We start from the raw sequence: 57,671 nt of genomic DNA, 5'->3' as shown, positions 1-57,671 counted from the left end.
TCGGCCACCACCAGGGTGCCATCGGGAACCCCGCGGGCGGCCAGTTCCCGGGCCGTGCGGTTGGTGGACTCCACCTGGTCGTAATGGTAAACGTTGCGTCCCAGAAAGGCAGTTTGCAGCCCCCGGGTGATTTCCGCGGGATAAAGGCGGTCCGGAATGTTTACCAGGCGGTAGCCGGCGTGGGGTACGGCCTCAATGTCATAACCTGCCCCCCGCAAGGCCTGGATGTGCTTCCATACCGCCGTGCGGGAAACCCCCAGGCTCTGGCAGATAGCCTCCCCGGAGACGAAATCAGGGTATCCTTTTACCAGCATTTCCAGGACCTGTTCCTTCAACAAAAGACACCTCAGGACAAAAACCGTTATTTTCCTTAAATTTTAAGGCTATTAACGACTCTTGTCAACTTTGTCAACAACACTGGTTGACAGCTATTTTTTCAGCTCTTTTTTGCGCAGGCTCTTCAGCGTCGACATGGTATCCTCCACCTGTGACACCAGCACGCCGTCCAGGAGGTCAAGAATTTGAAATACTTCGGGGTATTTTACCCGGTAATTCACCCGCAGCCCTTCTTTGCGGGAGTCGACAATGTCCAGCTTTTTCAAAACCGCCAGGTGCTGGGATACGTTGGACTGCTCCATATCCAGCTCTTCGATGATTTCACAAACGCACCGTTCCCCCTGCCGCAGGCATTCCAGAATGCTCACCCGGGTGGGGTGGGCCAGGGCTTTTAATATATCCGCCTTCATGCGGGGAATGCGTTCATTCATTGCCTCTACCTCCGGAAATCTTGCTTAATTGTTATCTGATAATATCATAATTTTTGCTCCAGTGCCAGTGAAGGCCGGATCGGTTCCAGGACCTCTTATACAATGTACATTTTGTTGCACCGCCTGTACCCCTTTGATAGAATTACTCTGAAAAGGAGTGGGATACGATGATCCTGGTATTTGACGTGGGGAATACAAATATTGTTCTGGGGGTATATAAAGGCCAGGAATTGCTGGAGCACTGGCGGCTGTCCACCAACCCCCACCGTACCGCCGATGAATACGGTATGTTACTCCGGGATCTCTTCGATTATGCGGGAATTTCCCGCCGGGACATCAAGGCCCTGGTAATCTCTTCAGTGGTACCGCCCTTAATGCTGGCCCTGGAACAGATGAGCGAGAAATATTTTGGCGTCAAACCCCTGGTGGTGGGGCCCGGGATCAAGACGGGCCTGGCCATTAAATATGACAACCCCCGGGAGGTGGGTGCCGACCGCATTGTCAATGCGGTGGCGGGGTACGAGCTTTACGGCGGCCCGTTAATCATTGTAGATTTTGGTACGGCCACCACCTTTGATGCCATATCGGCCAGGGGAGAATACCTGGGAGGCGCCATCGCCCCGGGTATCGGCATTTCCACCGAGGCCCTTTTCGCCCGGGCCGCCAAGCTGCCCCGTGTGGAGCTGGTTAGACCGGCTACGGTGATTGGTAAAAACACCGTCAGCAGCATGCAGGCGGGGATTATCTTTGGCTTTGTGGGCCAGGTGGATGAAATTGTGCGCCGGATGAAGGCCGAGCTGGGAGGAAACCCCACCGTGCTGGCCACCGGCGGCCTGGCCGAGCTCATTGCCCGGGAGTCCCGTACCATCGACCGGGTGGATCCCCTGTTGACCCTGAAGGGCCTGCGCCTGATTTACGAACGCAATTTGCCGGCGGTGAGATGACGGTGAAGTTATTGATCGGTGACGTTGAACTGGCCAATCCGGTAGCTGCCGCCCCCATGGCCGGGGTTACCGACCGGGCCTACCGCATCCTGGCCCGGGAAGCCGGCTGCGGCCTGGTCTTCACGGAGATGATCAGCGACCAGGCTTTAATCTACGGCAATCCCCGCACCCGGATCATTCTCGAGCACGGGGGCGAGAAAGGCCCCCTGGCCGTGCAGATCTTCGGTTCCAACCCCGACTACATGGCCCGGGCGGCGGAAATTGTGGCCGGCGAGGGCGCCGATATCATAGACATCAACATGGGCTGCCCCACGCCGAAAATCGTTAAAAACGGCGAAGGGGCGGCCCTGATGAAGAACCCGGAACTGGCCGCCGAGATTGTGTCCCGGGTGGCGGCCCGGGTAAAGGTGCCGGTCACGGTTAAAATGCGCAAGGGTTGGGATGATGATCACGTTAACGCCGTTGAGCTGGCCCGCCTGGTGGAAGCGGCCGGGGCTGCGGCGGTGACCGTTCACGGGCGTACCCGGGTACAGTTCTACAGCGGGCAGGCCGACTGGGACATCATCCGCCGGGTAAAGGAGGCGGTGGGCATCCCGGTGATTGGCAACGGGGATGTGCGCACGCCCCTGGATGCCAGGCGGATGCTGGAGGAGACGGGCTGTGACGGCGTGATGATCGGGCGGGCCTCCATGGGCAACCCCTGGATTTTTTCCCGGACAATTCATTACCTGGCCACCGGTGAGCTCCTGCCCGAACCCACCTGGGAAGAAAAAATCCGCACCGCCCTGCGGCACCTCGATCTCCTGGTAGCGCTAAAGGGGGAGCACATCGGGGTGCTGGAAATGCGCAAGCACGCGGCCTGGTACCTGAAGGGCCTGCGGGGCGCCGCACGCCTTCGGGAGAAAATAAACAGGGCCGGTTCGGTACAGGAGATGAGGGATATTTTAACGGGGATCCTTAATGGAGGATACTTATAATCGCTTGCGGCAGGCGGTGTGCCGGTACCGGTGCACCGGCCGTTTTTTGTGCGGGTTTTGGTATAAGCCGCGGATGCTAAACGTGGCTTTTCTTTTTAATGCCTTGCCTTTTCTGGTAAGCCCTGCTACAATAGTGTACACAAAAGTGTGCACATTTTTTATCCCCTTCCGGGATATAATGGATGGTGTGATTTTCCGTGGATCTCATCCGTATTGGCGAAAAGATCATCAGCCGGCGCCGCATCGACCAGTACGTTTCCAGGATGCTTGAACTGCGGGCTAAAGGCTTATCCCAGGCGGAAGTGGCCGGCCGCCTGGGCGTGGACCGGACGCTGGTGAGCCGCCTGGAGAGCCTGGGCGAGGTCCGCAAGGGCAAGCGGATTGCCGTGGTTGGTTTTCCCATCCAGAACAAAGAAGAGCTCCGGTCCGCCCTGGTAAAAGAAGGGGTGGATTTCGTACTCCTCATGACCGAAGCCGAACGGTGGGATTTTGTGCGGAGCAAAAGCGGTCTTGAGCTGGTTAATACCCTGATGGAATTAATAGCCGGGGCCCACGCCTATGACCAGGTAGTGGTCATAGGGTCCAGCAAAAGAATTAAAATTATTGAAGCGGTGCTGGATAAGCCCGTTCTGGGGTACGAAATTGGTGAATCGCCCATCCAGGAAGACAAATATGTCAACCCCGACGAAATTGTGGAACTAATCCGGGCAGTTAGGCTTTAAGTCTGCCGTAAAACGGTTAGAGGTGAGTCCTGTGGAAAAATTTGCTTTTATCATCCACCCTCTTGATGTCCGGGATGTGGCCAGGAAGTTTCCCTTCACCCGCTACCTTCCCGAGCGCTGGGTGGAAAGCGCCTTCCGGCTGGTGCCTCCCATGAGGGTGTCCCATATTACCGGTGTGAAAACCCCTTACGGGGAAGCGGAAGGCTGGTTTGTGGCCTGCCCCCTTACTGCCCGGCAGATGGTGGAATTGCCGGAGGATTTTGTGCTGGAACGGATTATTCAGGCGGGGCGGGTGGCCGAGAAACTGGGAGCCGGCATTGTCGGCCTGGGAGCCTTTACCTCCGTGGTGGGGGATGCGGGGATTACCGTGGCCAAAAACCTGAATATAGCTGTGACCACGGGTAATAGCTATACTGTGGCCACGGCCATTGAGGGGACAAAGGAAGCGGCCCGCCTGATGGGGCACGATTTGCGCCGGGCACATATTGTGGTGCTGGGAGCCACCGGTTCCATCGGCAGGGTTTGTGCCCTCATGCTGGCCCGGGAGGCTACCAGAATGACCCTGGTGGCCCGGGATAAATCCAGGCTGGAGCAGGTGGCGGCGAAAATACTTTACGAAACGGGTCTGGCAGTGACCATCACCTCTGACGTGAAGAAGGCCCTGCGGACGGCCCAGGTGGTAATTGCCGTCACCAGCGCGGTGGACACCCTGATCGGGCCCGAAGACCTTTTGCCGGGGGCCGTGGTGTGTGACGTTTCCCGTCCCCGCAATGTGAGCCGCCAGGTGGCCGAACAGAGGGATGACGTGCTGGTGATCGAAGGCGGCGTGGTGGAGGTGCCCGGAGAAGTTAATTTTAACTTCAACTTTGGTTTTCCGCCCGGCACGGCCTACGCCTGCATGTCCGAAACCATGATTTTAGCCCTGGAAAAAAGGTATGAGAATTTTTCCCTGGGGCGCGACATAACCATTGAACAGGTGGAGGAAATCAGTGCCCTGGCCAGGAAACATGGCTTCAAGCTGGCCGGTTTGCGCAGCTTTGAGCGGGCCATTGATCCCCGGGAAATCGAGCGCATCCGTGCCCGGGCCGAGAGCCGCCTTAACGCGCTGGGGGAGCAGCAGCTGGTGGGGGTAGCCCCTTGACAAAGGAAAAAACCCTCCTTATAATGGGTTGAAAGGTTAATGGTACCGCGAGCACTGCAATGGTTTTTGTCATTGCAGTGCTTTCAGTGTCGTTGGGGGAGTAGGTTCTGCTGGGCAGAGAAATGCAAAGGAGACGATGGAACATGAAGGAAAAGGAAGTAATTTTAACCCTTGAGGGCTTAAAAAAGCTCGAAAAGGAACTGGAAGAGCTGAAAACCATCCGTCGCCGCGAAGTAGCCGCCCGCATTAAGCAGGCCATTGAATTTGGAGATATCAGTGAAAACTCGGAATACGAGGATGCCAAAAACGAACAAGCCTTTATTGAAGGCCGTATTTTAACTCTGGAGCAGATGCTGCGCAACGCCAGGGTTATTGACGATGAGCACACGGGAACGGATGAAGTAGGCCTTGGCTCTACCGTCCGCCTCAAAGACCTGGAGTTTGGCGACGAAGTTGAATATACCATTGTTGGCTCCGTGGAGGCCGATCCCGGAGCTCATAAAATTTCTAACGAGTCTCCCGTGGGCAAGGCCATTCTGGGTCAGCGCAAGGGGAGTGTGGTCGAAGTTTCCGTGCCGGCAGGACTGCTTAAATACCAGATTGTGGATATACGTTAACCAGGATTCGCCGGAGGAATGTCATGACGGAAAAGGAAAGTATAGAACTCAAGCCGGAAGATTTACATGAACTGCTGCGCGTGCGCCTGGAAAAACTGGAGGAACTCAAGGCACAGGGGATCGAGCCCTACGGCGGGCGCTACCCGCGCACCCACCTTGCCGCCTGGATTATCGACCATTACGAGGAGTGCGAGGGGGAAAAGGTATGTATTGCCGGCCGCTTGGTGGCCCGGCGTGGCCACGGCAAAGCCAGTTTCGGCAACCTCAGGGACGGCTCGGGGCAGATTCAGATCTACCTGCGGCTCAACGATGTGGGTGCCGAAACTTATAACTTGTTCCAGCGGCTGGATATAGGGGATATCATCGGTGTGCGGGGCAAGGTTTTTAAAACCCGCACCGGTGAAATCACGGTGGCCGTGGAGGAGCTGACCCTGCTGGCCAAGTCCCTGCGCCCCCTGCCGGAAAAATGGCACGGCTTGAAGGACGTGGACCTGCGCTACCGCCAGCGTTACCTGGACCTGATCGTCAATCCCGAGGTAAAAAACACCTTTATTATCAGGAGCCGGGTGATCCACGCCATCCGGAATTTCCTGGAGAGGCGGGGTTTCCTGGAAGTAGAAACGCCCATGATGCACCCCATTGCCGGCGGTGCGGCGGCCAGGCCCTTTATTACCCATCACAACGCCCTGGATATGGAGCTTTACCTGCGCATTGCCCCCGAACTTTACCTCAAGCGCCTGCTGGTGGGCGGGTTTGAAAAGGTTTACGAAATAAACCGTAATTTTCGTAACGAAGGCATCTCCACCAAGCATAATCCAGAGTTCACCATGCTGGAGCTATACCAGGCCTATGCCGACTACCACGACATGATGGACCTGACCGAAGAAATGATTTCCACCGTGGCCTCCGAGGTGCTGGGTACCACCACCGTTACCTACCAGGGGGTCGAGATTAATCTTGCGCCGCCCTGGAAAAGGCAGACCATGCTGGAGGCAGTCAAGGAACATACCGGGCTGGATTTTAACCAGTACCGGGATGACGGGGAGAGAGCCCGCCGGGCGGCCCGGGAGCTGGGGGTGGAGGTGGAGGAAAAGGACAGCTGGGGTACCGTCCTGAACAAGGTGTTCGAGGAAAAAGTGGAGCCGCAGCTGATCCAGCCCGTTTTTATCATGGACTACCCCATTGAAATTTCACCCCTGGCCAAGCGGAAAACGGAGGACCCCGCCCTGACGTACCGTTTTGAGCTGTTTATTTACGCCCGGGAGATGGCCAATGCCTTCTCCGAACTCAACGACCCCATCGATCAAAAGGCCCGCTTCCTCAAGCAGGTGGAGAAGCGCCGGGCGGGGGACGAGGAAGCCCACATGATGGACGAGGATTACATTACCGCCCTGGAATACGGCATGCCGCCTGCGGGCGGTCTGGGCATCGGCATTGACCGGCTGGTGATGCTGCTGACCGATTCCCCGTCCATCCGGGATGTGATCCTCTTTCCGTTAATGCGGCCGCGGGAGTAGCCATAAAAAAGCTTCCTGTGCCTTCTGCCGCACCGGCCCTGCGTGCTTACATACGCCCGGAAGCGGCCCGGGTCATATGGCCCGGGCTGCTTTTTTCCCGCAAGTCAGGAGGATTACGGCTCCCGGAAAGAGAAAGAATATTCAATAAAGTGCGGCCGGCGCAGTTACTGCATTTTGGGCCAGCTCAGGCCGGCTTTCCTGCTAATCTGACTCTAATAGATAAGGAGGGTTATGGATGAAGTTCCAGTGGTTCGGCCATGCCTGTTTTTTAATAACCACGGAAGGCAATACCAGGATAGTAACCGACCCTTTTGATGAAACGGTGGGTTATCCCCTCCCCCGTATTCCGGCGGATATTGTCACCGTCAGCCACCAGCATTTTGACCACAATGCCGTAAACACGGTTCCCGGCAACCCGAAAGTAGTACAGGATGCGGGGGAACATGTTTTCGGCAATATCAGGATCACGGGCCATAACTCCTACCATGACAAGAAAAAAGGCAGCCAGCGGGGTAAAAATATCATTTTTAATGTGGAAAGTGAAGGACTGAGGGTGTGCCATTTAGGTGATTTGGGCCATCTTCCGGATAAGAGCCTGATTGAAGCGCTGGGGCCAGTTGATGTTTTAATGATCCCTGTCGGGGGCTACTATACCATTGATGCCGGGGAGGCGGCAGAGCTGGTCAGGCTGCTGTCCCCGCCCTATGTTCTGCCCATGCATTACAAGAGGTCAATTTTCCCTATACAAGGTTATACATTAGTTAACTAACATATAACTTTGCACCAAGGTACTCATTGTGCAGATGGCATTGCCACCGACGGCTACCTCCGTCACCGTCTGGCCCAACCTTAAACCCCGGAAGGGGAAGCCCCACATTACCTGTAAAGCAGGTATGCGCCTGGCAGGCTTGTGGCTTTAAGGCGGCACTCCAGCGTTTTTCCGTCCCGCAGAACAAACTTCCTGCTTGCGCAGGGAGTTGCCCTTTGGGCACATACCGGAGGGGGGAGTTACCCCGCCTACCTGCCGCCCCCGCTCTCCCCTTGAACGATTACTAAACCGCGAACGTTGCTCCATCCGGTCGGATACCCTTGCTCTTTTCTATCACGGGCGCCGGCTTCCCAGGAAAGCCGGGCATAAGGCAGGAACGGCAGGCTTAAAAGTTTATGCAACTTTTAGCTTTGCGTAAGTCAGGTAATTTTCGATTGTCCAGCTCTTTTTATAGTCGCCGTTTTTCCTGGCCTTTTTGCGGGCAGCCCTGACCATGCCGAAAAGCTTGCCCCAGGTGGAAGGGTGCGGCTGTCCTTCCTTCGGCGCCAGCAGCCTTTTGATTCCTTTGGGCAGCTTTTCTTTGTAGCCCAGCGCCCGCCTGGCGATGACCAGAGCAGCGGCCTGGTGGACAGCCAGGCCATAGGTATCTTTATACTTGGCAAACCCGATGAGGGAAGTAAACTTCGGGTCTACCGTAAAAACTGCAATCCCTTCTTTTCTTAAACGGATGACCAGGCTGGTGAACATGGCTTTATGCGAAAAGTTGTGGCTCATCCGGTTGAAGAAGCGGTTGGTGTCGTGGTCCTGGTTGAAAAACAGCTCCTCCAACGCAACCTGGGTGACACCCTGTTCCTTTAACCACCAAGCAATTTCCCTGCAGAGATTGCCGATGATGTGTAGTCTTTTTTCATGACTTACGTAGGGCAGGTCCGGGCAGGGAAAATTGCGCGAAGCCAGATAGTTGCCGTTGGGATGGACAATGGTTACCGAAATGACCTGCGGATTCAGGTCTATCCCGGCCATTTTTGAGGACCGGTCAACCTCTTTAGTGTCTTCCAAAGCAAAGGTAATGTGACAGAAAAACCGGTTCTTCTTGCGGATGACCTGGACCGTGTAGGGCCGGCCGGTGGCTAAATGTTCAGCCAGGTACTTGACGTAAGGAGCAGGTATGGACAGCGGCAGCGTGATCCAGTCCTCATCCCGGCGGGGGATGCCCCGGCCCAACTTTATCTCTTCGTCTTCCGGGGGCAGATAAACGTTCAGGAAGAAATTTTCCCCGTCGAAGAAGATTTCCGTGTTGGCGTTGCCCGGCTGTCCTTTTAACCCCTTCTGGTTGGCCTGGCCAACACTGGTAAAGGAATTGCTTCGTAGTTCTTTCCACTCTTCTCTGGAAAGCTTACCCTTCGTTAAAGCGATGAAGTTTTTCTTACCGCCGAAAACAGCGGGGGGAACGGTGCCTTTTTCTTTGTGTGATTGCCAGTAAGAAAGCCTGTTCTGCAGTTTTTCGATTCTGTTTAAAATCCCCTTGCGGTGGACAGAGTTTTTTGTCCGTTCCAGTTTCTCTTCGGCTTTTTTGATTTTCGCCTCCAGGTCGTGAATGTACATGTCGATGAGTTCTTTCTGAGAGCGGATGGTGTCTTCCGCTTCGGCATAGGCCCACTGGCACCAGCGGGCGTTGCGGATGAATTTACTCTGGAGGGAGGAAATAATTTCTTCTCTCTTCACTCCCCGGCGGATGGCCTGGTAGGCGGTGCGCCTGGCAGCCTGAAAGAGGCGCATGAAATTAATCAGGATTGCCGCCAGGCGCTCGTCCACGGTTAATATGCCTTTTATAGTGAACATGTTGTTCGGCTTTTTCAGCGGCTTCAATATCTTTCATGGCCTCCCTTACTTTTTTTCGGAACTCTTTACTCCGGTGGCCGTACAGCCTGGCACTGAAACTGGAAAGAACAGCTAACATGTCAGCAACAAGCTCTTCCTGAAGGGATTCCGGTTCTGCCCCATTGACGATTTCTATCCGGACACCGAAAGCGTTGAGGTATTTTTCGATGTAATTGTAGCCGAACCGGGCCAGCCTGTCTTTGAATTCGATTACTACCAGGTCGATTTTCCCTTCGCGAGTCGAGGCCTTTTCTTTTTTCGTTCAGTCCTGAACCCTGTTCGGCAATGACTGCTTTTATCTCGTAACCCTTTTCCTGGGCATGTCTTTCTAAACGCTGCTTTTGGCGTTCCAGATTTCCTTCGCCGGCCTGCTTTGCCGAAGACACCCGGGCATAGATTACGGCCCGAACACCCTCGGGCTGATTTTCTCCCAAAAGGCGAAGGATCTCGCTTCGGGCGTAGCGCCTTTGACCGGAAGGAGTGCGGATGGCCTTAATTTTACCTGCTTTCTCCCACCGGCGCAGAGTTATGGGTACAACGCCCAGAATTTCGCAGGCTTTCCTCATTGGTAAATAGACTTCCAGATCATGTTTCATGAGGCAAGTATATCATTGTTAGGTAATATCTCACCTGTTGGCAAGACCGCTTATGTCGATTTCCCCATAGCGCCGGTAACTGATTTTCTCAAAATGTTCCCCGGCTACGGTGAACAGGAAGAACTGGTGGTGGACAGAAGTAATTTACCCCGCCAGACCACGGTGGTAAAACTGAACTTGTGGAAAACCGCCCCTGAAAACCTGTAGCCCCGTGCTGTGGATGGAGCGGGGCATCGCCCCATAGGGCGATAATTATACCCAAATACGGCTGCTATTGTACGTGACAATGACGCCACTTACCGGCGTTACCGGTTGGCGCATTTTGTTAAAAATGTGACATAGTAATTCTTACCTGGAGTCAGTTTTCTTTTTAAACCAATGCAATGGATTCAGGTATTTTCTGTATTTCATGACAATTTCTCTCCCTAGTATAAAACCGCCAAGCCAGAACGATGCTTCTCCTGAAATAACAAGTATTGAGGATATTAATGCTTTTGTACTTACTGTATAAGGGGTAAAGGGTACAAGTAATAAAGCACCATAGAAAACACAAGAGAGAATAACCAGGGAAATACCAACTTTCTTTAACCATGACCTGTTTGAAATATTCATTTCTTGTAAGTTTATTTCTCCTTGATTTTGGTCTGTCATCAGTTGTTTCCCCCTTATGGAAGTGAAATTCATTTTTAAATTAAACAGATCGTTAAATCCTTTGGGATTCATTGTAATATAAATTACTGCAAATAACAATGAAAATGCGCAGCAAGAAAGCCCGTTCTCCTTTGGCCAGTAAGGAGGACGGGCTTTCCCATCAGTGCTCCTCCTCTTCGCGAAGATCGCCCCGGAAGTAGACCAGATCCGCTTCCGCGGCCCAGATGTCTCCGTCCACGGCCGGCACAATGTCCTCGGACGGCCGCAGGCGCACCATCTTCTCCCGCCTCTCCACTATCCACAGCACTTCGTCCGCCAGGTGCCACTCTCCGGGAGCACCCAGGTCTCCCCGGTGAAAACGTTCGTGCTCGTAGTACTTTGCACCCGGGCGCAGCTTTACCTCCCGCGCGGTGCGGTAATTTTCCGGGGTAACCGGCACGGTGGCGGCGGCCCTTAGCCAGCCGGCTCTTTCCCGCCCGGTTTCGTAAACGTTAACCTGCGCCCAGTACCACTGTTCCCCGGCCGCCTCTTTTACCGCCAGCACCCTCACCACCGCCCCCGGAGATAAAGTATGGTACGGGGGCGCAGCAGCTTCGGGCCGGCTGTACAACGGAGCAGCCATGGCAACCAGCCGCCGGGGCGCTTTCCCGGGATCAGCAGGGAGAACGTCCGGGTTCACCACTTGAATGTAGGCGTAAGTACCCACCCCGCTGTTGACGCGAAACTTCGGGTCGGCGGCGAGAAAATAATAGTTTCCCGCCGGCAGATCAGGGGGAATTTTTACCCGGGCGTGATTATCTTTCAGCCGGCCGTAGTTTTTCACCAGGCCGATCCCCGGGCAGGACAAACCCAGCGCCAGTTCCGCCTTGATTTCGTGCAGGCGGTCGCTTTTCAAAGCGACGGAAACCTCGTCACCCGGCTTGACCACCAGGGGCGAAGCAACGAGGTAAATGCCTTTCGGACTGACTTCCTTAGGACCGGGCACGCCTGCATCCTGCTGCCCGCCGCCGGCCCGACACCCACTCAAGAACGCCAGGCAAAGGATCGCCGCCAGCAGCCACTGGTTTAACGAGTTTTGCCTTCTCCTCATGAAATCGCCCGTCCTCACAAGTAATAAAAAAATTGTATACCAAAGCACCAAAGGCGCGCTCAGTTTATGTCCCCAAAAAATGACCAGAGCAAGCCAGAAAGTAAAAGCAAATAACACGCAAAGAAAAATCCACGCCAATTTAACTACCCCCAGCCTGACGGCAACCGCCGCACCAACCGGCAACAGGGGCAGCAACCAGGCGTAATATCTAAACCTGGGGGTCATCCCGAGATACCAGGCAAAAGGAGTATAGAGAAAAGCGGCGGCAATTACCCACAGCGCTCGCCTTTTAAGCATGCCAATCACCGCGAACACGAAGGAGGCAATTACAGTGTGCCAGCCGATAAACAATCCGGCCGACCAATCCCAATCTGCACCGGAGCCAGGGCTAAGCTCGGGCACAACTGGCTTAAGATCGCTCCCCTCACCGGACTGCTATTTAAATTTCACGGTATAGATCAGCTTGAGGTCCCGGGTGCTGCTGGTATCAATGTTGTAGGCCGGCTCACCTCTTGTGTCTATCTCAACCAATAGGGAGGGTCCCTGGATGGCGGCAGCGCTTTTCAGGGCGGCCCCGTAGGGAAAATCTTCCTTCAAAAGGTCCTCATTTGCGACCGGTTCTTGAGCCGGCAGCGCCCGCCAGGAAATCCTTTCAATTAGCGGGTGATCAGGTTTGAGCTCGCCCTCGCTGCTTTTTGGACAACGCACGCCGTAGATGCGGACGGTTAAACCGTCGTGCCGGCGGTCAACGACAGTAAAAGGCCTTTTATGCCCTCCGGCCAGCACCTGCTCCGGGGCAACGGCCAGCTCCAAGGCAACCGCTTCGTCTTTTAAGCTTACGCCTTTAAAAACGTGCTCCCAGGCTCCGCTCGCCCCGAAAGCGACGGAGCGCGTAAGGTATAACTCTTCCCGGGACAATTTTTTGTTTTCCACATCGTAGCGCAAAATGTAGGGGAAGCTGTAATCGCCGCAATCACCGCCTCCTTTGGCGACGAAGACAAGTTCGTCATCCCCGGCCTCTTTGAGTCGCGCGCTTTCCAGAAAACCAACGATCAAATCTTTTTCGCCCGTCTCTGCGTCGCAAAGGAAGTAACTGTAATCCATATTCCAGACGTACTCCAGTAAAAAACGGCGCTCGCCCACCCGCCAGAGCTTTTTCACTTCTCCTTTCACGTCCGGCGCGGGCTTGAACTCGTCTCCGGCCCGGGCAAGGGACCCGGCCAACTGCCCAAGCCAATCGCCGGCAACCACTTTTACGGTCCGGCTTCCGGCATCCCAGGCTACCTTCGCCCCCAGGGCTTCGGCAACATCCCTGACCGGCGCCACGGCACGCCCGTCAATTAGCTGGGGCGGGACGTCCGGGCTGATTTCCTTACCGTCTACCACGAGCCTGACGGCCTTTTCGGCAAAGGCCGTTCCCGCGACCAGGAAAATTATTGCGGTTATCGCCAGCAGTAAGAAGATAAATAACTTAAACCCGGGCTTAGATCTAGACAACATCATCCGTCTTCCCTCTTTCATTTAAACTATTTAATGTTTTTAATATTTCAACGCTTGACTTATTAATTATGACGGTGAACAATGAAAAAAGGTTCCCGCAATGTAAAATTTTTTTGGAAGTCAACCACGCAAAAGCCACCAAGAATAAATTTTCGAGGATTGCTTGCGCAATTCCATGGTCTTGCTTATTGAACATTCATTTATGATTATGAAGAAAGGGGGTTGGTTCGCCCCCTTCTATCTTCTACAGCCCGTATTGTTTCAGCTTGCGGTAAAGGGTGATGCGGCTGATGCCCAGCAATTTGGCCAGCTGGCCTTTACTCATGGTGCCCTCCTCAATTTTTTTAACGTAGGCGGCCAGAATGTCCTTTTCTACGTTGATAAGCTGGGATTTTAAAGTGGAATCGGTGCCATCATCGTACAGCCAGAAGCTCCGGATCCTGGCTGGTACGCTGTCCAGGGTGATTACTTCACCTGCTTCCATGTTCACGGCGTATTCCACAGCGTTTTCCAGTTCCCGCACATTCCCGGGCCAGTGGTAGTTGATAAAGGCTTGTTTTACGTCCTGGCTGAAACCCAGGATGTTTTTTTTCAGCAAGGTGCAGTATTTAGATAGAAAATGCTCCATGAGTATTTCAATGTCTTCCCGGCGCTCCCGCAGCGGGGGTATTTCCAGGGGGATCACGTTCAGGCGGTAGTAAAGGTCTTCCCTGAATTCACCCCGGGCGCACATCTCTTCCAGGTTCCGGTTGGTGGCGGCAATTACCCGCACATTGACGGATATCACTTTGTTGCCGCCCACCCGCTCCACCTGTCGTCGCTGCAAGACGTGGAGCAATTTCACCTGAAGGTGCAGGGGGAGGTCGCCAATTTCGTCTAAAAAAATCGTGCCCCCGTCCGCCAGTTCGAATTTCCCCGCCCGGCCCCCCTTGCGGGCGCCGGTGAAAGCGCCCTCTTCGTAGCCGAAAAGTTCGCTTTCCAGGAGTGTTTCCGGAATGGCCCCGCAGTTGACGATGACAAAGGGTTTATCCCGCCGGGGACCGGCGTGGTGGATGGCCCGGGCGAACAATTCCTTGCCGGTGCCGCTTTCACCCCGGATAAGTACGGTGGATGATCCTTGAGCTACTTTGGCGGCCTGTTTTTTTACCTCCGCCAGCTTTTTACTGATTCCCTTGATGTGCTCAAATTCCAGCCTCCGGTGTTCTCCCGTGAGCTGGTAGGCCAGGGTACGCATTTCGGCCATGTTACGGAAGGAGACTACCGCGCCTGCCGGATGGTTGTTTAGCATAATGGGAGTAGCGGTGACCAGCAGGTGCATTTGTTCAGGCGGCTGGCCGTAAAATTCCTCCTTGTCCCGGTAACCTCTGCCCGTGAGGAGTACATCGCTTAAGGGCGAGCCGGGCCACAAATCCTCAATGTTTGAACCCAGGATTTCCTCCCTGGGTTTGCCTAACAGTTTTTCCGCGACTTTATTGCAGTGGGTGATCATTTTATCCTGGTCCACGGCGATTAGACCGTAGTGTACGGACTCCAGCACGGCGCTTAGCTTGTTGGAGGTGAGCTCCAGCTTGTTGTAGCTTTCCATTTCCGATACCCGGGAGGCCAGTAAAAAGGCCATGTGCTGGAGGAAGGATTGCAGTTGCTCCCTCTTTTGTAAAAGCCTTTCCCTTTGCTGTTTGTCAAAGGCTACCAGGGCAATAATGCCTATGATCCGGTTGTCCTTGCGAATGGGGCAGCAAATTTCCCCGGTTTCCCCCAGGTATACGGGGCTGTAATGGGGATCCTTTACTGGATCTTCCACGACAAAGGTTTGCCCGGTCCTCAAAACCCGGGTATACAGGTAGGAATCGTCCGGGTAGTTAACCTCTTCGTCCCGGGAACCGATGAGTTCCCGGTACTTGCCCGTGCCGGCTACAATGGTGAGATCGTCGGCCAGGATTTCCGTTTCTACCTCCAGTACCGCCGATATGGCCTCGGCAACCTGTTGGGCGGTATTGCCAATGGCCCCCAGTGAAAGCATACCCATCACCCCCGGCGTGTCTAGATCCCAGATTGATATCTCAATTTGTTACAAATAGCTGCAAAATATCGCCAGCTCTAAATCCGGTGCCCGGCTAAATTCCGGATAAAACCGCCTTTGCAGTGAGGGATTAATCCCAAAAACGCCCCACTCGTGAAGCTGCAACTGCTGCCAGAATATTTTTGCAGTTGTATTATTAGACGAATTTACACCAAAACCTTCTGGCGTTACATTTACGATACAATATTTCATTATTGTAACATGGGGCGACTGTTGCGCCGTTGTTTTTTGAGCGATTCATAAGGTGAAATGACCTTTAAAGCGGCTTGTTTCGCTGATATTCTAATTGGCATGGTTATTGCTGGTCACAAATTTTAAATTGCATACAGTATACGGTTGATATTTCGTGTACCGGAGTAGTGTACCGGAGTAAGGAGGTAGAAAAAATGGCCGAGGTAAATCCCTTTGCCAGCGCGCAGCAGGAGATCAAACGGGCGGTGAGCCGTTTGGGCCTGCACCCGGCAGTGTATGAAGTTTTAAAGCAGCCTTTAAGGGAGCTCACCGTGGTCATTCCGGTGGAAATGGACGACGGGACCGTTCGCGTTTTTACCGGTTACCGGGTTCAGCATAACAGCGCTTTGGGACCGGCAAAGGGCGGCATACGTTTTCATCCTGACGTCACCCTGGAAGAAGTGAAGGCGCTGGCCATGTGGATGACCTTCAAATGCGCGGTGGTGGGCCTGCCTTACGGAGGGGGTAAAGGCGGGGTGGTATGCAATCCCAAAGAACTCTCGCCCGGCGAACTGGAGAGGTTGAGCCGGGGCTACGTGCGGGCTGTTGCAGAGATTTTAGGTCCCGAAAAAGATATCCCGGCGCCGGATGTGTATACCAATCCCCGGATCATGGCCTGGATGATGGATGAATTCAGCCGCTATAAAGGGTACAACGAGTTTGGTGTTATTACCGGCAAACCGCTGATCGTGGGCGGATCGGCGGGCCGCAATGAAGCCACCGCCCGGGGGTGTGCCATTGTAGTGCGGGAGGCGGCCAAGATGCTGGGGATACCCCTGGCCGGGGCTACGGTGGCCGTACAGGGTTTCGGAAACGCCGGCAGCATTGTGGCCCGGCTGCTGCACGAAATGGGCTGCCGCATTGTCGCCGTTGTGGATTCCACCGGCGGGGCCTGTAATACCGCCGGCATGGACCCGGTAAAACTGCGTGACCATAAGACAAAAACCGGTTCTGTAAAGGGTTTCCCCGGCAGCAAACCCATTTCTTCCACCGAACTGCTCACCCTGGATTGCGATATTCTGGTGCCGGCGGCGCTGGAAAACCAGATTACCGCCAGTGTGGCCGGGCAGGTCAGGGCAAAGATTGTGGCCGAGGCGGCCAACGGCCCCACCACACCGGAAGGCGACCGGATATTGAATCAAAAGGGAATTTTTGTCATACCTGATATCCTGGCCAGTGCGGGAGGGGTTACGGTCTCCTACTTTGAATGGGTGCAAAACAACATGGGATATTACTGGACTGAGGAAGAGGTAAACCGCCGTCTTGAGGAAATTATGGTGCGCGGTTTTCATGAAGTGGTGTCCATGCGCAAGCTGGGCAGGGATGTGGATATGCGCCTGGCTGCCTACATGGTGGCGGTCAAGAGGGTGGCCGAGGCTATGGAAGTGCGCGGTTGGCTGGGCAGGGCGGCCCGCATGACCGCACCGCGGGCCGAGGCCCTGCCGGCTTGACATATTGTCCCATCCTCCTTTTAAAGCCGGGTGTATTATGCCCGGCAACTTTTTGGGGAAAACTGGCGTCTGGGCCATTTACCGGTGGCATGCCGGGAAGGGGGCGTTACGTGTGCCCGGTAGGTTCCTGCCGCGGGGTTGGACCTGCAGGGTAAATACGTTTTGGTGGTGTTTAGGGCCTTACTTGCGGCAAAGTTGCTGGAAGGTCCGGGGTAAATAGTGCAGGGATGTTTCATTGATGTAACATGATGTTACACTGATGAAACAAAGGTGGCTGGAATCAGCCGGAAATCATCCAAATAAAATGCCCGGCAATGGGGCTTATGACATTTCCGCCGAAAGGTGTATATCGCGGCACGAAAGTTGCTACTGCAATTTAGCAGTGGAACCTGCTGATTCAACCCATTGCAATGGAGCAAGGGCAATACCCTTGCTCTTTTTTTTAAGCGGCCTGTCATTTCCCGGCAGTCGACGCGATTATGGCGCTTGTTGTACGCGAATACTTTGTAGCAATTCAAAATAATCAGAAGATATGGCATGGGGTTTGCTGTATAAAAATGCTGAATAAAAATTAATCCCGCTTGCGGAGGTGATACTAGCTTTTGGTGGGAAAAGGGTTTACGATGTAGCTGTTTGACTAAAAAGTTTGGTTTTTAACGGGAGTATTAAAGAGCAAATTTATTAGGGGGGTTGATAATGGAATCCGTAAAAGCTGCTTCCACCACGGAATGTTTGCCGGAAGAACAGGGTTTGCGGCGGGGACTCAAACCCCGTCACCTGCAATTAATTGCGCTGGGGGGCATTATCGGCAGTTGCTATTTTTTGGGGAGCGGGTATGTGATCGATTCCGCTGGCCCGGGCGCCTGGCTGGCTTATGCCCTGGGCGGGGCCATTATTTTTATGGTCATGGCCTGCCTGGGGGAACTGGCGGTAGCCATCCCCGTTTCCGGTTCTTTTGTGTCCTACGCCCACGATTTGATTTCACCTACCTGGGCTTGCGGTGTGGGCTGGTCGTACTGGAGCACCTGGGTAACTTATGTCCCTTCGGAAATGATCGCTGCAGGGATCATTATGCATAACTTTTTCCCCGGTATAGAACCGGTCTATTGGGCCATTCTGTTTGGTTTGGTCCTTACTTTTATAAACCTGGCCTATGTGGGAACGTTCGGCGAGCTGGAATTCTGGCTGGCCCTGATTAAGATCATCGCCATTATTGCTTTTTGCGTCTTTGCGGTGCTGATTTTCCTGGGTGTGATTGGTGAACAAGGCTTTTTAGGTGCCACTTATTTAACCGGCCAGGGAGGCATGTTTCCCAAAGGCATTCCGGCAGTGCTTCTAACCATGGTAATTATCCTGGTCAATTTCCAGGGGTCGGAGCTGATTGGCCTGGCTGCCGGAGAAAGCCAGCACCCGGAGAAAAGCATACCCGTGGCCATTCGCAACGTTACCTGGCGGATCATCGCTTTATATGTGATCCCCTTGTTTTTGTTGGTAACCATTTTCCCCTGGGAAAAGGCCGGACTTGAGGAAAGCGTGTTTGCCGCCGCCCTGAACGCCTATGGTCTCAACTGGGCCGGTTCCCTCTTCTCCGTGGTGGTGCTTACAGCCGCCCTTTCCTGCGCCAACAGCGGTATTTACGGTACAGCCCGCGCGCTGTACGGGTTGTCCAGGGCCGGCCTGGCTCCAAAATGGCTGGGGAAGGTGAATAAGAAGGGTGCTCCTAAAAATGCCATTTTGATGACCATCATTCCCTGCTGGATCGGCATTATTGCCTACACCCTGGATACCAGTGAGACCCTTTATACATACCTTTTGGCGTTGTCCGGATTTACGGGTGTGATGGCCTGGGTTTCCATCTGCTGGTCCCAGCTGGCTTTCCGGCGCAAGCTGGAAAAGCAGGGCTATGATATCAGCCGGCTCAAGTACAAAACTCCTTTATTCCCTTACCTGACCCACTTTGCCATCTGTTCCCAGCTGGCCTGCGTGGCGGTCATGGCCTTTAACCCGGACCTGCGCACTTCCCTCTATGTGGGTATTCCAATGCTCCTCCTGCCCATGGCCTGGTACCGGATTTGGGGAAGGAAAATGCAGTCCAAAATGGCTCCCGTTAATATGTTCACCGAGTTATTCGGTCATACGGTTAAACAATAGATTTTGAAGCCGGGTTCCACCCGGTTTTCCCGGCGGGTTAAATATTCAAACCTTATGTTTCACTCTTGAAACATAGCCGGCCGCCACCGGCTGAAAAAGAACGAGTTACCGGTGGGTACATGATTTGCAAACTATCCGGTCAACAACACCATGCTGTCGGGGAGGTTTTATTGTGTCGCTGGATTATAGTCACATCATAGCCGAGTCGCAGCGTTACCTGGACATGATTGCCAAAGAGGAACTGACCATGGCCGAAAAGGATGCCCTGGTTAAGGAAACCGTAGAGGCCTTCCGGGATCATGTAAACCCGGGCTTTTTGGAGTACCGCAAGTCGGTTTCCACCGACTATACTTCCGTGGAATGGAAAGATGGCGGTGCTACTTTTACCGATGTTTACGGTAAAGAGTTTATCGACTGCCTGGGGGGTTACGGCATCTATAATGTAGGGCACCGGCATCCCAAAGTTCTGGCGGCCGTGATCAACCAGTTGAAGCGCCAGGCCCTCCACAGCCAGGAGTTGCTCGATCCTTTGCGCGCCCTGCTGGCCAAGCTGGTGGCTGCCATTACCCCCGGGGACCTGCAGTACGTGTTCTTTGTCAACAGCGGCACCGAGTCCGTAGAGGCGGCCATCAAATTTGCCAGGATGTATACCGGCAGGCGCAGCTTTATTTCCACCACCCGGGCGTTCCACGGCAAGTCGCTGGGTTCCTTGAGCGCCACGGCCAAGGCCGTTTTTAGAAAGCCGTTTTTGCCCCTGATCCCGGGCTTCCATCATGTACCTTACGGGAACGCCGAAGCTGTAGCCATGATGCTGGAAAGCTGTGCTTTCGTGGGAGAAGACGTGGCGGCGGTTATTGTGGAACCCATCCAGGGCGAGGGTGGTGTGATCGTACCGCCGGATGATTACCTGCCCAAATTGCGGGAACTTTGTGATCAGTACGGGGCCCTGCTTATACTGGACGAAGTGCAGACGGGCATGGGGCGCACGGGTAAAATGTTTGCCTGCGAGCACAGCGGTGTGGTGCCCGACATTCTGTGTCTGGCCAAGGCCTTCGGCGGAGGGGTCATGCCCATCGGCGCTACGGTGGCCCGCAAACCCATCTGGGAAAAGCTGATCGAAAATCCATTCCTTCATACAACCACCTTTGGCGGCAACCCGGTGTGCTGTGCCGCCGCCATCGCCAATATCAACGTGCTGCTGGAAGAAAACCTGCCCCAGCGGGCGGCCGAATCGGGCGCTTACATGCTGGGGAGGCTCCGGGAACTGGCAGCGAAATATCCCGCCGTGGTGCTGGAAGTAAGAGGTAAGGGTCTCATGATCGGCATTGAATTTGTAAGCAACGAACTGGGATATGAAGTGGCCAAGGGGTTGTTTGCCCGGGGCGTGCTGGTGGCCGGAACCCTGGTTAACGCCAAGTCCATCCGCATAGAACCACCTCTCACCATATCCCGCGAGCAGCAGGACCAGGTCATCGAGCGGCTTGCCGCTACCCTGGAGGAAGTCAACAGGCTGGCCTGAAAAAAGAGGCTGGAGGAAAAATGGCAAAAAACGGTAAATAGCATAGAAAAAGGGGGTTGCGAAGTGATACTGCACTACCAGCCGGAAAAATGTACCGGTTGTCACCTCTGCGAACTGGCTTGCTCCGGGTACAAAGAGGGGGTCTTTAACCCGGCTCTGGCCAGGTTGCAGGTGAGTTCCGGATACAAGGGGGACAACCTGGTCAATGAAGCGCGGCTTTGTGAAAAGTGTTTTCAGTGTGCCGGTGCCTGTCCCAGCGGGGCCATAGTTTCTAACCAGGGCCGGCTCTCCCTGATAACGGATGACTGCGTGCAGTGCGGCGCGTGTATTGAAGTTTGCCCCACTGCTGTTTTGCAGCCGGACGGGCGGGGTTTCCCTCTCCTGTGTGACTACTGCCAGGGCGATCCTTACTGCGTCAAGTGGTGCCCCCACGGGGCGCTGTCCTTGAGGGAGGTGGAATAGATGGCCGGTTATCAGGGGCGGGTGTTGCGGGTTGACCTGGCCAATCGTAAGGTCTTTACGGAAGAATTAAACCGGGAATGGGCGAGGGACTACCTGGGCGGCAAGGGTCTGGGTATCAAGTACATTTACGAAGAAGTCGGGCCCGGAACGGGTGCCCTTTCACCCGGCAACAAAATCATCTTCATGACCGGACCGTTCACCGGAACCGTGGTGCCCTGCTCGGGCAAGCTTTCCATTGTAACCAAATCACCGGCCACGGGCACCATACTGGATTGTTCCATAGGCGGTTCGGCGGCTGTAGGTATCAAGCGGGCCGGGTACGACGCCGTAATCATCGAGGGCAGGGCACCGCACCTTGTTTATGTACTGGTTGATGACGACCGGGTGGAGATCAGGGACGCCCGGGACTACCGGGGGCTGGGGACCCATGAAACGGAAGGCAGACTTAAAGCCGAACACGGCGATGACTGCAGCGTGCTTTCCGTTGGCCCGGCCGGTGAAAACCTGGTGCCCTTTGCCTGTATTACTTCCGACTTGTACCGGCAGGCCGGCCGGGGCGGCGTTGGAGCCGTGATGGGGAGCAAAAACTTGAAGGCGCTGGTGGTCAGGGGAACCGGAGGGGTAAGCGCGGCGGATATACGCAGGCTTATGGATGTGGCCCTTGAGGCTTTTAAAAACGACCTGCTTACCGATACGAACCTCTGGGCCTATACCGCCGGCACGCCCATGATCGTGGAACTTTCCCACAGCACCGGTATCTTGCCTACAAATAACTTCCAGCAAGGTACCTTCGACCACTTTGAAAGGATAAAATCCGAAGCGGTGAACGGGGTAAGGGTGGCCAAAAAAGCATGTACCGCCTGCGGCCTGGGTTGCGGAAATTTTGTCCGGTCAGGTGAAGAAGTGTTGGAAGGCCCCGAGTACGAAACGCTGTCCGTAGCGGGGTCCAACTGCGGTATCGGTGATCTGGATGCCATCATCAGGTTTAACCGGCTCTGCGACGACCTGGGTCTGGATACCATATCGGCGGGCGGTGTGACCGCCTTCGCCATGGAATTGACGGAAAAGGGCATCCACGATTTCGGGTTACGCTTTGGTGACGTGGAGAAATACCTCCAGGTGCCCCGGTTGATTGCAAGCCGGGAGGGTATAGGTGTCGAACTGGCCGGGGGCGTCAGGTCTCTTTCGGAGACTTACGGCGGCAGGGAGTTTGCCATGCAGGTCAAAGGCCTGGAGTTTCCCGGTTACGATCCCAGGGGGTCGTGGGGCATGGGCCTGGCGTATGCCACGGCGCCCAGGGGGGCCTGCCACATGAGCGCCTGGCCCGTGGCCGAGGAAGCGTACGGGGAGAGGGACCCCTTCACCATTGAGGGCAAGGCACAACTGGTAAGAGACCTGCAGCACTATAACGCTGCCAAGTTTTCCCTGATCCTGTGTGATTTCTGGGCCCTGTCTTTTGAGGTAATGGCCCGGATGCTGTCCCCGCTTTTGGGGCGGGAGGTGACGGCGGCGGAGCTGGAACTGGCCGGGGAGAGGATTTTCAATCTGGCCAGGCTGTACAATATCCGGGAAGGTTTTGACGGCAAGGATGACGTGCTGCCCGCGAGGATATTTTCTCAACCGCTGACCACCGGTGCCACCGCCGGCAAGACCCTTCCCGAGGAGGAGTTCAGGCGCATGCTGGCCGAATATTACACATTGCGCGGCTGGGACAAAAACGGCAGGCCGAAGCCCGAAAAGCTGGCCCAGCTTGGCCTGGCGTAAAACTGGATGCCGCCCGACAACAGTGCCCGGCGCTGACCGGTAAGAATCCTGTTCCCCAGAGCAAAATTCTTATAGTATGATATATAAAACATATATAAAACGGGCGGCGGTCGTCCCTTAAGGAGCACGGAGCAACGGGGGACCACCGCCGTCCCTGGTAGTTATGCGACAGTCCCGGGCAGGACTTTCAGGAGGTGTTTGGGCCATCGAGGTAAAGGTTGAACTGAAGGGCTACCTTTCCCGCTATGCCCCTCCGGCCGCCGTAAACGGGCGGTTTAGTTTGGAGGTTCTACCTGGCTCTACCGTAAAGAATGTGCTGGAAAAAGTCCATTTATCGGAAAAGTACGTGGGGCTGGTTTTGATTAACGGCCAGAAAGCCAGGATACTGGACCGGTTGCATCAGGACGACACTGTTACCATCTTCCCGGTGGTGGCAGGAGGATAGGCCTGCCGCCGGGGCCAGACCCGCCAGGTGCTTAACTTGACAGCATATAGTCCACAATTCTAACACTTTCTTGACAGTCTTTATCAAATTGGATATATTATACTTACTATGAAAGCCAAAGAAGTAATGGAATTATTACGTATCAGCCGGAGCACCCTCAACAGGTTGCGGTGGGAAAATAAAATCAAAGTAAACAAACTGCCCAACGGCTACTACGACTACGACGAAAAATCCGTTTACGAATACCTGCTAAAGACCACCGGCAAGCCTGTCAAGAGGAAAACCGTGCTCTACGCCAGGGTGTCCACAAATAAGCAAAAGAGGGATTTAGAAAATCAGCTGGAATTGTTGAAACAGTTCTGCCTCAACAACGGTTGGACAATTGATGGGATTTATAAAGACATTGCTTCCGCTTTAGAACTGAAGAATTGATGGAAGAAATTTTCACTTTACTCCACAGCTTTTCCATGAGGAAAATAAAGAAGTGTCTGGAGGAAGCACTTAAATGAAAGTCAAGCGGGCAATAAGAATCAGGATTTCCAGCAAAAGAAAAAGAGGGGCGAGGGAACTCGCCTGCGACCTGGCTCAGTTCCGTAATTTGTTGTTAATCTTCCAGAGCAGGTATTACGCTCTTTTTGGGCAGGTCATTTTAAACCAGAGCGTCATTTATTCCCTCCTGGCCGACCAGACTATGAAAAAGAAACCCGAACAGGAAGAAGCACTCCGGGAAGCGTCCGAAAGGATTATCCAGCATCCGGACTTACAGGAACTGATCCAAAGGATGAAAGAGCAGAAAGCCAGGGTAGACAACAACTACGTCCTCCAGACCACTATCCGCCAGGTTATCAAAGATTACAAAAGTTTTCTGGCATCTCTGGCCGAATATCGCGTCAATCCAGGGAAATATAAAGAGCGGCCGCAACCGCCCAAACCCAAAAAGCTGGGTAAACTCACGCAAGTCACGGCAGAATTCAACAGCAACGTGTTTGAAGTAGAAGGTAATACACTTTTTCTGCGCCTGCGCATGAACGGCAAGAAAAGAATAAAAATAAAACTCCCCAGGGACGTGGAAAGTGTATCCTCGGTCAGGCTGGTCTATCATCTTTCCGACGTTTGGGTGGACGTAATTTACGAAAAGGAACTCAAAGAACCGGAGGCCGGACTTATCCATCTGGCCGGAATCGACATGGGGATGGACAATTTAATTTCTCTAATTTCAACCAGCCCTGACGTAAAAAGCCTGATCATTTCCGGCAGGGAAATCAAGTCTTTCAACTGCTGGTTTAACAAAAAGAAGGCCGCGGTGCAGTCGGCAATGGATACGCTGAGCAACAAAATTGCTCAGGAAGAGGACGAACCCCGGAAAAATGCCATGTCGAAAGAGCTGCTCAAATTAAAGTTCTACCTCCACAACCTTTACAACTACCGCGATCGCTGGATTGAGTCTCACTTCCACAAAGTAGCCCGTGTCCTGGCCGATTTCCTCTACGAAACCGGCCACAAAGCAGTTTACCTCGGCAAAGGGGCCACAGAAAGTAAAGACGGAATAGACTTAGGAAAAGTGACCAACCAGAATTTCGTGAGTATTCCTTTTCGTAAGCTGATCAATATTTTGAAGTACAAACTGGAAGAGCTGGGTATGAAAGCGGAAGAAAAAGAGGAGTCCTACACCAGCAAGGCTTCCTCTCTTTCCGATGATATTTTGGAAATTCAGCGAAAGTACGCCGAAGTCAAAGAGAAGCAGGGAGAAATAAAAGTTAAGTGTTCCGGCAAAAGAATTGAGCGCGGCCTGTACAGGGACAATGTGCTCAACAAGGTTTTCAACGCTGATTTGAACGGCGCTTTGAACATTTTAAAGGTGGGAGCGAAGCTCCGCAGACTTACTCTAAGCCTGAAAGTTCTTTTGTGTAAGTTGTGCAACCCGCTGAGACTTAACCTCTACGATTTCATTTACAGGTTCAAAAGTAAGGCCGAGTCCCCTCCGGGGATAGGAGATAGTAGGCTGGCAACAGCAGGGTTAACTCGATAGATATGATATCGCCATTCGAATATAGAATGGTCGATTAAATATCTATTTGAGTGCCTGCTGGAGTAAAAGCAGGAATACCATAACAAGCGGCGTGGTTGCCTTTACCTTCCGGGTTTTTCGGCAACACCATCCAAACTGCTGCCACGGTTTGGATGGTGTTACCTTAAATTACCCGGCTGGTAGCAATATCGCATCCCGGCGGGAACCCGGCGGCGACGGCGGCGACGGCGGTGAAAAAGGGCTTGACGAGTCAAGGGGGTTATAGTATAATAGTCCTTGGCGTTGAGGTTATTCCCCGATAGCTCAACGGTAGAGCATCCGGCTGTTAACCGGAGGGTTGTAGGTTCGAATCCTACTCGGGGAGCCAGTTGAAAGGAAGACATACCCGGTTTATCACGGGTATGTCATTTTTATTTTTTGTATCGTTTTATCCCGTGAGTAAAACTCAGAAAGGTATAGAAAAAACGAAAAATAAAGCGTCCGGGGAACCTGTATAACGCTGGCTGGTCATGAATGGCAATAATTTGCAAAAAAATGGTTCTTCCGGCGCTTGTATTTTTTTATGCGATTGTGTCTATAATAAAGGTGAAAGTCAGTCAAGGTCAAGGTCAGGGAGGGTGGTGGTGGTTGTCAAACATCTCAGACCTTATTGAACGCTATTTAAAGGAGTTACTGGCCGCCAGCACCCGGGGGATGATCGAGATCCGGCGCAACGAGCTGGCGGAACGATTTAATTGTGTCCCCTCCCAGATTAATTATGTTCTCGCCACCCGTTTTACCGTGGAACACGGCTTTCTGGTGGAAAGCCGGCGGGGAGGCGGGGGATACGTACGCATAATGCAATTGCCCCGGGATAAAAGGCTGGATTCCATCAGCCAGCTGTTAAACCTGGTGGGCAGGGAAATATCCCAGCAGCGGGCGCAGGCGATCATTGAGCGCCTGTGGGAGGAAAAGCTGATCACCGACCGCGAGTCCCGGATGATGCGGGCGGTGATTGACCGGGAAGTGCTGCGCGTGGGTTTACCGGCCCGGGACCAGTTGCGGGCCTTGATCTTACGCGCCATGATCCTGAGTTTGTTGGGCAAAAAGGGTGAATAAAACAGGCATGCGGGGAATACTTCTGCCGGTGCCAGCCAGCCAACAGGAGGGATAAAGAAGATGGAATGCGAGCGTTGCCACCAGAGACCGGCCACGGTCCACCTGACGGAAATCATCAACAATGAAAAGCGGACCATGCGCCTGTGCGAGCAGTGTGCCCGGGAGTTGCAGGCCCAGGCCATGGGATTTTTCCCTCAGATAAACCTGCATAATTTCCTGGCCGGGCTGCTGCACAACGAGTTTGGCTTCCCCACCACCGGTCCCACGGTAGCCCCGGCGGGGGCCCGCTGTGAAGCCTGCGGGCTGACGGAGGCCCAGTTTGCCCGCCAGGGGCTGCTGGGATGCGGGGAGTGCTACCGTTATTTTGGTCCCCGGCTCGAGCCCGTGTTCCGGCGGATTCACGGCAATACCTGCCATACGGGCAAGGTGCCGGAACGTACCGGCGGCAAAGTACGGGTTATTAACCGCCTTGAGCGGTTGAAAGCCCAGTTGCGGGAGGCCATCAGCCGGGAAGAGTTCGAGCGGGCGGCCGAATTGCGGGATGCCATCCGGGAACTGGAAAAGGAGCTGCAGGAGGGATAAGGTGATGTCCATCAAAGAAACCGTAAACAATCCCCACAGTCACTGGATGGATGGAACGGGTCCCGAGTCGGATATCGTGATCAGCAGCCGGGTGCGGGTGGCCCGGAACCTGGCCCATTTACCCTTCCCCCATCTTTTGTCCCGGGAAAAGGCCGAAGATGTAATCCATGCTGTGCAGACGGCAATAGAAAACAGGGTCTTCCGGGAAAAAATGGGGAAAATGGAATTAACACGCATGAACGAATTGACCCCTGTAGAAAGGCAGATACTAGTGGAAAAACACCTGATCAGTCCCGATTTGCTGGAGGATTTTGAGCGCAAGGCGGTGGTGCTGCGGGACGACGAGGTGCTCAGCGTCATGGTCAATGAAGAGGACCACCTGCGTCTCCAGTGCCTTTTACCCGGTCTGCAGCTGAACAGGGCCTGGGAACTGGTCAGCCGCCTTGACGACGGTCTGGAAGCTACTCTGGATTATGCCTTTGACGAGAAGCTGGGCTATCTGACGGCCTGCCCCACCAATGTGGGCACGGGCCTGCGCGCCTCGGTGATGCTGCACCTGCCCGGCCTGGTGATGGTCAATCAGATCAAGGGGGTACTGGGTACCATTACCAAACTGGGGCTGACCGTGCGCGGCCTTTACGGTGAGGGCACCGAGGCCAAGGGCAACCTGTTCCAGGTGTCCAACCAGGTTACCCTGGGACAGGCGGAGGAGGATATTATTGCCAACCTCATTTCGGTGACCCGCCAGCTTCTGGGGCAGGAAAGGGCGGCCCGGGAGGCCCTCTACCGGGAGCGCCGGGAGCAGCTGGAGGACCGGGTAGGGCGGGCTTACGGCCTGTTGAAGCATGCCCGGGTGATGACCTCGGACGAAGCCATGAGCCTGTTTTCCGACCTGCGCCTGGGCATCGATATGGGTATTATCAAAAACATTCCGGCGCCACTGATTATTGAACTGATGGTGCTTACCAGGCCGGCCTTCCTGGTGAAAGTTACCGGTAAGGATTTAAGCCCGGTGGAGCGGGATATCTACCGCGCCCAGTTAATCCGCAAAAAGCTATCGGCAGCTCAACAGTCATAAAAAAATAAAACAGGAGGTGTGTGTTACGATGTTATTCGGTCGTTTTACGCAAAGGGCACAAAAAGTGCTGTTTCTTGCTCAAGAAGAGGCCAGGAGGCTTAATTACCCCTATGTGGGTACGGAACACCTGCTGCTCGGACTGATCCGGGAAGGGGAAGGAGTAGCCGCCAAAGCCCTGGCCGGCCTGGGCATTGACGCCGACAAGGTGCGGGCCACGGTGGAGCAGATGGTGGAAAAGGTATCCGGCCCCATGCCGCAGGAGATACCTTTAACCCCGCGGGCCAAGCGGGTGCTGGAACTGGCTGTGGATGAGGCCCGGCGCATGGGGCACAGCTATGTGGGGACGGAACACCTTCTCCTGGGGTTGATCCGGGAAGGTGAAGGCGTGGCTGCCCGGGCCCTGGCTTCCCTGGGGGCGGATCTTAACAAGGTGCGCAGTGTGATCATGCAGATGCTCGGCGGTGCGGCAGGGGGGCCCGCTCCGGGGCAGCCGGGCGCGGCCAGGCCGCAGGTCTCCAGCACCCCCACCCTGGACCAGTTCGGCCGGGATCTCACGGCCCTGGCCCGGGATGACAAACTGGATCCCGTGGTGGGCCGGGAGAAGGAGATTGAGAGGGTCATCCAGATCTTGAGCCGGCGCACCAAGAACAACCCGGTGCTCATCGGTGAGCCGGGGGTGGGGAAAACCGCCATTGCCGAAGGGCTGGCTCAAAGGATTGTGCAGGGGAACGTGCCGGAGGTGCTGCTCAACAAGCGGGTGGTTACCCTGGACCTGGCTTCCATGGTGGCCGGCACCAAGTATCGCGGTGAGTTTGAGGAGCGCATCAAGAAGGTTATTGACGAAATTATCAAGGCCGGCAACATCATCGTTTTCATCGATGAGCTGCACACGTTGATTGGCGCCGGGGCGGCGGAAGGAGCCATTGATGCGGCGAACATCCTGAAACCGGCCCTGGCCCGGGGCGAACTCCAGTGCATCGGGGCCACCACCCTGGACGAGTACCGCAAGCATATTGAACGGGACCCCGCCCTGGAGCGGCGTTTCCAGCCCATCATGGTGGAAGAACCGACGGTGGAAGAAACCATAGCCATCTTAAAGGGGCTGCGGGATAAATATGAAGCCCATCACCGGGTGCGCATAACCGATGAGGCCCTGGAAGCGGCGGCCAGGCTGTCGGACCGCTACATTACCGACCGGTTCCTGCCGGACAAGGCCATCGACCTGGTGGATGAGGCCAGTTCCCGCGTGCGCCTGCGGGCTTTTACCGCCCCGCCCAACCTCAAGGACCTGGAGAAGCGGATTGAGGAAATCCAAAAGGAAAAGGAAGCTGCCGTCAACAACCAGGAGTTTGAAAAAGCCGCCCAGTTGCGGGATCAGGAGCAGCAGCTTAAGAAAGAGCTGGAAGCCCGGCGGCAGGACTGGCAGGCGGCCAGGGGCAAGGAGGAACTGGTTGTTACGGAGGAAGACATCGCCCAGATTGTCAGCAGCTGGACGGGCATCCCGGTGAAAAAGCTGGCCGAAGAGGAAACCGAGCGCCTGCTGCGCCTGGAGGAAATTCTGCACCAGCGGGTGGTGGGCCAGGACGAGGCGGTGCGGGCCGTAGCCCGTTCGGTGCGCCGGGCGCGGGCCGGGCTGAAGGATCCCAAGCGGCCCATCGGTTCCTTCATCTTCCTGGGCCCCACCGGCGTGGGCAAAACCGAGCTGGCCCGGGCGCTGGCGGAAGCCCTCTTTGGCGACGAGGATGCCCTGGTGCGCCTGGACATGAGCGAATATATGGAGCGGTTTGCCGTCTCCCGTTTGGTGGGCGCGCCCCCGGGCTACGTGGGTTACGAAGAGGGGGGCCAGCTGACCGAGGCGGTGCGGCGCAAGCCCTACACCGTGGTACTGCTGGACGAGATTGAAAAGGCCCACCCGGACGTGTTCAACATTTTGCTGCAGGTCCTGGAAGACGGCCGTTTGACCGATGCCAAGGGCCGGACGGTGGACTTCCGCAATACGGTGATCATCATGACCTCCAACGTAGGGGTGCATACCCTGCGCAAGGAAGGAACCCTGGGCTTCCGTACCGAACAGGAAAGGGAAGCCAGCTACGAGCGCATGAAGGAGCGGGTGACCGAAGAGTTAAAACGCACCTTCCGGCCGGAATTCTTAAACCGCATCGACGAAATCATCGTGTTCCACTCCCTGACCGCCGAGCACATTAAGGAAATTGTGGGCCTGATGCTCAAGGAAGTAGCTGAGCGGATGAAGGAACACGATGTGGAAGTGGAGTTTACCGAAGCGGCCAGAGAAATCCTGGCCAGGGAAGGTTTCGACGAAACCTACGGTGCCAGGCCCTTGCGCCGGGCCATCCAGCGCCTGGTGGAAGACCGCCTTTCGGAAGAGCTCCTGAAGGGCACCTTCCACAAGGGTGACCGGGTGGTGGTAGACGGCGAAGACGGTCAGATTGTGGTACGCAAAGCCGGCGACAACCAGGCGGCGGGTGAGGCACCGGCAAATGCTCAAAGTGAATAGTACCCGCCTGTATGCCGTACCCGCTGAAAAGGCGGGGGACCGGTAAGGGTGGGTCTAAGAAAATAGCAGGAGGTGCGGGCTTTCCGTACCTCCTTTTTACCATTCTCACAAGTGCCTCAGCGCTTCCGCCGGGCTTAAAGAAGCAGCCCGGCTGGCCGGGTACAGCCCGAAAAACAGGCCTACTGCAGCGGCAAAACTGAAAGCCAGGAGCACTGTCCACGGCGAGATGAGCGGCGGCCAGTGGGCAAAACGGGCAATAGCCAGAGCTCCGCCGGCGCCCAGCAGCACGCCGAAGATACCGCCTACCAGGCACAGGGTTACGGCTTCAGTCAAAAAAAGCTGCAAAATGTCCCGCCGGCGGGCGCCCAGGGCCATCAAAAGCCCTATTTCCCGGGTACGTTCGGTCACTGCCACCAGCATAATGTTCATTACTCCAATACCTCCGACAAGCAGGGCTATGCCGGCCACCGCCCCTATGATCAGGGTCATAACCGAGGTGACCTTGCCTGCCGCAGCCAGTTGTTCCTCCACTGACAAACCAGTGTAATGCACACCTGAGCCGGGGTGTCTGGCTTTGAGAACTTTCAAGCTATCCTCTATAGCCTGTGGAACGGCTTCCCTGGATACCGCCACCCCGGCTAACTGGTGGATGACCTGTGAGTTTAAGATTTCCTGGGCAAACGTAATGGGAACGTAAGCGCTCCTTATGTTCATCATTCCCATAAGCAACGAGGATTCTCTTTCAAGGATGCCTACCACTGTGGCCGGAATGTTCTTGATAAACACCTGTTTGCCAAGGGGATCCGTGTCCGGAAAAAGATCTTCCGCCAGCGCTGCGTCCAGCACCACCACCCCCTGGCGCCCTGTTACATCCGCCGGGGAGATAAAGCGTCCCTTTTGGAGGGGCATATTTCTGACGGCGGTAAAATCGGCAGTGGTTCCGATGAGCTGTGATAAAACGGGCTTTGTCCCGCTGTACGGCCGTCGCACGTCGATCATCTGGCTGAAAGTGAGGGGAGCCATCTTTTCCACATACGGGGAAACTTCTTTAATCAGAACAGCATCCTGCAGCCGGAAAGTACCAGCCGTGGCCATTTCCCCCCGCATATGATCCACTGTGATTTCAAAAGCACGGGTGCTTCCCAGTTTTTCCAATTCTGCGATCAGCACCGCCCGGCCGCCCTGGCCGATGGCCACCACAGCAATAACTGCGGCAATGCCAATGGCAATACCGGAAATGGTCAATGCCGCCCGTAGCCGGTAAGCGGCGAGATTTCCGGCGGCAAAATGGATGAGGTCGTCAAGCCTCATTGCACCGTTACCTCCTCCCTGACCACCGTTCCGTCCAGGAAGTGCAGGATGCGGCCGGCGTAACGGGCGATATCCGGTTCGTGAGTGACGATAATAATGGTGCGGCCTTCCTTGTGCAGTTCCCGGAAAATGGCCATGATTTCGTGGCTGGTCCGGCTGTCCAGATTGCCTGTGGGTTCGTCGGCAAGAATGAGGGGGGGATCGGTAACCAGCGCACGGGCAATAGCCACCCGCTGCTGCTCGCCGCCGGAAAGCTCCGGGGGCTTATGTTGCAGGCGGTGGGCCAGTCCCACCCTGGTGAGCAGTGCTGCCGCCCGCTCCCGCCGTTCTTTGCGCGGCACGCCGGTGTAGGCCAGCGGCAGCTCCACATTGCGCAGGATGTTAAAGCGAGGGAGTAGATTAAAGGTTTGAAAGATAAAGCCGATCCGCCTGTTGCGCAAAACTGCCAGCTCGTCTTCGCTCATGGAACTTACCTGCCGCCCGTCAAAGCAGTACTCGCCTCCACTGGGTCGTTCCAGGCAACCCAGTATACTTAAAAAAGTGGACTTGCCTGAGCCCGATGGGCCCATCACTGCCACAAATTCATTCCGTTTGATTTCCAGGGTCACGTCTTTTAACGCCTGGACCGCCGCCTGGCCTCTACCGTATACCTTGCTTACTCCCGTGAGCTTAATCACTGGCCTTCGCCCCCGCCTGAATTTTACGAACCGGCTGGCCGTCTTTAATGTTTTTGGGGTTAACAACTACCACAGCCCCCGGTTTCAGCCCGGCCAGAATTTCGGTGTATAGTTCGTTGGAGCGGCCCACCGTCACCGTGCGTTTACGGGCGAGGTTGCCTTCCACTACGAAAACGGCTTTTGTCTTACCTTCGTCAAGCAGCGCTTCGTTAGGTATCAGGAGGGATTTTCCTGGCTTTACGCGGTGGATGACCACGTCAACCGTAGCTCCGGGCAGAATGTCGTTTCGCTCCATATCCAGGTATACTCGCACCACGTTTTCCGTTTCATGAATGTTACTTCTGGTTACGGCGGGAGAAACCCGGGAAACTTTTGCCGGCAGGGTTTTACCCGGACTCCCGGCCCAGTGGATCTCCGCTTCCTGCCCGGCTGCTATGCCGCGGACATCCTGCTCGCTTACTTCGGCCACCACCTGAAGGGAATTCCTGTCGCTGATGGTTAAGATTATGGTGCCGGGTTGCAGGAAGGTTCCTTCCCGGGCCGTCGTGAAAACCACCCCGCCTATGGGAGCGGTAAGCCGTCCTTTGGCCGCTTCCTGCCGGGCATTGTCCACAGCCACCCGGGCCTGTTCTACCCGGGCCTGAAGCACTCTAATCTTTTCGTCATGGCTTTTTTGCAGCGCTGTTAGACGCGCCCCGGCTGATTGCCGGTTTGCTTCGGCTTTGACGTATTCTGTTTCGGCTGCCTCCAAATCGGCTTCTGGAACGGCGCCCTGCTCGAACAGGGAGCGATAGCGTTCCAATTTCCGGCGTGCGTCCTGAAACTGGGCTTCAGCTTCTTTGAAAGCAGCCTCAGCCTGGGCCACTTCAAGCGCAGCCGGGGTTTGTGCCTGGGCCAGTTCTGCTTCGGCAACGGCGAGGGCCGCCCGGGTTTCCCTGAGCCGTTTCTCCATCTCATCTGTATCCAGCACGCCCAGCAACTGGCCGGCAGCAACATAGTCGCCATCTTTTACCTTTAAGCTTAAAAGCCTGGCAGGAAAAGGAGCCACCACCTCCGCCCGGCGGAAGGCTTCAATCCTGCCTGTGGTCAGGACCTTATCCTCAAATATCCTTTCTTCGGTACGGGCGGTTTTAACCTCTACCGCGGCAGTGCTGGAACCCCGAATAATACTGGCCACCACCACAGCAATCAACAGAGTGGCACCGGCTATGGCCAGCGAGAGTTTAATACTGCGCAACAACCTTCTCTCCTTCCTCTAGCCGATGCCGGTCGGGGCTTTCCAGAAAGCCAGGGCAGATGAGAGCAGGGCAAACAACAGCCAGCACCCGAAGAGGTAGGCGACCGTGCCACCCGGCCGGATCTGCATCGCTGCCGCACCGCCTGTTCCCCAGAGGATCAGGCTCCACCAGGTAAAGGGGCTGCACTGGGTGAGGAAAGAGTAAATAAAGCTTTTTTGATGGGGCAAGAAGGAGGCCAGGCTGATGCTTACCTGCTGCAGGTTTTCCGCCGGTACGACAAGGGCAATGAGAGTTGCTATTATTGTACCGATCAGTATGGGGATGTAGCCGTAAACGGCTACGGCAAAAAGAACTCTGAAGGGGGTACTTTTAGCACTAAACGCAGAGAACAGTTTCAGCAAAGTGGCGACCACCAGCCAGACGCCCCAGGGAATCACCAGGGCAGAGACAAGACTTCCTGCAGCGGTTACTTTCGGCACCACCGCTCGCATCATCTCTACTTGATCGGGTGGTATGGGGATTGTCCCCTGTTCGATCATCCACAAAACATTAGCCTGAATTTTGGGTACCAGAACCAGTGCCAGGAGAAAATTTACTCCGCTGATAAGCAGGGATGATTTGAGAAAGGCTGGTTGCTCAACAATTGCTTCAAAAGCTTTCCCGGGACTTGTCAACACTTTAAGCCTCCCGTAGTGTATTTGACCATTTTCACTCATTCATGTAAACCTCCCGGTAAAAATTTACTCGGTTAGTACATTCGCCAGACTTTTTTACATTCCTCCAAAATTTTCTTATTGTAAAAGACCTTCGTGAAACCAGGGAATATACCCTATCTCGCTGTTCAAGATACACCCTCCCCGTGCGAAATCACATTTGAGGACACTCCAGCCGGTGCCGGAGTGCATACTTCTTTCTTTACCGGCAAACCGGGTTCCCGCCGGCACAGTTCAGTGTAAATGGCCGCATATAACCCTTTTTTACCAAGTAATTCGGCATGCGTTCCTTGTTCGGCAACCACGCCGTTATCCAACACGATTATGTGATCGGCTATCTTGACGGTGGACGGCCGGTGTGCAATCACAATAACGGTGGCGGTTTCCTTAAGATCCATGATCGCCTGATATATGGCGCTCTCCGTTTCCGGGTCCAGGAAGGAGGTGGGCTCATCCAGAACAACTATTCTGGGATTGGCCAAAAATAACCGGGCGAGAGCAATCCGCTGGGCTTCGCCGCTGGATAGTTGGAACCCTCCTTCTCCGATCCGGGTGTGGAATCCTTCGGGCAGCTGCATAATGAACTCATCAGCTCCGGCCTTCCCGGCGGCGGCGAAAACCTGCTCCTCACTACAGGAACCCACCCCATAGCAGATGTTATCCCAGATACTACCGCTAAAAAGGAACTCTCCCTGGATAACGTACCTGATATTGTTCCGCAAGGATTCTATTGTGACCTGTCTGATATCGACATTATCAATTAGAATTCTTCCCTCCCAGGGATCATAAAGCCTTACCAGCAATCGCGCCAGCGTACTCTTACCGACTCCACTTCTCCCGACCACCGCGGTGATTTTTCGCGGCTCAAAAGCGGCACTTAATCCCTTTAAAACCGGCTCTTCCGGCTTATACCCGAACCAGACGTTCTCGAAAATTACCTTGCCTTCCTCCAAGAGTAGTTCGACCGCTTCCGGAGGCTCGTGTACCGCCGGCATTACTCGATGGTACTCCAGAAACCGGTATAGACTGGCACGCACATCCTGGAAAGAAAGGACGCTACCAACAACAGAGGCAATACGGGGATATAGCATCCCTGCGGTGAGCAAAAATGCCATAAGCGTCCCCAGAGTGATTTGCCCTGCTAATACCAACCGCCCCCCGTACCATAAAATGCCGAAGGACCAGATGTTGTTAACCAGCACCACGGATAACTCAGAAAACTTGCCAAGCATATAAGCTTTCACGTTTATACCCATCAGTTCTTCCAGACCGGACTTAAAGCTATCTGTCTCCATCGCCCCGGCATTTAACGTCCTGGTGAGCTGAATATTTCTAAACCTCTCGACCACGAAACCGGATAAAAATTGTGCTTTGCCTTTCTGAAGCAGGGCGTATTTTAACAATGGTTTCTGAAACCCAATAATCACCAGTACCTGCAAACATAACACGGCGAACACGAAAAGCGCCATCCGCAAATTCCAGCCGACCATTATAGAGGAAATGATAACGATAAAGAGCAAATCAATAGGTAGTCCAATGAGTAACCGGTTAAAGAAACTTTGAATGGTCTCCGTATCCCCGAAGATACGATAATTCAGCTCCCCGCTGCGCTGCATCAGCAGGAAATCCACAGGCGCTTTTAGCAATCGCCTGAAAAGGTCGTGCCGCATTAACAACTTAACTCGCTCAAAAGTCCTGACCAGAACGTAGTCCGAAATAATCCCTGTGAAGAACAGAATGATGAGTATAACCCCGCAGATGATCAAAAGCGGCAAGAGCAAATCCCCGCGGCTGGCATGAAAAACAACATCGATCAGAAACCTGGTTAAGTAAGGGGTGGCAAGGCCGGTAAGGGAAAAGATGATACTGGTAAAAAGACCGAGAAGAATTGCGCCCGTCTTGCCCTTCAGGTAGATTTTCGCCAGATTCCACAAAGCTACTAGATCCTTCCACATAAGTTTTAAAACCTCACCATATAAATAGTGAACAATAAGTCACAGTTTTGCTGGTTGTGCGCCCCTGGCTATAAGTTCCCGGTAGAGATCTTCTACACCAGGATACAAAAGCACATAGTAGCGACCGTCGAACTCCAGCACTACCTCATGGGACGATCCGAGATGCCGGAAATACAGCGCTTTTTTACCATTTTCAAATCTGAACCGGCCGGCAGAAAAACCTGGAAGGCCAATCCCTCCCGTGCGCAGAGTCGCCTGCCACGATCCTGTGCTTTCTACCAGGGCAATGCGGGTTTTATCCAGCTCTACGATCTCCGGAGATCCAGGATTACCTTTAATCTGCAACTTTCCGTCTTCCAGTCGCCAGCCCGAACCGGTGTAAAGCAGGGCCATGATCAGGAATACCGCCAGCCCTGAGGTTACAATAAACACTTCTACCATCAGTACAGGACGGAGGTTGGGTGAGATCCCTTTTTTTCGTAATTTCCACACCCGCCACAGCATAAAAAGCAAAGGAAAGCCGAAAACCGCAAGATATAAAATATAGAAAAGAGGGTCCACGGGGACAAAAAAGGCCTTAAGTACTTCCCAAAAGCTAAGCTGGTAGGCCAATTTTTCTCGCCTCCCACCGCGCGAAAATTTCCTCTTTCCTCGCCGCCAGAGTGAGCAACTTTTCCCGGCAGGCCGTACCCAGGTAAAAGCAGGCTTCACACCTCCGGTAAAATTTTTTTTCCACCCCCAGTTCGGCCAGTACCGCTTCCGGTCCTTCGAGGTGCAGCCACCAGTAAAATACGTTACGCTGCATCCGCCCGACAATTTCGGGCAGGGAAACCCCGGAAGCCATACTATCTACCGTCAGAATGGCCTGCGCCTTACTGTTTATGATGTGCCCGCAACAAAACAATATTTTTCCATCCGGCAAAATTGTTAAAGTATGCCCGGCCTCCTGGCAGGCCCCTTGCTCTCTTTTTTCCATGTCGGAAGGGAAAAAGTGTAAAGGCAGTTTCCGCCGGGCGCGGCCTAAAGGAAACACGAAATCCTCCAGGAACTTGATTTCTTGCTGGATGCCGGCATCTTTGAAGATCCTGCGTAAGTAACCGGATCTTATCCTGGCCCCATGGTACAGTACCGAGCCCACCAGCGTGGTCATGCCCAGTTCAGTTGCCGCCCTTATGGCGTTGAGCAGATTCCGCTCACCGCCGAACGACTCAAGATACTTTGCATGAAAGTCGTCGTAACTGATATTGAGTTCGTCAAGACCCGCTGCTCGATAATCCTGCAGAAAACGATATGCTTTCTCCGCCGTTTGGGCCCACCAGGCGTTGGTCACCAACCGGGTAACGAAACCTTTTTCATGCGCCAGCTTAATCCCTTCTTGTATGAGTTCCGGGTAAAGTGTAGGTTCGCCACCGGTAAAAACGATCACCCGGATGGACGGCAGGGCATAAGCCTGTTCTATGACCCGCTGCATAACACCTGCCGCCAGCACTTCCCGGCGCTCCGGTCCGGCAGCGACGGAGCAATGATCACAGGAAAAGTTGCACCTGTACGTGGTAATAAAAGCCAGAACCTGCGGAATCATGATTTTTCTCCTCCTTGATGATTCTGGTTTAAATGCTGCTTCACCGCTTCGACAAACTTCTCCGGCTCAGCAGGGGAAAGGTAGTATGTCTTGCTATTGGCGATTTGAATACGCACCAACTGTTTTAAACGGGTAGCGTATACTCCAACCGTTTTATTATCATCCTCACTGAAAAACAACCCAAAATATCCAAATAGTCCCGCGTTGGCAAAGACTTTAAATCCTGCATTCAACTTCTCTATTGATTTGATAGAGATAATCTGGCTGTAAGGGATGGAAATTGCACCAACTGGCTTTCTAATAATTAACTGATCGGCATCAATACCGTAAGCACTAACCGAAGAAAACAAGTAAGCGATAACATAAATAGCCAATAATACACCACCAACACCCGCCATGGTGGAAACCCAATCTCCATTATTCGCTCCAGCTATAAAGGTTGGTATCAGTACGATAACAGGCCCAACAATATATGTAGAAATTCTTATCAAAATGTCACGCGGAGCTGGAGTAAACCATTTAATATTGACCAAATACGTCACCTCTCCCAAGTAGAGATAAAATATGTCTAGGAGTTGGAAGTGGTTTCACTCCCAACTCCTCATAAACACAATTATAGGTAAATACGTTCTATTCAGACTAACTATAAATATATTTTGCAGTACAAAGCGAAACTCCATTCCATACTGCAGCAGCAACAGCAGCAACAGCGCCATAGCCAAGAGCAAGGTACTCATACACGGCAACCACGTTAACAACCAGTGGTGCATAGATTGCCATCGGCCTTGCTCCAGTGTTCGACGAATTACCAGCCATCACCGCAACAGCATCGACCGGGCGGTCGAGTTCGAATTCCCTCACCGGTACCCACCTCCTTCCTTTTTGAATTTAGAAGAAGGTGGTCTCCATTGAAAATCACTCTCCCCTGGTGTATAATAATCGCCGAGGGTAGGGTGGGTTTTCCCCTTGTCGAACCGTTTAAGGGTGGGTTGACCGGGGTGGAGACCACCTTACTCTCGTTTACCTCCGCTGCCACTCTTTATTAAATGGCAGCCGCCTTTATCTCCTGCTCTATTAAATCCACAAACCTGGCCAGCGAACGCATTTCCTTCTCAGTGGCCATTTTCTTCACTTCCTGCAGCACGGTCTCGTCGTCGCCGCCCATCCTCGCCACCAAAAACTCGTTGTCGTTCGAGTAAGCAAACACCTCCTGACCGTCACCTGTTCTCCCTATGTAGACAAAGGGCTCAAAAACCTGGCTGGAGAGGTTCCGGAAAGTGTACAACACATTTTCGATGCTCTTTTTGGAGCTGGAAGCATCTATATCCGTTAAAGTGCACATGCGGACAACCGTGTAACTACCTGTGGCCAGAATATTTACATCCCGAACCCGAATGGTCACCACTGCCCCCGCGCCTGCTTCTTTACCCGCCACCCGCGCCAGGGACAGGTAGGGAGCTACGTAAGCCAGATTCATAGTAGCAAGCGATTTTAACAAAGCTCCCTTGCTGAAAGCTTCCAGCTCCCTGTTATCTTTTTCCAATGCGTTACTTTCTAAGTCTTTAGCTCCCACATTAAGTACTTCTTCCAAAGCCTTCTCCCCCCTGACCATTATCCGGCCTGCCTCAGACTAATCGTTCAGTCTTCACCCCTTTCATCCCATTGTCTGGATTTGCCCTAAATTATAAAAAATTTTCCTCCTATTGTCGTTTCAAATCGGTAACAATTTGGTTAAGAAAACGTTAACATAGTTTTGAAAAAGGAATTATCTACATTATGTCGAAATAATGCTATCAAACAGTAAATGGAGGTTATGGAATAATCTATGGATAAAAGAATCCTTATTGTAGAGGATGAGGAAGGTACAAGAAAATATGTTCGTTTTGTTCTGGAGCAAAACGGTTTCACCGTTTATGAAGCTGCCAGCGGGGAAGAAGCACTGGAGCTGGTGCCAGGCATACAGCCTCACCTCATGCTTTTGGATGTAAAGCTTCCGGGCATGGACGGTTACGAGGTATGTCACAAAATCAGGAATAACCACCCCGGCGCAGGTATTATCATGCTTACCGCCTGCGACGAGGGCATAAATAAGGTGAAGGGGCTGGAGCTGGGTGCCGATGATTATATTGTTAAGCCCTTTGATTCACTGGAACTGGCGGCCAGGGTAAAGGCGGTATTTCGCCGCCTTTCGCATACTCCCGGGGATATACCTGTTTCTTACAGTGATTTAAAAATCATCCCCTCGACCAGGCAAGTTTACAGGAAGGGGGCACCTGTTGCGCTGACGCCCAGGGAATACGACTTGCTGCTTTTTTTGGCCCGGAACCCCAACCGGATAATCAGCAGGGAAGAGCTTTTAAACCATGTATGGGGTGATAATTATTTGGGAGAGCTCAAAACAGTGGATATATACATCAGCAGGCTGAGGGCCAAACTGGAGGACCGGCCGGATAAACCCAGGTTGATTAAGACCATGCGGGGTGTCGGTTATCTTTTTAAGCCTGACTAAAAGGACGGGCATTATATTTTGACCACCCGGGAACTGGCCCGGATGATCCGCCGGGCCGTCATCCGCTTTGATCAGCTGCCCGGTGGGGAATTCGACCAGCCCCCGGGCCTGTCCACGGGAGCCGGGGCCATCTTTGCCGCCATTGGGAGGTCATGGAGGCGGCCATCCGCACGGTCTACGCCCTGGTCCAGGAAGTGTCGCCTCGCCTTGGAATTACGGGAATTCCGGCACCTGGGGGAATCAAGCATGCCTTACTTTAACTCGCAAATAATAATCAAAGTGTGACGAAAGTTGAATATTATCCGCTTATGTGCCAATACCGGCCGGAAAGGAAGAAACAGGTCAGGCCGGGTTTTAGAAAAACGCAGGAGGTGCAATCTTTCCGCACCTCCTTTTACCATTCTCACAAGTGCCTCAGCTTTATGATATAATGGTTTTGAGGTGATTCAAATGGAAAACAATTTGGAGAAAGCAACCGGTATTCTGCAAAAGCTTTCTGTGGAAAGCCTGAAAACGGCAATTTCCTTGTTGGAGCTCCTGGCCCTGAAGGAGGAATTGGACGCCATGGAGGAAATAAGAAACGATGATGAAGTAAATAGGCAAATTAATGAAGCCCGGCAGGCACGCCTCCAGGGGAAAGAAGACGAATATATTCCCTGGGAGATGCGTCATAATGTATGATGTCCGGATACATCGGGAGGCTTTGAAATCCTACCGCAGGCTGGATAAGGAATTGCAAACAAAGATAGATGAAGCCGTAGAAAAACTAAGATCAGATCCCTGGCGCAGGGATCTGGATGTGAAAAAACTGCACGGTGAATACAAGGGATATTACCGGTTACGCATTGGTGAAGTTCGCTTAATCTATACTATTGACCGGGAAAATGGCTAAATTTTGACCCCTTTCAGCCTTAAATGAGACTTGACAGCTTCCCGGTTGGGGAAATGTTCAGCAATGATGTTCAGGTACTCCGCCACCAGCGTCGGCCCCCGTTTGACCACCCGGGCCATCAATTCCAGCGGGAGGCCGTAAGTGTGCAAAATTAAAACCCGCTCAAAGTCGTCGATGTACCTGTCCACCGCCTCCGGGCTGTGCCGGGTGATCCGGGCAATGTCATGGCTGAAATACCCTTTCAGGTAGAAGCCGATAATGATATCCTTGTGGGTCATGGCGCTGCCGGCATCCAGTATCGTTCCCGGGGTGGGTAAAACCATCTGGTGATCCACCATGAACTGCCGCAAAAGCCGCGAAAAAGTCTGGTATGAGCGTAAGAACAGCTGCTGCAGATCCACCAGGGCCAGCAAACCGCCCTGCAGGTAGGCTTCAGTAAGCACCCGGGCCATCTGGGCCTGCTGAATGGCTTCCAGTTCGCTTAAGGATTTGACCCGGGCCAGGCGCTTTAACTCCTCCTGTGTATGCAGGGTGAGCAGCAGGGGCACCTGCTCCCGGTAGGCCGTCTGGTGCTCCCTTTGCTGACGGTCGGTGGTGCTGATGCCGATCCAGGCTACCTGTCCCGGTCTTACCCGGCTAAGGGGCGGGCAGTACAGCTCCCGCAGGTAGGCCAGCCGGAAGATAATGGCCAATGCCCTGGCCCGGCTGATATGCTCTTCCTGCACGAGAAAGGCCAGCATTTTATCCACTACTGCCTGGGGAACCAGCACATCGTCCTCGGCGGGCCTGTCCACCGTGCGGGCGTTAACCATTTGCGGTGGTGCCAGGGGACCGGCCAGATACCTGGGGAGAGCAGCCTTTTTACGATCCCCGTCCCCGGTATGGGGCAGCCGGTCCCTGGGGCTGATGATGGCTCGTAAGTCCTCCATTGTTGCTCCGGGGACCACACGCTTTATGGCCTTTAGCGCCATTTTTTCCACCGTGGCTTTAGCCCGGGAGAAGCTGCCGCTGCGCTGCAGGATGGAAATTACTTCTGCAGATAAAAGAGGAATGACCACCCGTTTCCCCTGAAAAGAGATCAGGAGTTCTCCGGGTTTTAAGCGTTCAATACCGTCACCGGCCTCATCTTCGTCCATCAACTGGTTAAATCTTAAGCAGATCTCATCGGCCAGCCAGGATTCCTTGTTCAGGTCGAAACGCCGGATTAATTCGCAACGCTGGGCATTGAAGAGGTTTTTCTCTCCCAAAGAGTCGTAAGAAGAGAACCTCTTCCGGCCTATGGAACCATCCCCTTTTTTACCGCCTGTTCGCGGGCGAATATCTGGCGGATGCGTGTGAGCACCCACTGGTATTCAGGTTGATTAAACCGCTCGTAAAGGGCGGCGCAGGTTTTCACCACCCTTGCCGAACGGTGCATTACCTTGCGGATCAGGGGCAAGGGCAGGCCGCGTTCACAAAGCCCCACATAGGTGGCAAAGGTTTTTAGATAGGCCTCTATACTCTCGTAGCTGTGGCCTGTCCGGTGTTTGATCTGGGTTTCCGTGTATCCCTGCAGGTAGAGCTCCACTATTTTGCTCATATGGGAGATACCCGGCCCCATGTCAGCCAGGTTGCCCCGGGTGGGAACAAACACCTGCCTGTTCTCGCTCATCAGGCGCTGGATTACCGAGGGATGCACCCCCAGAAGGAAGGCCAGATCCGGCTGGCCAAGACATGCCCCCTGGGCTTTGGCCTCCCCCGTATAGCGTAAAATGCGCTGCCACTTGAGTTGTGAAGTGGTGTCTGGATTCAGCTTTTCTTCATCCTCGGGGCTGTAAAAACTTAATTTGACGGGTACCAGCCGGCATTCGTCCAGCGGTTTGCCCGGTGGCTCCTGGTCGGAGACGGCGTAGTACACCACGCTGCCGGGAGGACGGTTGTCCCTGTGTTCTTCCAGGTGGTTTTCCAGCAGGCGCAAAAAGGCCCGGGCTTTGGCCGGCGAGAAATTGTGCTCCGCCTGCAATACATGGAAAAGCCGGGCTGCCGGGTCCTCCTCTTCATGCGGGTCAGATAAAAGACCCAAAGACACCTTTAGCCGTGAAAGATAGCCTCTGGGAGCCCTTTTAGCCAGCTCCAGGTACTCGTCTACCAATCTGGGGTGAACACCGGCAACTCGGGCAATGTGCTCCCGGTTCAATTCTTTACCGGCCAGGGCGGCCACCCGGCTGAAGTCCAGCTGCCAGCTTTCCCACTGGGATTCGGAGATAAACAGTTCTTCCCGGATTCTTGAGGGTCGTTCTCCGGAAATGGCCATTTGCAGGGCAAAGGTACTGCGAAAAACCCGGTTCCGGCGATGTTTTAGCGCCTGACCGGCCAGAGGAAGGCAAACCCCTTTCTCCCAGAGGGGTTTTAACCGCTCCCGGATGGATTTGGCAGTGATATTGGTGAGCAGTGACAGGTGGGGCTGGTCAAAGACCACCCCCTGGAGATAGGCCTCTTCAATCAGCCTGAGCAGCCGCGCATTTTGCATGGCTTTCAGGCCAAATTCCCGGTGAATCTCCAGATCATCCGGCATGAAGGGGGTGAGCACAACCGGCCGTTTGGGTAGAAGAGAATACTTTTCCCGCTGATGGGCATATTCGGCAGAAATGAGGGGGAAAACAATCTGGTTGATCATCCGGTCCGTTTCCTGGTTCAGAAAATCAAGACCTTTGGCAGCAACGGACCTGGCTTCCTCGAAGGACAATCCAAACCGGTCCATGCTTTCCCTGACCAGCCAGTGAAAAAGGCATTTTTGTTCGACAGAATTCGTTTGGGCCAGGAGATTTTGGCGGTGAAACCTGGGGCGTCCCATGCAATCACCCCACATCGAATTTTTAGAGGGTCTTATTGGCTGGGGATATGCCGCTCTTGTGGGCAGCAGCCCTGTCCGCAAGTACGACAGTTGCCATGCTGTCGTACACAAAACTAAAACCCGGCTGCCCACAAGAGCTTGGATAACTCTTGCGAGTTATCCACATATCCCCAGCCACGACTGCGAATGACCATGACCATCATGACTACCATGTTATTCCTGAATACCAGTTTAATAGCGGGACTAAACATTGTCCAGCAACGGGTATAGCCTCTTTCGGGAGAGATTTCCCTTACGGGTTAAACCGGTGGATGGAGTAAAAATGGGAGGATATTAAAAATAAACATCGAACAATAAAAAGGCCATGTTATTTAAACCAACCTGAGATGGTTCTGTGCCGTTGATGGCATGGAGAGACTCAGCCTCAGCCGGCAAGCCTGAATGATGTATGTTATATTAAAAATGTCTTGTCGTCCAACTAAGGAGTCAGGCATATGAAGCAAATTTCAAAATTTGATTATCCGTTAGATATTTCCATTAAAATGCTTTATTTGGCTGGCAAGATTATACAAGAGCGAGGCAATTTTGAGCGGGTTCCCGGTTGGCTTGCGGAGACTTTGGGAGTTAGCGGTTCAGCTCTGGGTATTATAGTGGCAAAGCAATGTATAGTTTATTTTGCCCGGGTTGACCAGGACAGCAAAGCCGATTGTATGGAGGTCGCTGTGGATGTGCTCTGGTGCTCCCGCCAAAGTTCATCTGGAAAGAGGGATGTTCCGTGCCATTTATTCGATTGTCCGGTAAGACAAAAGGTGATCGATAGGTGCGGCCGGTCTGACATGGAGGTAACTTGTTTCCCTATGGCCGGCAAGAAAGGATTTTTAATGGTATATGGAGAGGCACTGTTGCTGAATTCTTTCCCCGTTACAGAAATACTCAAGGCGATAACTCATATCATCGCATGCAGTTTGGATGTTAGTAATAGATCGCGAGAAGCTGCTTCGTATTTTCTTCCCTCCGAAGATATAGCTCAGATTTGGTCGGAAATGCTGGCTGGACTGTCCCATGATTTAAGAACGCCTCTGGCCTGTATTAAAGGCTACATCACAACTTTGATGCGGGAAGACGTAACATGGGATCCTGCTACTCAAAGAGAGTTCATGAACATCATTGTTGAGGAAACAGATCATATTGAGAATTTAATCGATAACCTGCTGGACTCCGCTACTTTTAGCTGGAAAGGTGGAATTGAGCTGAAGAAAGAACCCATTTCAATACCTCAAATAGTAAAAAAGGTGCTCAGGGACCCGTCGTATCGTATTAAAAATCACCAGTTTACCGTATTGTTTCCAGAAGGATTCCCGCTTGTGGAAGCAGACCCGATCAGGATCGAACAAGTGCTGCGAAATCTTGTAGACAACGCGGTCAAATATTCCATGGAGTACACTCAAATCGTAATTAAAGGAGAAGTAACGCCTGAGGAAGTAGTTATTTCAATTACCGATCAGGGCATCGGTATTGATAGCGAGCATTTAAAATGGCTGTTTGAAAAATTTTTCAGGGCGACAAGAGGCATACAGGAAAATAAAAAGGGAATGGGGCTGGGATTGCCTTTGGCCCGTCAGATATTAATTAGCCACGGTGGCAGGATCTGGGCTGAAAGCAAGTTAAACCAGGGAACAACTTTTTACTTTACGCTGCCTTTGGATCAACGAGCAGCTAAAATGAATAGCCATTCTTGAAAATGACTAGGTGGATTGAGATGAAGCGCAAAACGATCTTGGTAGTAGATGATGAACCTCGCCTCGTACGATTAGTTAAAGTTAATCTGTTGGCCAGTGGTTACTTAGTAGATACAGCTGCTGACGGAAAAACTGCCATTGAGATGCTGGAATCTTCTAACTATGATTTATTGATTTTAGATATTATGCTTCCCGGTCCATTTAATGGGTTTGAGGTGTGTAAAAGGATCCGCGAATTTTCCGACATCCCAATAATTATGCTTACGGGCAGGGCTCGCGAGCAGGACCGGATACGTGGTTTTGACGCGGGGGCCGATGATTATATAACCAAGCCTTTCAGTGTTGAGGAGTTGTTGCTTCGTGTAAAAGCAATTCTCAGGAGAACTCATCCGTCAGAAGAATTTCCAAAAGGCACTACCTATAAAGTTGGTGATTTAGTTATCAATTTTGCTCAAAGACGAGTCTTTCTCAAGGGAAGGGAAGTAAGGCTCACTGCTACTGAATATCAGGTCCTGTACCACCTGGGTTGTCATGCGGGGAAGGTAATTACCCATGAGGATTTATTGACCCGGGTCTGGGGTCCTGAATATCGTAACGAACTTCATTACTTGAGAAACTATATCAGTAGCCTGCGAAAAAAGATTGAGGATGACCCCGGTAACCCTAAATATATTCTTAGTAAACACGGTATTGGCTACTATCTGGCCTCAGACCCTTAAAATATTTTTTTACCTGACTCTGCCAAGTAAGGCAGAGTTTTTTTATGTAATTTTTATATTTATGATGGTCTCTTTTATGATTTTTTTATGACAGATCAATTAGATTAAAGCCAGTTAGTCAAGTGTCTGCTTCTTTAAACAAACACATATTTTATCTTTTCAGGAGGTTGCTGATGCTTACACGTGAAGATGTCCGGGAAAAAGCTAGAGAAGAACGAGTAAAATTCCTGCGCTTGCAGTTCACTGACATTTTTGGTGCTTTAAAAAATATCGCTGTAACGTCGGATGATTTGGAACAGGCAATGGCCGGCAGGATTACCTTCGATAGCTCTGTGGTTGATGGAGTGGTCAGCAACCAGGAACAGGATATTATCCTTCAACCCGATCCGTCGACCTTCTTGGTGCTTCCCTGGCGTCCCCGTGAGGAAGCTGTGGCTCGCTTTATTTGTGATGTAGCCAATCCGGACGGGACTCCTTACCCTGGGTGTTCGCGTAGTGTTCTAAAAAAGGTGCTGGGTGAAGCTGCCCAGATGGGGTTTGAAATATTGGTTGGTATGGAAGTGGAATTTTACCTCTTTTATACCGACGACAACGGCAACCCAACCACCAATACCCATGACCATGCCGGGTACTGCGACCTGACCCCGGTTGACCTGGGTGAAAATGCCCGGCGGGACATGGTGCTGACTCTGGAAGAAATGGGGATCGATATCGGTTTCAGTCATCATGAAAAAGGGCCGGGCCAGCATGGAATCACCCTGAAACCGGATAATGCCCTGGTCATTGCAGATAAGTTGGTAACCTTCAAGTTTATCGTGCGTACTATTGCCCAGCGGTACGGTCTTCACGCTTCTTTTATGCCCAAACCGCTTAACGGCAGGCCGGGGTCAGCATTACACTTGCACCTATACCTCCGTCACAGGGGGGCCAGCTTTTTTAACGGTGCAGAGGAGCCTTTGCAGCCTCACCAGGAGGTCGGGCACTTTATCGCGGGGATCCTGGCCCACGCCCGGGCTAATACTGCTATTACCAATCCACTGGTTAATTCTTATAAGAGGTTGATCCCCAGTGACCTGACAATGCCTGTGAATGTTGCCTGGTCGGAAGATAGCCGCAATACGGTGCTTCGTGTTGTTACACACCGCGGTCAGGAAACGCGGGTAGAAGTGCGAAACCCGGATTCCGCCTGCAACCCGTATCTTGCTCTAGCCTTAATCCTGAAAGCGGGATTAGATGGGATTCGACAGCAACTTCTACAACCACCTCCGCTGAACGAAAACATTTTTCTAACAGATGATAGCAAGTGTAAGGGTATACGGGTTGCCTGCCTGCCTCGAACCCTGGGTGAAGCACTGCGGGAACTGGCCTCCGATCAGTTGGCCAGGGCTACACTGGGTGAGTATATTTACCGGATTTATGCCAGGGCCAAGGTAGAAGAGTGGGAGCGTTTCCATGCATTTGTACATCCCTGGGAACTGCAGGAATATCTCTCTCGCTTCTAGCTAGCAGCTAATTCTAGCAACTAATTCTATATTCTATATGAAAAATAAGGGGGTTATATTGGTGGGGTTGACACAACGGGTTATTGATGAGGTTATGGAACAGGTGGTGAAACGGAACCCTAACGAACCGGAGTTTCATCAGGCAGTTTTGGAAGTACTGGAATCTTTGGAACCCGCGATCGAAAGACATCCTGAATTTGTAGAAGCGGGTATCCTGCACAGAATAGTAGAACCTGAGCGACAAGTCATTTTCCGAGTGCCATGGGTTGACGACCAGGGCCGGGTACAGGTTAACCGTGGTTTCAGGGTTCAGTTCAATAATGCTATTGGTCCTTATAAGGGCGGCCTGCGTTTTCATCCTTCTGTAAACCTGGGAATTATTAAGTTCCTTGCTTTTGAGCAAATATTTAAAAATTCTCTGACCGGCCTGCCTATTGGAGGAGGCAAGGGTGGAAGCGATTTTGATCCCAAGGGGAAATCAGACGGCGAGATCATGCGATTTTGTCAGAGTTTCATGACAGAGCTTTACCGGCACATCGGAACGGATGTGGATGTTCCGGCTGGTGATATAGGGGTTGGCAGCCGGGAAATAGGGTATTTGTACGGTCAATACAAAAGAATTACGAGCCTTTACCATGGAGTTCTTACCGGTAAGGGTTTGACCTATGGTGGAAGTCTGGTCAGAACCGAAGCTACAGGTTATGGATTGTTGTATTTTCTTGAGGAAATGCTCAAGGAAAATGGACAAACCCTGGTCAATAAAACGGTGGTTGTATCAGGTTCCGGAAATGTTGCCATTTATGCGGTAGAAAAGGCCCAGCAGCTTGGCGCCAGGGTGATAGCCATGAGCGATTCCAACGGGTACATATTAGATCCGGAAGGGATCAAACTGGATACTGTAAAGCAGTTAAAAGAGGTTGAGAGAAAGAGAATTAAAGCTTATGTTGAGCATCATCCTTCGGCTCAGTATCACGAAGGGTCAAAGGGGATCTGGTCAATTAAGTGTGATATTGCTCTGCCTTGCGCTACACAAAACGAAATTGATGAAGAATCAGCCAGGAAGCTGGTGGCCAACGGGGTTATAGCGGTAGCGGAAGGTGCCAATATGCCGTCTACTCCAGAAGCAATAAAAGTATTTCAAGATAATAAAGTCCTCTTTGGGCCGGCAAAGGCTGCCAACGCCGGTGGAGTCGCTACTTCAGCCCTGGAAATGTCCCAGAACAGCATGAGGTGTTCCTGGACATTTGAAGAAGTGGATGCCAAACTCAAAGACATTATGGTCGCGATTTACCGTCAGATCAGTCAGACAGCCAGGGAATACGGTTATGAAGGTAACCTGGTGGTAGGGGCAAACATTGCTGGTTTCCTCAAAGTGGCTAACGCCATGATGGCTCAAGGGGTAGTATAGTTTAAACAAAGCTGGAGTACTACATCGAAGAGGGTCTGTCGGCGAAGGGCTCAAGGGTAGTATAGTTTAAACAAAGCCAGAACTATTGGGAAGTTAAAGGGAGTTAAAGGAGGTTGAACCGTGGATCAGTGCCCGTTGGCCTACGTTGATCCTTGTTCAAAATGTGCTCAATTCGGGAACTGTTGCCCAAGTCAGGCCATCCAAAAGCTTGACGTTCTTGAAAAAGAATTACAAAACATAAAAGAGATACTGCAGAGTTTATTAAGGATACAGTCACAAAACCCCAACTAACTGGCAGATATTAACATAACCCAGGGAAAATGTTACTTCCTGCCATGGACGAAAATGGTCTTCCACAGCGATTTTATGATCACATGGTTTTACATGCGACGCTGACCAGGTTTCGAGCATAAACCTGAAGATAAGATTACACGATGAAGAAATAACCCGGTATATGACTATTGACCGGGAAAATGGCCTGGTTTACATCGATGCCCTGGCTCACCGGGGCGGCGCTTACAAATAGTTTTTGTGTCAGCACCTGCAGAACCGGGCTTTTGCCTGGGTTTTTCTTTTTATAGCTTTTCCCGGCCTCTCACGGCCGGTGGTGTGAGAGGAGGGGGCTAGCCGCCCCCTCCTACTCGATCATTCTCACAAGTGCCTCAGCGCTTCCGCCGGGCTTAAAGAAGCAGCCCGGCTGGCCGGGTGCGCTCGGGTGCGCTTCTTGACCAGGTTGGCTGGTTAAGTTATACTTATTTTAGAATGGTATTACGCATGGAGGATTTTATATGTCTTATATCGCCACTATATCCTCGAAAGGTTGGGTGGTTATACCCAGGGAGCTTCGCGAACGGTACGGAATTCGTCCCGGGGGAAAGGTACTTTTTACAGAAAGCGAAAGCGGTCTAACCATCGTGCCGTTACCCGAAGACCCAATCAAATCATTCAAGGGTATTTTTAAAGAATATCCCCTGGTGGATGAATTACTGGAAGCCCGAAAGGAAGAGGTCGCTCGTGAAGAATTACGTACTGGACAGCTACGCGATACTGGCGTACTTCCAGAATGAAGCCGGGGCTGACGACGTGGAAAAACTGCTGGTGGAAGCGGCGGCCGGGAAGGCTGCCCTGTTCATGTCGGTGATCAATTATGGTGAAGTAGCCTACATAATCCAGCGGAAAGCCGGCAAGGAGAAAAAATACCTGTTCCTCTCGATAATGAACGCACTTCCCATTGAGATAACCAGAGTTGACAGGGAATTCGCCCTTGGCGCGGCGGACATTAAAGCCGAACGTGCCATTTCATTCGGAGATTGTTTTGCCCTGGCTCTGGCACGCCACGTCCGGGGAACCGTGGTAACCGGTGATCCTGAGTTTGAGAAGGTCGGAGATCTGGTTCCGATCCACTGGTTACCCCGGAAAAGTAGGGGCCGTTAAGCTACTGGTTTTCCGGTGGGCGGACAAACCCGCCTTCATAGTTTTATTACCGGTTTCAACCAGCCGCCAGTAGGGCTTCCGGACCCAGAGGACGGATTTGATTAAATCCTGTTCTGGCATCGCTTTTAACTTGTGGAAACAAACTAATAAATGTTATACTAGAAATGTTATCCTCTGTAAAAACATGAGCAGGAGTGACGGAATGATACCTAAGGAAAAATTCTGATTTCATGTTAAGGAAGAGTGACCATGGCCAGTAAAACCCGCTTTTGCTGCCAGGAATGCGGACACTGCACCCCCCGCTGGCTGGGTCGCTGTCCTGAATGCGGGGCCTGGAATACCCTGGTGGAGGAGGCGGTTGCCGGGACAAAGCAGCGCCCCGGGCGCGTAGCTGCTCCCACCCCCCTTCCCATTACTCAGATTTCGCTGGATGAGGAAGAACGCTTTTCCACCGGTATCGGGGAACTGGACCGGGTTCTGGGTGGCGGTGTTGTGCCTGCCTCCCTAATTTTGTTGGGGGGAGATCCGGGAATCGGCAAATCCACTCTCCTTTTACAGGTAGCCACCAGTGTAGCCGGTGCTGGCCGGGTGGTGCTTTATGTTACCGGCGAAGAGTCGGTCCAGCAGGTGCGCTTGAGGGCCTTCCGCCTGGGTGTAGAATCCAGCCGGCTGTACCTTCTGGCGGAAACAGATATAGATGCGGTAGAAAACAGCATCAGGTCCTTGAAACCCGCCCTGGTAATCGTGGATTCCATCCAGACCATGCATAAGGTCGATTTTGGTTCGGCTCCGGGCAGTGTGGGACAGGTGCGGGAGTGCGCCACCCAGTTAATGCGCCTGGCCAAGGAAACGGGAGTAGCCATTTTTCTGGTCGGGCACGTAACAAAGGAAGGGCTCCTGGCCGGCCCCCGCGTTCTGGAGCATATGGTGGATGCGGTACTTTATTTTGAGGGGGAAAGACACCAATCCTTCCGCATATTGCGGGGTGTGAAAAATAGATTTGGTTCCACCAACGAGATTGGCGTTTTTGAAATGAAAGATGATGGTCTGGTGGAGGTTGCCAATCCTTCTTCCTTGTTTATGATCCAGCATCCCGCCGGGCCGGTGGCCGGGGCAGTGGTGGTCCCCACCCTGGAAGGAACAAGGCCGCTTTTGGTGGAGATACAGGCTCTGGTGTCGCCCACAGGCTTTGGCAATCCCCGGCGCATGACGGCGGGGGTGGACTACAACCGCGTAATCCTGATCATGGCCGTGCTGGAAAAGCGGGTCGGCCTGCACCTGGGCAGTTATGACGCCTATGTCAACGCGGTGGGAGGGGTGCGCCTGGTAGAGCCGGCGGTGGATCTGGGCATAGCAGTGGCCCTGGCTTCCAGTTTCCGGGATCTTCCCGTGAACTGCCGCCTGGCGGTGGTGGGGGAAGTAGGCCTGACGGGGGAACTCCGCCCCGTCACCGGGATAGAGAAAAGGGTTCAGGAGGCAGCGCAGCTTGGTTTTACCCACTGCCTGCTGCCCCGGGCGAATTTGGGCCAGGTGGATCCGTCCCGGGTGGGAACCATGAACGTTTGGGGGGCTCAAACGCTGTCCGAAGCCCTTGAAATAGCCCTGGAACAATGAGGGGTGAAACCTTGAAGGAGGAACGCGTGGAAGACAGGCTGTTACAGTTACTGCGTACCGTGGCTCCCGGTACCCCTTTGCGGGAAGGCCTGGAGAATATCCTGCGGGCGAAAACGGGGGCGCTCATCGTTATTGGCGACTCGCCGGAAGTGATGGAGATTGCCGAAGGGGGGTTTGCCGTCAACGCGGAATTTACGCCGGCCAACCTTTATGAGCTGGCCAAGATGGACGGGGCCATCATTTTAAGTTCGGATTTAAAGCGGATTCTGGCGGCGAACACCCAGCTCATTCCCAACCTGAGCATTCCCTCCACCGAGACCGGAATCAGGCACCGTACGGCCGAGCGGGTGGCCAAACAAACCGGTGCCCTGGTTATTTCCATTTCCCAGCGTCGTGGAGTGATTACCATCTACAAGGGGAATTTGAAATATGTATTGCGGGATGTGGGGGTAATCCTGGCCAAGGCAAACCAGGCCATTCAGACCCTGGAAAAATACCGGTCGGTGCTGGACCGGGTGGTGACGGAATTAAGCATCCTGGAGTTTGAAGAGGCGGTGACTCTCTTTGATGTGAGCCGGGCCATTCAGCGTGTGGAGATGGTGCTGCGGGTGGTCAAGGAAATTGAAAAGTATATCAGTGAACTGGGTGTAGAGGGCAGGCTGATCACCATGCAGCTGGAGGAGCTGGTGACCGGCGTGGAACATGAGGGTCTTTTGATTATTCGTGATTATGCGACGGCCACGGATAAGCCTCCGGGTACCATTCTGGCCATGATCAACAGCTGGCCGGCGGAGGATCTTTTGGACCTTTCCCTGATTGCCCGCGCTCTGGGTTATCCCGGGAGCGCCAGCATCCTCGATCAGAGCGTTTCGCCCAGAGGGTACCGCATTCTGGATAAAATCCCCCGCCTGCCCCTTCCGGTAATTGAGAACATGGTCAAGGAGTTTGGCTCTTTGAAAAATATTCTCAATGCCAGCATTGAAGAACTCGATGCGGTGGAAGGCATCGGGGAGGCGCGGGCCCGCTCCATTAAGGAAGGGCTGGCCCGTTACCGGGAACAGCTCCAGGAGCGCCATAACTAAAAAAGGCGCCCAACGCCTTTTTTAGGCCAGATTGTATATACCTAGAATGCGCAGCTGTTTTTGTTCCTTGGTCACAATATCGTCCAGATTTAAATCAAGCAGGTGGCAAAGGGCCGCCAGGTAGAACAGACAGCGCCCGATGGCGTTTTCTACCGCTTCCCGGCATTCCTCGCACATTTCCCCCGCCAGATGTGATTCCAGCAGATGGCGCAGGTCGGCCAGCGTGGCTTCCGGGGGAATTTCTTTTTTACGGGCGTTTATTCTCAGACATCCACAACTGGTAACCGTTTTAATCACTGCCCGGTTCAGGCGGGCGTTTGCTTCCTGGGTTTTGGCCAGGACATCCAGTACACTGCGGTTGCAGACCAGCACTTCCGAAACCGTGCGCTGAAAGTCATCATAGACCACATTTTTGATCAAAACGGTACCACTCCTTTGTAAAAATGGCCCTTTTTGATAATTATACCCACCGGGGACTTGTCCTGTCAAACCAGCAAAAAGGTAGACGGACCGTTACGGTAACAGGTTAGAACGTTACCTCCAGGAAGGCCGGGCCTTTCAAGGAAACCAGGAGTTACGTGCGTGCTATGAGCGGGCCTTCCCTCCTGGAATCCGTGATTTTGGAGGCCATGGATTATTAACTTGTCAGACAACTTCAGTGGCGTTTAGCACAAAGATGCTTTCGGCTATAATGTTTAGCACAAAGATGCTTTCGGCTATAATAAAGGCAATCTTGGGGTGACAATTCATGAAAAAAAATGAAAAAATTATCAAGCAACTAATTAAGTTGCTGGGTCAAGAAAAGGTCTATTCTTCTCTGGAAGATTGCCTGTGTTATTCCTACGACGGCACCTTTAGAACAGGCGTTCCTTCGGTAGTTGTGCGCCCTTCCTCTACCCAAGAAGTGGCCTCGGTAATGAAGTTGGCTTCTCAGGAGAACATTCCCGTAGTGCCCCGGGGGGCCGGGACTGGTTTGAGTGGCGGTGCGGTGCCGGTAGAGGGAAGTGTCGTGATTGATTTGACCTCGATGAACAGGATTATAAAAGTGGACCCGGCGAACATGTTGGCAGTGGTGGAGCCTGGTGTGGTTACCGCGCACCTGCACAAAACGGTAGAAGAAATGGGACTCTTTTACCCGCCCGATCCTTCCAGTGCCAATGTTTCTACCATTGGCGGTAACATCGCTGAATGCGCGGGTGGACCGCGGGGGTTAAAGTATGGCGTTACCCGGGACTATGTCCTGGGATTGGAAGTGGTTTTGGTTAGTGGGGAAGTGATTAATTGCGGGGGCGAAACCATAAAAAATGTCAGCGGGTATGACTTGTGCAGACTCTTTGTAGGTTCCGAAGGTACACTGGGTATTGTTACCCGGGCTTTGCTTCGCCTAATCCCAAAGCCCGAAGCCAGGCGTACTATAAGGGCGGACTTTAAAACTATTGAGGAAGCTGCCGAAACCATAACGGCCATACTCTCTGCGGGTGTTATCCCTGCGGCCTTAGAAATCATGGACGACGTGACCATACGTTGTGTGGAAAATTACCTGCGAGTTGGCTTGCCGCTTGATGTGGAGGCTATTCTTCTTATAGAAGTAGATGGGCCAGCTCTTTCCCTTCCGGAACAGGTAAAAACCATTGCCGCCCTGTGCCAGCAATATGGGGCTGCAAGGGTAAGGGTGGCGGAAACAAAAGAGGAAGAAACAGAGCTGTGGAGGGCAAGAAAGTCCGTATCCCCGGCGGTGGTACAGGTTAAACCTACCAAGATCTCGGAAGACGCTACTGTTCCCCGTAAAAATGTTCCAGCTTTAATTAAGGCCATCAAGGAAATTGCCCGGAGGTACAATTTGGACATAGTTATTTTTGGCCATGCCGGTGACGGTAACTTGCACCCCAATATTTTGGTGGATAAAAGTAACCCGGAAGAAATGGAACGTGCTGAAAGAGCTATTGCAGAAATATTTCAAGCAGCCCTTTCCCTGGGAGGGACTCTTTCCGGAGAGCACGGCATTGGACTTCTCAAAGCTCCGTTTCTAGAGGTGGAATACGGCCAGTCAGGTGTGGCATTAATGCGCCGGATTAAGGAAGCTCTGGATCCGCAGGGTATTTTAAACCCCGGTAAAATTTTTGGGGGGTCAAGAAATTGAGTAATGAAGCAAAAGCCGTCAAGGACCAGGTAAACCGCTGCAGCAAGTGCGGGTCGTGCCGTGAAGTATGTCCCGTTTTTATTGAAATGAATAGCGAACCGTGGGTGGCCAGGGCGAGGGTGCAGCTTGCCAGTGCTGCTCTTGAACACCAAGTTGACTTTTCCCATCGTTACAAGGAAATTATGGAAAGCTGCCTTTTGTGTAAGGCATGTGTTGCCCATTGTCCAAACGGTGTACGGGTAGATAAGCTTGTGCTTTGGGCCAGGCAGGAAGCAGTAAAAAGGCAAGGCCTGGCTTTTATCAAAAAGGTACTTTTGCACAATATTTTACGTTATAATTACCGGCTAGACCTCATGGCCAAGATACTGGCAGCTTACCAGGCAACAGGCATACGCTTAACTCCTAAGGATAACCTCTTGCCTCATTTTCGCACGGCTCCTTTTCGACGGTTGTGGCATCCCAGGGAGTTAAAACAACCATCTCTAGTGGTAGCCTATTTTACCGGTTGTATGACCCAATACGTGTACCACCAAACCGGCCGGGCCGTATTGCACGTATTGGAGGAAAACAACGTACAGGTGGTTCTTCCTGAGCAATGGTGCTGCGGTATGCCTGCTCTAGCAGCAGGCGATTTGCAGACCGCCCGTGCGCTGGCTGAGCGCAACGTGGAAAGCTTAACGAAGGCCGGGGTTGACTACATCATTACCGATTGTGCCAGTTGCGGGGAAATGCTAAAAGGTTATGGCCAGTTGCTGGGTAATGATATGGCGCGCAAATTTAGCGGCATAGTTCAGGATGTTTCTTTCTTTCTTGTGCATACAATTGGTTTCCGGCACCCGGATAAAAAAGTGCCCCTGGTCGTCACCTATCACGATCCCTGCCACTTAAAGAGGGGGCAGGGAACCTGGGCCGAACCGAGAAAAATTCTGGCCGGCATTCCCGGCCTTACTCTTGTTGAGATGGCTGAAAGTGATCGCTGTTGTGGTTCGGCGGGTTCCTTTGGCTTTACTCACTATGACCTTTCCATGAAAATACTGCAGCGGAAAGTTGAAAATATTAGAGCCACTGGAGCCCAAGCAGTGGCAACCGGCTGCCCTTCCTGCCGCTTGCAAATTGAATGTGGCCTAGAGAAAGCGGATATTTCCGTGCCCGTGGTGCACACGGTGGAACTGCTGAGCCGGGCTTACGGCTTGGAGATGGAAGGAGAGGCAGGTTTGATCAAAGGAGATAAATCCTCAATGAAAGGGGTTTGAGGAGATGAATTTGCCTCGTTTTGCCAAGATAAAGCAGGAGCTTCCCCGCCCGGTTGTCAGCGATATTCCCTCAAAAATAATAAACGAGCTGGAAAAAATTAACTTAGGGTTAAGGATAAAGCCGGGACAGAGAATTGCTATAACGGCGGGAAGCAGGGGTATAAGAAATATTTTAGTCATTTTGAGGACTTTAGTAGAAGCGGTAAAAGCAGCCGGCGCGGATCCCTTTATTGTGGGTGCCATGGGAAGCCATGGTGGGGGAAGCGCAGAAGGACAGGAGAAAATTTTAGCCAGCCTGGGCATTACCGAAAAAAATGTGGGATGTCCAGTACTGACCACGGCAGAGGTAGTGGAAATTGGAAGGACATCCCGAGGAGTTAAGGTTTTTTGTGACATTAATGCCTGGCAGGCCGATGGCATTATAGTTTGCAACCGCATCAAACCCCATACTACTTTTCACGGGCCAGTGGAAAGTGGTCTTGTAAAAATGATG

At 53.0% G+C, this 57,671-nt stretch carries 55 protein-coding genes, 1 tRNA gene and 1 pseudogene (2 of these 57 only partly in view); 36 read left to right on the top strand and 21 right to left on the bottom strand.

All coding sequences use genetic code 11. The features are described 5' to 3' along the window. A protein-coding gene (locus tag G7K71_RS17485; RefSeq protein ID WP_243175084.1) for a biotin--[acetyl-CoA-carboxylase] ligase crosses the window boundary here: on the bottom strand, positions 1-335 show its 5' portion. Its footprint begins 640 nt before the window's first position; 335 of the gene's 975 nt are visible here — the first part of the coding sequence; the start codon lies at positions 333-335; the stop codon falls past the left edge of the window. A gap of 93 nt (positions 336-428) precedes the next feature. Further along, positions 429-767, bottom strand: coding sequence for a metalloregulator ArsR/SmtB family transcription factor (locus G7K71_RS17480; RefSeq protein WP_013824197.1), 339 nt, complete (start codon positions 765-767; stop codon positions 429-431). A gap of 167 nt (positions 768-934) precedes the next feature. Between G7K71_RS17480 and G7K71_RS17475 the strand changes: the two genes are divergently transcribed. From G7K71_RS17475 to G7K71_RS17445, 7 genes are all read left to right on the top strand, one after another. After that, a complete protein-coding gene (locus G7K71_RS17475; RefSeq protein WP_013824196.1) occupies positions 935-1,711 on the top strand; it encodes a type III pantothenate kinase in 777 nt (258 codons plus the stop codon). Next, positions 1,708-2,688, top strand: coding sequence for a tRNA dihydrouridine synthase DusB (dusB, locus tag G7K71_RS17470; protein WP_166349179.1), 981 nt, complete (start codon positions 1,708-1,710; stop codon positions 2,686-2,688). Before G7K71_RS17475 ends, dusB begins: the two co-directional genes overlap by 4 nt. 197 nt (positions 2,689-2,885) lie before the next feature. Continuing rightward, positions 2,886-3,410, top strand: a complete 525-nt coding sequence (locus G7K71_RS17465; RefSeq protein WP_166349176.1) for a helix-turn-helix transcriptional regulator — start codon at positions 2,886-2,888, stop codon at positions 3,408-3,410. Between the two features lie 31 nt (positions 3,411-3,441). After that, positions 3,442-4,551 carry an SDR family NAD(P)-dependent oxidoreductase gene (locus tag G7K71_RS17460; protein ID WP_166349173.1) on the top strand — a complete coding sequence of 370 codons (1,110 nt, stop codon included), beginning with the start codon at positions 3,442-3,444 and terminating at the stop codon, positions 4,549-4,551. Positions 4,552-4,694: 143 nt separating this feature from the next. Beyond that, positions 4,695-5,168 carry a transcription elongation factor GreA gene (greA, locus tag G7K71_RS17455; protein WP_013824192.1) on the top strand — a complete coding sequence of 158 codons (474 nt, stop codon included), beginning with the start codon at positions 4,695-4,697 and terminating at the stop codon, positions 5,166-5,168. 23 nt (positions 5,169-5,191) lie between these two features. Beyond that, complete coding sequence (gene lysS, locus G7K71_RS17450; protein WP_166349170.1) at positions 5,192-6,685, top strand: lysine--tRNA ligase; 1,494 nt, start codon at positions 5,192-5,194, stop codon at positions 6,683-6,685. A 235-nt stretch (positions 6,686-6,920) separates the two neighbouring features. Further along, on the top strand, positions 6,921-7,454 hold the full coding sequence (locus tag G7K71_RS17445; protein ID WP_166349167.1) for an MBL fold metallo-hydrolase: 534 nt from the start codon (positions 6,921-6,923) through the stop codon (positions 7,452-7,454). Between the two features lie 393 nt (positions 7,455-7,847). Here the strand turns inward: G7K71_RS17445 and G7K71_RS17440 are convergent, their stop codons facing one another. After that, the gene (locus tag G7K71_RS17440; RefSeq protein WP_166349164.1) at positions 7,848-9,323 is read right to left on the bottom strand and encodes a transposase; all 1,476 of its coding nucleotides are present in this window, start codon (positions 9,321-9,323) and stop codon (positions 7,848-7,850) included. Next, positions 9,238-9,901, bottom strand: a pseudogene (locus G7K71_RS17435) (IS607 family transposase). The gene G7K71_RS17440 and the pseudogene G7K71_RS17435 overlap by 86 nt, the downstream one beginning before the upstream one ends. Positions 9,902-9,946: 45 nt before the next feature. Here G7K71_RS17435 and G7K71_RS17430 point away from each other — a divergent pair. Then, positions 9,947-10,138: a hypothetical protein gene (locus G7K71_RS17430; RefSeq protein ID WP_166349161.1), complete on the top strand. Its 192-nt coding sequence runs from the start codon at positions 9,947-9,949 to the stop codon at positions 10,136-10,138. Positions 10,139-10,279: 141 nt separating this feature from the next. Here G7K71_RS17430 and G7K71_RS17425 read toward each other — a convergent pair whose 3' ends face one another. From G7K71_RS17425 to G7K71_RS17410, 4 genes are all read right to left on the bottom strand, one after another. Further along, positions 10,280-10,582 (bottom strand): transporter suffix domain-containing protein, encoded by a 303-nt coding sequence (locus tag G7K71_RS17425; protein WP_166349158.1) that lies wholly within the window; start codon positions 10,580-10,582, stop codon positions 10,280-10,282. A 160-nt stretch (positions 10,583-10,742) separates the two neighbouring features. Continuing rightward, complete coding sequence (locus G7K71_RS17420) at positions 10,743-11,672, bottom strand: hypothetical protein (protein ID WP_166349155.1); 930 nt, start codon at positions 11,670-11,672, stop codon at positions 10,743-10,745. A gap of 435 nt (positions 11,673-12,107) precedes the next feature. Continuing rightward, the gene (locus tag G7K71_RS17415; protein ID WP_207713025.1) at positions 12,108-13,175 is read right to left on the bottom strand and encodes a copper amine oxidase N-terminal domain-containing protein; all 1,068 of its coding nucleotides are present in this window, start codon (positions 13,173-13,175) and stop codon (positions 12,108-12,110) included. Positions 13,176-13,416: 241 nt separating this feature from the next. Further along, a complete protein-coding gene (locus G7K71_RS17410) occupies positions 13,417-15,192 on the bottom strand; it encodes a sigma 54-interacting transcriptional regulator (protein WP_166349152.1) in 1,776 nt (591 codons plus the stop codon). A gap of 446 nt (positions 15,193-15,638) precedes the next feature. Here G7K71_RS17410 and G7K71_RS17405 point away from each other — a divergent pair, with 446 nt between their 5' ends. The 13 genes from G7K71_RS17405 to G7K71_RS17345 all read left to right on the top strand — a co-directional run bounded on the left by G7K71_RS17405 (position 15,639) and on the right by G7K71_RS17345 (position 30,577). Continuing rightward, a complete protein-coding gene (locus tag G7K71_RS17405) occupies positions 15,639-16,934 on the top strand; it encodes a Glu/Leu/Phe/Val dehydrogenase (protein WP_166349149.1) in 1,296 nt (431 codons plus the stop codon). A 696-nt stretch (positions 16,935-17,630) separates the two neighbouring features. Continuing rightward, positions 17,631-19,085 carry an amino acid permease gene (locus G7K71_RS17400; RefSeq protein WP_166349145.1) on the top strand — a complete coding sequence of 485 codons (1,455 nt, stop codon included), beginning with the start codon at positions 17,631-17,633 and terminating at the stop codon, positions 19,083-19,085. Between the two features lie 172 nt (positions 19,086-19,257). Then, entirely contained in the window at positions 19,258-20,604 is a 1,347-nt protein-coding gene (locus tag G7K71_RS17395) for a putrescine aminotransferase (protein WP_166349142.1), read from the top strand. A gap of 63 nt (positions 20,605-20,667) precedes the next feature. Further along, positions 20,668-21,066, top strand: a complete 399-nt coding sequence (locus G7K71_RS17390; RefSeq protein WP_166349139.1) for a 4Fe-4S binding protein — start codon at positions 20,668-20,670, stop codon at positions 21,064-21,066. Then, positions 21,067-22,830 carry an aldehyde ferredoxin oxidoreductase family protein gene (locus G7K71_RS17385; RefSeq protein WP_166349136.1) on the top strand — a complete coding sequence of 588 codons (1,764 nt, stop codon included), beginning with the start codon at positions 21,067-21,069 and terminating at the stop codon, positions 22,828-22,830. A gap of 163 nt (positions 22,831-22,993) precedes the next feature. Continuing rightward, positions 22,994-23,275 carry a MoaD/ThiS family protein gene (locus G7K71_RS17380; protein WP_166349133.1) on the top strand — a complete coding sequence of 94 codons (282 nt, stop codon included), beginning with the start codon at positions 22,994-22,996 and terminating at the stop codon, positions 23,273-23,275. Between the two features lie 108 nt (positions 23,276-23,383). Next, positions 23,384-23,707, top strand: coding sequence for a recombinase family protein (locus G7K71_RS17375; RefSeq protein WP_207713024.1), 324 nt, complete (start codon positions 23,384-23,386; stop codon positions 23,705-23,707). A gap of 73 nt (positions 23,708-23,780) precedes the next feature. Then, the gene (locus G7K71_RS17370) at positions 23,781-25,304 is read left to right on the top strand and encodes a zinc ribbon domain-containing protein (RefSeq protein WP_166349130.1); all 1,524 of its coding nucleotides are present in this window, start codon (positions 23,781-23,783) and stop codon (positions 25,302-25,304) included. 292 nt (positions 25,305-25,596) lie between these two features. Further along, positions 25,597-25,671 (top strand) — tRNA-Asn (locus G7K71_RS17365). Positions 25,672-25,931: 260 nt separating this feature from the next. Further along, positions 25,932-26,402, top strand: coding sequence for a CtsR family transcriptional regulator (locus tag G7K71_RS17360; protein WP_166349127.1), 471 nt, complete (start codon positions 25,932-25,934; stop codon positions 26,400-26,402). Between the two features lie 60 nt (positions 26,403-26,462). Next, positions 26,463-26,984 (top strand): UvrB/UvrC motif-containing protein, encoded by a 522-nt coding sequence (locus G7K71_RS17355; protein ID WP_013824183.1) that lies wholly within the window; start codon positions 26,463-26,465, stop codon positions 26,982-26,984. Positions 26,985-26,988: 4 nt separating this feature from the next. Beyond that, the gene (locus tag G7K71_RS17350; protein WP_166349124.1) at positions 26,989-28,062 is read left to right on the top strand and encodes a protein arginine kinase; all 1,074 of its coding nucleotides are present in this window, start codon (positions 26,989-26,991) and stop codon (positions 28,060-28,062) included. A gap of 28 nt (positions 28,063-28,090) precedes the next feature. After that, the gene (locus G7K71_RS17345) at positions 28,091-30,577 is read left to right on the top strand and encodes an ATP-dependent Clp protease ATP-binding subunit (RefSeq protein WP_166349121.1); all 2,487 of its coding nucleotides are present in this window, start codon (positions 28,091-28,093) and stop codon (positions 30,575-30,577) included. A gap of 105 nt (positions 30,578-30,682) precedes the next feature. Here the strand turns inward: G7K71_RS17345 and G7K71_RS17340 are convergent, their stop codons facing one another. The 10 genes from G7K71_RS17340 to G7K71_RS17295 form a co-directional block, all read right to left on the bottom strand. Next, on the bottom strand, positions 30,683-31,888 hold the full coding sequence (locus tag G7K71_RS17340; protein WP_166349118.1) for an ABC transporter permease: 1,206 nt from the start codon (positions 31,886-31,888) through the stop codon (positions 30,683-30,685). Further along, positions 31,885-32,565 carry an ABC transporter ATP-binding protein gene (locus G7K71_RS17335; RefSeq protein WP_166349115.1) on the bottom strand — a complete coding sequence of 227 codons (681 nt, stop codon included), beginning with the start codon at positions 32,563-32,565 and terminating at the stop codon, positions 31,885-31,887. The genes G7K71_RS17340 and G7K71_RS17335 overlap by 4 nt, the downstream gene beginning before the upstream one ends. After that, positions 32,558-33,802: an efflux RND transporter periplasmic adaptor subunit gene (locus G7K71_RS17330; RefSeq protein ID WP_166349112.1), complete on the bottom strand. Its 1,245-nt coding sequence runs from the start codon at positions 33,800-33,802 to the stop codon at positions 32,558-32,560. The genes G7K71_RS17335 and G7K71_RS17330 overlap by 8 nt, the downstream gene beginning before the upstream one ends. Positions 33,803-33,820: 18 nt before the next feature. Next, on the bottom strand, positions 33,821-34,519 hold the full coding sequence (locus tag G7K71_RS17325; protein WP_166349109.1) for a YIP1 family protein: 699 nt from the start codon (positions 34,517-34,519) through the stop codon (positions 33,821-33,823). Positions 34,520-34,644: 125 nt separating this feature from the next. Then, positions 34,645-36,471: an ABC transporter ATP-binding protein gene (locus tag G7K71_RS17320; protein WP_166349106.1), complete on the bottom strand. Its 1,827-nt coding sequence runs from the start codon at positions 36,469-36,471 to the stop codon at positions 34,645-34,647. 39 nt (positions 36,472-36,510) lie between these two features. Beyond that, the gene (locus tag G7K71_RS17315; protein WP_013824172.1) at positions 36,511-37,083 is read right to left on the bottom strand and encodes a hypothetical protein; all 573 of its coding nucleotides are present in this window, start codon (positions 37,081-37,083) and stop codon (positions 36,511-36,513) included. Further along, positions 37,067-38,053 carry a radical SAM protein gene (locus G7K71_RS17310; protein WP_013824171.1) on the bottom strand — a complete coding sequence of 329 codons (987 nt, stop codon included), beginning with the start codon at positions 38,051-38,053 and terminating at the stop codon, positions 37,067-37,069. Before G7K71_RS17310 ends, G7K71_RS17315 begins: the two co-directional genes overlap by 17 nt. Beyond that, positions 38,050-38,586 carry a PH domain-containing protein gene (locus G7K71_RS17305; RefSeq protein ID WP_013824170.1) on the bottom strand — a complete coding sequence of 179 codons (537 nt, stop codon included), beginning with the start codon at positions 38,584-38,586 and terminating at the stop codon, positions 38,050-38,052. Before G7K71_RS17305 ends, G7K71_RS17310 begins: the two co-directional genes overlap by 4 nt. 106 nt (positions 38,587-38,692) lie before the next feature. Further along, a complete protein-coding gene (locus G7K71_RS17300) occupies positions 38,693-38,914 on the bottom strand; it encodes a hypothetical protein (protein WP_166349103.1) in 222 nt (73 codons plus the stop codon). 181 nt (positions 38,915-39,095) lie between these two features. Continuing rightward, complete coding sequence (locus G7K71_RS17295) at positions 39,096-39,644, bottom strand: hypothetical protein (RefSeq protein WP_166349100.1); 549 nt, start codon at positions 39,642-39,644, stop codon at positions 39,096-39,098. 234 nt (positions 39,645-39,878) lie between these two features. Here G7K71_RS17295 and G7K71_RS17290 point away from each other — a divergent pair, with 234 nt between their 5' ends. The 4 genes from G7K71_RS17290 (at position 39,879) to G7K71_RS17275 (ending at position 41,454) form a co-directional block, all read left to right on the top strand. Further along, positions 39,879-40,562, top strand: a complete 684-nt coding sequence (locus G7K71_RS17290; RefSeq protein WP_166349097.1) for a response regulator transcription factor — start codon at positions 39,879-39,881, stop codon at positions 40,560-40,562. Between the two features lie 18 nt (positions 40,563-40,580). Continuing rightward, positions 40,581-40,847 carry a [Fe-Fe] hydrogenase large subunit C-terminal domain-containing protein gene (locus tag G7K71_RS17285; protein ID WP_243175082.1) on the top strand — a complete coding sequence of 89 codons (267 nt, stop codon included), beginning with the start codon at positions 40,581-40,583 and terminating at the stop codon, positions 40,845-40,847. A gap of 165 nt (positions 40,848-41,012) precedes the next feature. After that, positions 41,013-41,243: a hypothetical protein gene (locus G7K71_RS17280; protein WP_166349094.1), complete on the top strand. Its 231-nt coding sequence runs from the start codon at positions 41,013-41,015 to the stop codon at positions 41,241-41,243. Beyond that, entirely contained in the window at positions 41,236-41,454 is a 219-nt protein-coding gene (locus tag G7K71_RS17275; protein ID WP_166349091.1) for a type II toxin-antitoxin system RelE/ParE family toxin, read from the top strand. The genes G7K71_RS17280 and G7K71_RS17275 overlap by 8 nt, the downstream gene beginning before the upstream one ends. Here the strand turns inward: G7K71_RS17275 and G7K71_RS17270 are convergent. Further along, positions 41,451-42,701 (bottom strand): DUF1670 domain-containing protein, encoded by a 1,251-nt coding sequence (locus G7K71_RS17270; RefSeq protein WP_166349089.1) that lies wholly within the window; start codon positions 42,699-42,701, stop codon positions 41,451-41,453. The two genes, G7K71_RS17275 and G7K71_RS17270, sit on opposite strands and share 4 nt — an antisense overlap. Positions 42,702-42,730: 29 nt before the next feature. Then, positions 42,731-44,287 (bottom strand): DUF1670 domain-containing protein, encoded by a 1,557-nt coding sequence (locus G7K71_RS17265; protein WP_166349086.1) that lies wholly within the window; start codon positions 44,285-44,287, stop codon positions 42,731-42,733. 494 nt (positions 44,288-44,781) lie between these two features. Between G7K71_RS17265 and G7K71_RS17260 the strand changes: the two genes are divergently transcribed. From G7K71_RS17260 to disA, 8 genes are all read left to right on the top strand, one after another. Beyond that, positions 44,782-46,026 (top strand): sensor histidine kinase KdpD, encoded by a 1,245-nt coding sequence (locus G7K71_RS17260; protein WP_166349083.1) that lies wholly within the window; start codon positions 44,782-44,784, stop codon positions 46,024-46,026. Positions 46,027-46,046: 20 nt separating this feature from the next. Continuing rightward, positions 46,047-46,745: a response regulator transcription factor gene (locus tag G7K71_RS17255; RefSeq protein ID WP_166349081.1), complete on the top strand. Its 699-nt coding sequence runs from the start codon at positions 46,047-46,049 to the stop codon at positions 46,743-46,745. Positions 46,746-46,918: 173 nt separating this feature from the next. Beyond that, positions 46,919-48,247 carry a glutamine synthetase family protein gene (locus G7K71_RS17250; RefSeq protein WP_166349078.1) on the top strand — a complete coding sequence of 443 codons (1,329 nt, stop codon included), beginning with the start codon at positions 46,919-46,921 and terminating at the stop codon, positions 48,245-48,247. A gap of 61 nt (positions 48,248-48,308) precedes the next feature. After that, complete coding sequence (gene gdhA / locus G7K71_RS17245) at positions 48,309-49,655, top strand: NADP-specific glutamate dehydrogenase (protein WP_313885024.1); 1,347 nt, start codon at positions 48,309-48,311, stop codon at positions 49,653-49,655. A gap of 788 nt (positions 49,656-50,443) precedes the next feature. After that, positions 50,444-50,722 (top strand): AbrB/MazE/SpoVT family DNA-binding domain-containing protein, encoded by a 279-nt coding sequence (locus tag G7K71_RS17240; protein ID WP_013824161.1) that lies wholly within the window; start codon positions 50,444-50,446, stop codon positions 50,720-50,722. After that, positions 50,670-51,089, top strand: a complete 420-nt coding sequence (locus tag G7K71_RS17235; protein ID WP_166349073.1) for a type II toxin-antitoxin system VapC family toxin — start codon at positions 50,670-50,672, stop codon at positions 51,087-51,089. Before G7K71_RS17240 ends, G7K71_RS17235 begins: the two co-directional genes overlap by 53 nt. A 249-nt stretch (positions 51,090-51,338) precedes the next feature. Continuing rightward, positions 51,339-52,703 (top strand): DNA repair protein RadA, encoded by a 1,365-nt coding sequence (gene radA, locus G7K71_RS17230; RefSeq protein ID WP_166349071.1) that lies wholly within the window; start codon positions 51,339-51,341, stop codon positions 52,701-52,703. Beyond that, the gene (gene disA / locus G7K71_RS17225; RefSeq protein WP_013824157.1) at positions 52,700-53,785 is read left to right on the top strand and encodes a DNA integrity scanning diadenylate cyclase DisA; all 1,086 of its coding nucleotides are present in this window, start codon (positions 52,700-52,702) and stop codon (positions 53,783-53,785) included. The genes radA and disA overlap by 4 nt, the downstream gene beginning before the upstream one ends. A gap of 21 nt (positions 53,786-53,806) precedes the next feature. On the opposite strand, the gene G7K71_RS17220 is transcribed toward disA, so the two are convergent. Continuing rightward, positions 53,807-54,202: a hypothetical protein gene (locus G7K71_RS17220; RefSeq protein WP_041283608.1), complete on the bottom strand. Its 396-nt coding sequence runs from the start codon at positions 54,200-54,202 to the stop codon at positions 53,807-53,809. Between the two features lie 331 nt (positions 54,203-54,533). Here G7K71_RS17220 and G7K71_RS17215 point away from each other — a divergent pair, with 331 nt between their 5' ends. The 3 genes in view from G7K71_RS17215 to G7K71_RS17205 are tightly spaced (at most 4 nt apart) and all read left to right on the top strand, a layout consistent with a single transcriptional unit that may run on beyond the window. Next, a complete protein-coding gene (locus G7K71_RS17215) occupies positions 54,534-55,925 on the top strand; it encodes an FAD-binding oxidoreductase (protein ID WP_166349069.1) in 1,392 nt (463 codons plus the stop codon). Beyond that, positions 55,922-57,178 (top strand): (Fe-S)-binding protein, encoded by a 1,257-nt coding sequence (locus G7K71_RS17210; protein WP_166349067.1) that lies wholly within the window; start codon positions 55,922-55,924, stop codon positions 57,176-57,178. The genes G7K71_RS17215 and G7K71_RS17210 overlap by 4 nt, the downstream gene beginning before the upstream one ends. 4 nt (positions 57,179-57,182) lie before the next feature. After that, on the top strand, positions 57,183-57,671 hold the beginning of the coding sequence (locus tag G7K71_RS17205; protein ID WP_243175080.1) for a lactate racemase domain-containing protein. The gene runs 762 nt beyond the window's last position; 489 of the gene's 1,251 nt are visible here — the first part of the coding sequence; its start codon is at positions 57,183-57,185; its stop codon lies beyond the right edge, outside the window.

This window comes from Desulfofundulus sp. TPOSR (assembly GCF_011393055.1).
GTDB lineage: Bacteria > Bacillota > Desulfotomaculia > Desulfotomaculales > Desulfovirgulaceae > Desulfofundulus > Desulfofundulus kuznetsovii.
This window is presented reverse-complemented; position numbering and strand designations above follow the sequence as displayed.

Coding starts and splice junctions, on each gene's coding strand:
- G7K71_RS17480 (WP_013824197.1), bottom strand. CDS start 767: ATGAATGAACGCATTCCCCGCATGAAGGCGGATATATTAAAAGCCCTG.
- G7K71_RS17475 (WP_013824196.1), top strand. CDS start 935: ATGATCCTGGTATTTGACGTGGGGAATACAAATATTGTTCTGGGGGTA.
- dusB (WP_166349179.1), top strand. CDS start 1,708: ATGACGGTGAAGTTATTGATCGGTGACGTTGAACTGGCCAATCCGGTA.
- greA (WP_013824192.1), top strand. CDS start 4,695: ATGAAGGAAAAGGAAGTAATTTTAACCCTTGAGGGCTTAAAAAAGCTC.
- lysS (WP_166349170.1), top strand. CDS start 5,192: ATGACGGAAAAGGAAAGTATAGAACTCAAGCCGGAAGATTTACATGAA.
- G7K71_RS17445 (WP_166349167.1), top strand. CDS start 6,921: ATGAAGTTCCAGTGGTTCGGCCATGCCTGTTTTTTAATAACCACGGAA.
- G7K71_RS17425 (WP_166349158.1), bottom strand. CDS start 10,582: ATGACAGACCAAAATCAAGGAGAAATAAACTTACAAGAAATGAATATT.
- G7K71_RS17420 (WP_166349155.1), bottom strand. CDS start 11,672: ATGAGGAGAAGGCAAAACTCGTTAAACCAGTGGCTGCTGGCGGCGATC.
- G7K71_RS17415 (WP_207713025.1), bottom strand. CDS start 13,175: ATGATGTTGTCTAGATCTAAGCCCGGGTTTAAGTTATTTATCTTCTTA.
- G7K71_RS17410 (WP_166349152.1), bottom strand. CDS start 15,192: ATGCTTTCACTGGGGGCCATTGGCAATACCGCCCAACAGGTTGCCGAG.
- G7K71_RS17405 (WP_166349149.1), top strand. CDS start 15,639: ATGGCCGAGGTAAATCCCTTTGCCAGCGCGCAGCAGGAGATCAAACGG.
- G7K71_RS17400 (WP_166349145.1), top strand. CDS start 17,631: ATGGAATCCGTAAAAGCTGCTTCCACCACGGAATGTTTGCCGGAAGAA.
- G7K71_RS17385 (WP_166349136.1), top strand. CDS start 21,067: ATGGCCGGTTATCAGGGGCGGGTGTTGCGGGTTGACCTGGCCAATCGT.
- G7K71_RS17380 (WP_166349133.1), top strand. CDS start 22,994: ATGCGACAGTCCCGGGCAGGACTTTCAGGAGGTGTTTGGGCCATCGAG.
- G7K71_RS17375 (WP_207713024.1), top strand. CDS start 23,384: ATGAAAGCCAAAGAAGTAATGGAATTATTACGTATCAGCCGGAGCACC.
- G7K71_RS17370 (WP_166349130.1), top strand. CDS start 23,781: ATGAAAGTCAAGCGGGCAATAAGAATCAGGATTTCCAGCAAAAGAAAA.
- G7K71_RS17355 (WP_013824183.1), top strand. CDS start 26,463: ATGGAATGCGAGCGTTGCCACCAGAGACCGGCCACGGTCCACCTGACG.
- G7K71_RS17350 (WP_166349124.1), top strand. CDS start 26,989: ATGTCCATCAAAGAAACCGTAAACAATCCCCACAGTCACTGGATGGAT.
- G7K71_RS17345 (WP_166349121.1), top strand. CDS start 28,091: ATGTTATTCGGTCGTTTTACGCAAAGGGCACAAAAAGTGCTGTTTCTT.
- G7K71_RS17340 (WP_166349118.1), bottom strand. CDS start 31,888: ATGAGGCTTGACGACCTCATCCATTTTGCCGCCGGAAATCTCGCCGCT.
- G7K71_RS17325 (WP_166349109.1), bottom strand. CDS start 34,519: ATGAGTGAAAATGGTCAAATACACTACGGGAGGCTTAAAGTGTTGACA.
- G7K71_RS17320 (WP_166349106.1), bottom strand. CDS start 36,471: ATGTGGAAGGATCTAGTAGCTTTGTGGAATCTGGCGAAAATCTACCTG.
- G7K71_RS17310 (WP_013824171.1), bottom strand. CDS start 38,053: ATGATTCCGCAGGTTCTGGCTTTTATTACCACGTACAGGTGCAACTTT.
- G7K71_RS17290 (WP_166349097.1), top strand. CDS start 39,879: ATGGATAAAAGAATCCTTATTGTAGAGGATGAGGAAGGTACAAGAAAA.
- G7K71_RS17280 (WP_166349094.1), top strand. CDS start 41,013: ATGGAAAACAATTTGGAGAAAGCAACCGGTATTCTGCAAAAGCTTTCT.
- G7K71_RS17275 (WP_166349091.1), top strand. CDS start 41,236: ATGTATGATGTCCGGATACATCGGGAGGCTTTGAAATCCTACCGCAGG.
- G7K71_RS17265 (WP_166349086.1), bottom strand. CDS start 44,287: ATGGGACGCCCCAGGTTTCACCGCCAAAATCTCCTGGCCCAAACGAAT.
- G7K71_RS17260 (WP_166349083.1), top strand. CDS start 44,782: ATGAAGCAAATTTCAAAATTTGATTATCCGTTAGATATTTCCATTAAA.
- G7K71_RS17255 (WP_166349081.1), top strand. CDS start 46,047: ATGAAGCGCAAAACGATCTTGGTAGTAGATGATGAACCTCGCCTCGTA.
- G7K71_RS17250 (WP_166349078.1), top strand. CDS start 46,919: ATGCTTACACGTGAAGATGTCCGGGAAAAAGCTAGAGAAGAACGAGTA.
- G7K71_RS17240 (WP_013824161.1), top strand. CDS start 50,444: ATGTCTTATATCGCCACTATATCCTCGAAAGGTTGGGTGGTTATACCC.
- radA (WP_166349071.1), top strand. CDS start 51,339: ATGGCCAGTAAAACCCGCTTTTGCTGCCAGGAATGCGGACACTGCACC.
- disA (WP_013824157.1), top strand. CDS start 52,700: ATGAGGGGTGAAACCTTGAAGGAGGAACGCGTGGAAGACAGGCTGTTA.
- G7K71_RS17215 (WP_166349069.1), top strand. CDS start 54,534: ATGAAAAAAAATGAAAAAATTATCAAGCAACTAATTAAGTTGCTGGGT.